The 57,671-nt window shown below is 54.2% G+C and carries 47 protein-coding genes (2 of these 47 cut by a window edge); 42 read left to right on the top strand and 5 right to left on the bottom strand.

Annotation, left to right across the window (positions count from 1 at the left end; translation table 11 throughout):
* From Poly24_RS15620 to Poly24_RS15440, 37 genes are all read left to right on the top strand, one after another.
* Positions 1-334: the final stretch of a glycosyltransferase family 4 protein gene (locus tag Poly24_RS15620; RefSeq protein WP_145097194.1), read on the top strand. 824 nt of this gene lie to the left of the window's left edge; only the last 334 of its 1,158 coding nucleotides appear in the window; its start codon lies off the left edge, out of view; its stop codon occupies positions 332-334.
* The gene (locus Poly24_RS15615) at positions 334-1,458 is read left to right on the top strand and encodes a glycosyltransferase family 4 protein (RefSeq protein WP_145097191.1); all 1,125 of its coding nucleotides are present in this window, start codon (positions 334-336) and stop codon (positions 1,456-1,458) included. Before Poly24_RS15620 ends, Poly24_RS15615 begins: the two co-directional genes overlap by 1 nt.
* A gap of 21 nt (positions 1,459-1,479) precedes the next feature.
* A complete protein-coding gene (locus Poly24_RS15610; protein WP_145097188.1) occupies positions 1,480-2,691 on the top strand; it encodes a glycosyltransferase family 4 protein in 1,212 nt (403 codons plus the stop codon).
* 449 nt (positions 2,692-3,140) lie between these two features.
* Positions 3,141-3,902 (top strand): glycosyltransferase, encoded by a 762-nt coding sequence (locus Poly24_RS15605; RefSeq protein ID WP_197451946.1) that lies wholly within the window; start codon positions 3,141-3,143, stop codon positions 3,900-3,902.
* A gap of 15 nt (positions 3,903-3,917) precedes the next feature.
* Positions 3,918-4,913: a glycosyltransferase family 2 protein gene (locus tag Poly24_RS15600; protein ID WP_145097182.1), complete on the top strand. Its 996-nt coding sequence runs from the start codon at positions 3,918-3,920 to the stop codon at positions 4,911-4,913.
* Between the two features lie 212 nt (positions 4,914-5,125).
* A complete protein-coding gene (locus Poly24_RS15595) occupies positions 5,126-6,229 on the top strand; it encodes a glycosyltransferase family protein (RefSeq protein WP_145097179.1) in 1,104 nt (367 codons plus the stop codon).
* Entirely contained in the window at positions 6,226-7,212 is a 987-nt protein-coding gene (locus tag Poly24_RS15590) for an NAD-dependent epimerase/dehydratase family protein (RefSeq protein ID WP_145097176.1), read from the top strand. Before Poly24_RS15595 ends, Poly24_RS15590 begins: the two co-directional genes overlap by 4 nt.
* Positions 7,213-7,664: 452 nt before the next feature.
* Complete coding sequence (locus tag Poly24_RS15585) at positions 7,665-8,183, top strand: sulfotransferase family 2 domain-containing protein (RefSeq protein ID WP_197451945.1); 519 nt, start codon at positions 7,665-7,667, stop codon at positions 8,181-8,183.
* Positions 8,184-8,201: 18 nt separating this feature from the next.
* Entirely contained in the window at positions 8,202-9,953 is a 1,752-nt protein-coding gene (locus Poly24_RS15580; protein ID WP_145097170.1) for an FkbM family methyltransferase, read from the top strand.
* Positions 9,940-11,184, top strand: a complete 1,245-nt coding sequence (locus tag Poly24_RS15575) for a glycosyltransferase (RefSeq protein WP_197451944.1) — start codon at positions 9,940-9,942, stop codon at positions 11,182-11,184. The genes Poly24_RS15580 and Poly24_RS15575 overlap by 14 nt, the downstream gene beginning before the upstream one ends.
* Positions 11,185-11,247: 63 nt before the next feature.
* Positions 11,248-12,192 (top strand): class I SAM-dependent methyltransferase, encoded by a 945-nt coding sequence (locus Poly24_RS15570; protein ID WP_145097164.1) that lies wholly within the window; start codon positions 11,248-11,250, stop codon positions 12,190-12,192.
* Positions 12,193-12,207: 15 nt separating this feature from the next.
* Positions 12,208-12,993 (top strand): hypothetical protein, encoded by a 786-nt coding sequence (locus Poly24_RS15565; protein ID WP_197451943.1) that lies wholly within the window; start codon positions 12,208-12,210, stop codon positions 12,991-12,993.
* Between the two features lie 145 nt (positions 12,994-13,138).
* On the top strand, positions 13,139-13,978 hold the full coding sequence (locus Poly24_RS15560; RefSeq protein ID WP_145097158.1) for a hypothetical protein: 840 nt from the start codon (positions 13,139-13,141) through the stop codon (positions 13,976-13,978).
* A gap of 210 nt (positions 13,979-14,188) precedes the next feature.
* Positions 14,189-14,629 carry a hypothetical protein gene (locus tag Poly24_RS15555; protein ID WP_231753165.1) on the top strand — a complete coding sequence of 147 codons (441 nt, stop codon included), beginning with the start codon at positions 14,189-14,191 and terminating at the stop codon, positions 14,627-14,629.
* A gap of 19 nt (positions 14,630-14,648) precedes the next feature.
* Positions 14,649-15,722, top strand: coding sequence for a glycosyltransferase family 2 protein (locus Poly24_RS15550; protein WP_197451941.1), 1,074 nt, complete (start codon positions 14,649-14,651; stop codon positions 15,720-15,722).
* Positions 15,723-15,857: 135 nt separating this feature from the next.
* Complete coding sequence (locus tag Poly24_RS15545) at positions 15,858-16,646, top strand: sulfotransferase (protein WP_145097149.1); 789 nt, start codon at positions 15,858-15,860, stop codon at positions 16,644-16,646.
* Between the two features lie 28 nt (positions 16,647-16,674).
* Entirely contained in the window at positions 16,675-17,466 is a 792-nt protein-coding gene (locus Poly24_RS15540; RefSeq protein ID WP_145097146.1) for a sulfotransferase family protein, read from the top strand.
* A gap of 195 nt (positions 17,467-17,661) precedes the next feature.
* Positions 17,662-18,882 carry an acyltransferase family protein gene (locus Poly24_RS15535; RefSeq protein WP_145097143.1) on the top strand — a complete coding sequence of 407 codons (1,221 nt, stop codon included), beginning with the start codon at positions 17,662-17,664 and terminating at the stop codon, positions 18,880-18,882.
* 2 nt (positions 18,883-18,884) lie between these two features.
* The gene (locus tag Poly24_RS15530; RefSeq protein WP_197451940.1) at positions 18,885-19,793 is read left to right on the top strand and encodes a glycosyltransferase family 2 protein; all 909 of its coding nucleotides are present in this window, start codon (positions 18,885-18,887) and stop codon (positions 19,791-19,793) included.
* 14 nt (positions 19,794-19,807) lie between these two features.
* Positions 19,808-20,557, top strand: a complete 750-nt coding sequence (locus tag Poly24_RS15525; protein ID WP_145097137.1) for a class I SAM-dependent methyltransferase — start codon at positions 19,808-19,810, stop codon at positions 20,555-20,557.
* Between the two features lie 67 nt (positions 20,558-20,624).
* Positions 20,625-22,034: an MBOAT family O-acyltransferase gene (locus tag Poly24_RS15520; protein ID WP_197451939.1), complete on the top strand. Its 1,410-nt coding sequence runs from the start codon at positions 20,625-20,627 to the stop codon at positions 22,032-22,034.
* 4 nt (positions 22,035-22,038) lie between these two features.
* The gene (locus Poly24_RS15515; RefSeq protein ID WP_231753164.1) at positions 22,039-22,968 is read left to right on the top strand and encodes a hypothetical protein; all 930 of its coding nucleotides are present in this window, start codon (positions 22,039-22,041) and stop codon (positions 22,966-22,968) included.
* Positions 22,965-23,969 (top strand): glycosyltransferase family 2 protein, encoded by a 1,005-nt coding sequence (locus tag Poly24_RS15510; RefSeq protein ID WP_197451938.1) that lies wholly within the window; start codon positions 22,965-22,967, stop codon positions 23,967-23,969. The genes Poly24_RS15515 and Poly24_RS15510 overlap by 4 nt, the downstream gene beginning before the upstream one ends.
* A gap of 104 nt (positions 23,970-24,073) precedes the next feature.
* Positions 24,074-24,940 (top strand): FkbM family methyltransferase, encoded by an 867-nt coding sequence (locus Poly24_RS15505; RefSeq protein WP_145097124.1) that lies wholly within the window; start codon positions 24,074-24,076, stop codon positions 24,938-24,940.
* Positions 24,941-24,942: 2 nt separating this feature from the next.
* Positions 24,943-26,103, top strand: coding sequence for a glycosyltransferase family 4 protein (locus tag Poly24_RS15500; protein ID WP_197451937.1), 1,161 nt, complete (start codon positions 24,943-24,945; stop codon positions 26,101-26,103).
* Between the two features lie 364 nt (positions 26,104-26,467).
* Positions 26,468-27,283, top strand: a complete 816-nt coding sequence (locus tag Poly24_RS15495) for a hypothetical protein (protein ID WP_145097118.1) — start codon at positions 26,468-26,470, stop codon at positions 27,281-27,283.
* 714 nt (positions 27,284-27,997) lie between these two features.
* Positions 27,998-28,867, top strand: coding sequence for a glycosyltransferase family protein (locus Poly24_RS15490; protein ID WP_145097115.1), 870 nt, complete (start codon positions 27,998-28,000; stop codon positions 28,865-28,867).
* 7 nt (positions 28,868-28,874) lie between these two features.
* Positions 28,875-29,906 carry a CgeB family protein gene (locus Poly24_RS15485; RefSeq protein ID WP_145097112.1) on the top strand — a complete coding sequence of 344 codons (1,032 nt, stop codon included), beginning with the start codon at positions 28,875-28,877 and terminating at the stop codon, positions 29,904-29,906.
* Positions 29,907-30,048: 142 nt separating this feature from the next.
* On the top strand, positions 30,049-31,530 hold the full coding sequence (locus Poly24_RS15480; RefSeq protein WP_145097109.1) for a hypothetical protein: 1,482 nt from the start codon (positions 30,049-30,051) through the stop codon (positions 31,528-31,530).
* Positions 31,531-31,876: 346 nt separating this feature from the next.
* Positions 31,877-32,584 (top strand): glycosyltransferase family 4 protein, encoded by a 708-nt coding sequence (locus tag Poly24_RS15475; protein WP_197451936.1) that lies wholly within the window; start codon positions 31,877-31,879, stop codon positions 32,582-32,584.
* 6 nt (positions 32,585-32,590) lie between these two features.
* On the top strand, positions 32,591-33,721 hold the full coding sequence (locus Poly24_RS15470) for a glycosyltransferase (protein ID WP_145097103.1): 1,131 nt from the start codon (positions 32,591-32,593) through the stop codon (positions 33,719-33,721).
* 29 nt (positions 33,722-33,750) lie between these two features.
* The gene (locus tag Poly24_RS15465) at positions 33,751-35,526 is read left to right on the top strand and encodes a carbamoyltransferase family protein (RefSeq protein WP_231753163.1); all 1,776 of its coding nucleotides are present in this window, start codon (positions 33,751-33,753) and stop codon (positions 35,524-35,526) included.
* Positions 35,527-35,617: 91 nt separating this feature from the next.
* Entirely contained in the window at positions 35,618-37,300 is a 1,683-nt protein-coding gene (xrtU, locus tag Poly24_RS15460; RefSeq protein WP_145097100.1) for an exosortase U, read from the top strand.
* 32 nt (positions 37,301-37,332) lie between these two features.
* Positions 37,333-38,793, top strand: a complete 1,461-nt coding sequence (locus Poly24_RS15455) for a tetratricopeptide repeat protein (RefSeq protein WP_197451935.1) — start codon at positions 37,333-37,335, stop codon at positions 38,791-38,793.
* A 220-nt stretch (positions 38,794-39,013) separates the two neighbouring features.
* A complete protein-coding gene (locus Poly24_RS15450; protein ID WP_145097094.1) occupies positions 39,014-39,760 on the top strand; it encodes a hypothetical protein in 747 nt (248 codons plus the stop codon).
* A gap of 50 nt (positions 39,761-39,810) precedes the next feature.
* Complete coding sequence (xrtU, locus tag Poly24_RS15445) at positions 39,811-41,523, top strand: exosortase U (RefSeq protein ID WP_145097091.1); 1,713 nt, start codon at positions 39,811-39,813, stop codon at positions 41,521-41,523.
* Positions 41,520-42,929, top strand: coding sequence for a tetratricopeptide repeat protein (locus tag Poly24_RS15440; protein WP_145097088.1), 1,410 nt, complete (start codon positions 41,520-41,522; stop codon positions 42,927-42,929). The genes xrtU (Poly24_RS15445) and Poly24_RS15440 overlap by 4 nt, the downstream gene beginning before the upstream one ends.
* Positions 42,930-42,939: 10 nt before the next feature.
* Here Poly24_RS15440 and Poly24_RS15435 read toward each other — a convergent pair whose 3' ends face one another.
* Positions 42,940-44,688, bottom strand: a complete 1,749-nt coding sequence (locus Poly24_RS15435; protein ID WP_145097085.1) for a TIGR03545 family protein — start codon at positions 44,686-44,688, stop codon at positions 42,940-42,942.
* A complete protein-coding gene (locus Poly24_RS15430) occupies positions 44,685-45,344 on the bottom strand; it encodes a TIGR03546 family protein (protein WP_197451934.1) in 660 nt (219 codons plus the stop codon). Before Poly24_RS15430 ends, Poly24_RS15435 begins: the two co-directional genes overlap by 4 nt.
* Positions 45,345-45,743: 399 nt before the next feature.
* Between Poly24_RS15430 and Poly24_RS15425 the strand changes: the two genes are divergently transcribed.
* From Poly24_RS15425 to Poly24_RS15415, 3 genes are all read left to right on the top strand, one after another.
* A complete protein-coding gene (locus tag Poly24_RS15425; protein WP_145097079.1) occupies positions 45,744-46,058 on the top strand; it encodes a hypothetical protein in 315 nt (104 codons plus the stop codon).
* A 341-nt stretch (positions 46,059-46,399) separates the two neighbouring features.
* Complete coding sequence (gene cimA, locus Poly24_RS15420; protein WP_145097076.1) at positions 46,400-47,980, top strand: citramalate synthase; 1,581 nt, start codon at positions 46,400-46,402, stop codon at positions 47,978-47,980.
* 79 nt (positions 47,981-48,059) lie between these two features.
* On the top strand, positions 48,060-51,143 hold the full coding sequence (locus tag Poly24_RS15415; RefSeq protein ID WP_145097073.1) for a valine--tRNA ligase: 3,084 nt from the start codon (positions 48,060-48,062) through the stop codon (positions 51,141-51,143).
* A gap of 117 nt (positions 51,144-51,260) precedes the next feature.
* Here the strand turns inward: Poly24_RS15415 and Poly24_RS15410 are convergent, their stop codons facing one another.
* Both Poly24_RS15410 and Poly24_RS15405 read right to left on the bottom strand, forming a co-directional pair.
* Positions 51,261-52,088: a triphosphoribosyl-dephospho-CoA synthase gene (locus Poly24_RS15410; protein WP_197451933.1), complete on the bottom strand. Its 828-nt coding sequence runs from the start codon at positions 52,086-52,088 to the stop codon at positions 51,261-51,263.
* Between the two features lie 108 nt (positions 52,089-52,196).
* Positions 52,197-52,823 (bottom strand): FMN-dependent NADH-azoreductase, encoded by a 627-nt coding sequence (locus tag Poly24_RS15405; RefSeq protein WP_145097068.1) that lies wholly within the window; start codon positions 52,821-52,823, stop codon positions 52,197-52,199.
* 424 nt (positions 52,824-53,247) lie between these two features.
* Here Poly24_RS15405 and Poly24_RS15400 point away from each other — a divergent pair, with 424 nt between their 5' ends.
* The gene (locus Poly24_RS15400; protein WP_145097066.1) at positions 53,248-55,413 is read left to right on the top strand and encodes a hypothetical protein; all 2,166 of its coding nucleotides are present in this window, start codon (positions 53,248-53,250) and stop codon (positions 55,411-55,413) included.
* Positions 55,414-55,444: 31 nt separating this feature from the next.
* Here the strand turns inward: Poly24_RS15400 and Poly24_RS15395 are convergent, their stop codons facing one another.
* Entirely contained in the window at positions 55,445-56,656 is a 1,212-nt protein-coding gene (locus Poly24_RS15395) for an HD domain-containing phosphohydrolase (RefSeq protein WP_197451932.1), read from the bottom strand.
* Positions 56,657-57,189: 533 nt separating this feature from the next.
* On the opposite strand from Poly24_RS15395, the gene Poly24_RS15390 reads away from it, so the two are divergent.
* Positions 57,190-57,671: the 5' portion of an alpha/beta hydrolase gene (locus Poly24_RS15390; protein WP_145097062.1), read on the top strand. 415 nt of this gene lie beyond the right edge of the window; the window shows 482 of its 897 coding nt (coding positions 1-482); it begins with the start codon at positions 57,190-57,192; its stop codon lies off the right edge, out of view.

The following is a 57,671-nucleotide window of genomic DNA, read 5'->3' as shown; positions in this document are numbered from 1 at the left end:
TAGTTTGTGGAGTGCGACGGATTTTGCCGTGCACAGTTCCGAAACAGAGGGCTGTCCAAACGCAGCGCTCGAAGCGATGGCGCACGGTCTGGCGGTATGCGGCACCAATATCTCTGGCATGCGTCAGGCGGTTGGGGACACGGAGGCCGTCGATGTATTAGCGAGTCCTCGTGACGGGGAAGGTTTGTTTCGCATTATGCATCGTTTGGCGAGTTCGTCTAGCGAACGGTTGCAGCGTGGAGAAAGAAATCGGCGTCGAATTGTACAGCACTTTAGCCCCGAGGGACTTACGGAGCGTGTTTTGCAACTGATTGATGAGCATCAGGTTTTTTAATGGGACTGAAGTCGAAATATCGCCAGTGGCGAGTCGCCCACGCGGATAATGCTCGCGCAAAAGGTATGCAGGGCCAACAATCGGTCGCCCTTGGGTTCGCTTGGCGTGCGGCAAACATCGGTGGTGTGCGCCGTCATTTGGAATGCATTGAAAAATACTCACAGCATGCGGTCGCGTTGTACCCAAGTACTCCTTCGCACGACTTCTTAAAAACGCGTGATGAAAGATCCCAGTACCATGCGGATTTGGGCGATCCGTTAATCGACCGGCACAGTCTATTTCACTCTCACGTCGATCCGGATTTTATTGCGATTGCTCAGCGCGCACAAAAAGCCGGCAAACCTTGGTTGCACACCTATCATCTGCTGTATTTCCCCGAGGATTGGGATAACAACCTAGCACCGTGGCAACAAAAAATTAACGATTGTCTTCTGACTCAAGCGAGTAAGGCTGACCTGTGTTTGTCCGTTGGTACATGGTTGGTCGACTGGCTGGAAGAAAACCACGGAATTGAAACGCAGTTTGTGCCTAACGGTGTCGATGTCGATGCGTGTGATCAGGCAGATGGGAATCGATTTCGAGAAGCGATAGGTCTCGATAATTTTGTTCTATTCGTCAACAGTATTGCGAAAGTCAAAAATCCGGCAGCGTTTGTGGAAGCGGCCCGAGCTCGTCCAGACCAGAAGTTCGTGATGATCGGTACGAATCTCACTGCAGAAGGCATTCGGGCTGAATTGAAGATCGATGTGCCACCCAATCTTATTGCACTCGGTCCGTTGTCTCATGCACAAACCCTTGATGCGATGTCGGCATGCAAAACGTTTGTGATGACAAGCCACCGCGAGGGGCTTCCGACGGTTCTATTGGAAGCGATGTCGATGGGCAAGGTTTGCGTCGCGCCCCGACTTCCGTGGAGTTCCGATGCGATTCGCTTGCCGGAGCATGGGTTTCTTTACGATCCTGAGGACCCGCAGGATCTTGTCAAGACGATCGATGCAGCGACTGAACTCGAAGTGATGCCAATGGCGAGGCAACATGTTGTTGATTCATTCAGTTGGCCAGTGGTTGCCAGACAACTCGATGACATCTATTCGGGGCAGTTAAGCTCTTCCGCACGCTGCTAAGTTTGTAAAGAGCCGTTGCTGATGTCGCCACGTTACCGCATTGCCGTTATCACACGCACCTACCCGCCGAAGGGAGGAGGCATCGCGGCAGCACATTTCAACTTGGCCAGATGCCTGCGGAAACGACACGACGTTGGCATCTTTGCGTTCGACGATAATGACGCGGCGGTTGAACCCAACGTGACCCGTGCAAAGACCGCGGCCCCGTTGGCTTGGATGCTACAGGCGGCGGCAACCGCGTGGGTCAGACGATACGCCAGAGCGGAATCGGCAACAAATTGTCAACGTATCTTTCGGATCATTCCTGCGGTGCGGCGTTTGAACCGTGCACTTCGATCATTCCGTCCCGATTTTGTCCTGTGCCCCGATAATTTTGTTCCCGCACTCGCGCTAAAGCTTCCTATCGGCAGCAAGTTGATTTGGGTCGCACACCACAATTTTCGTCGATTTGAAGGCAATCCAATCGCCACGCAGTACTCGTGGATCGACCTGCAACTTGCGCATCGATTGGAGCTGCGAGCGTTTCAAAAGGCGGATGCCGTTGTGGCTGTTTCTCAGTATATTGCCGACGTGACATCCCAAACGTTGAAACCGAACTGTGATATTCGAGTGATTCGAAATTTTGTCGACACGGAATTTTTGGATCAAATGGGGGCGTGTTCACTGAAATCGCGACTTGGTATGTCACCGCACACGACGCTGGTCTACATTCCGTCGGGCGGCGTGGCGATCAAGGGCGAACGGTACACCTGCGAAATCATTCGGCGCCTTTCCACGATCGGTGACATCGCGTTTTTTGTCTCGGGAGCGATTTCGCCAACGCTTCGATTCGAATTAGACCAATTGCCAAAACACGTTGTCGTACATTCCCCCGGCCCCCAATCCTACATGCACAATCTGGCGGACGTTGCGGCGTGTGATTTGGCTGTTTCCCCGACGCTTATAGAAAACTTCAGTAGTGCACTTGTCGAGGCACTTGCGTTGGGTGTGCCGGTTGTCACCTGGGACGTTGGGGGCAACCGCGAACTGGTTGAATCCGGCGTCAACGGCTTTATCGTCCCGTTTCTGGACATGGAGTCTTTGATTCAACGTGCGATGGAATTGGCGAATTCATCAGAGTTGCGTGCTAGCATGCAAAAACTGGCGAGGACTTCTGTCAAGAATCTCGTTCGTCCCGAACGGGTTCTGGAGGAGTACGACAATCTGTTTCAAAGCGTTCTTGCGGCGTCATGAAGCGCCCCCAAGATTCACGGTATCTGTGATCACTCCGGTCTACAATGCAGCCGCGATGGTGCGGCGCGCGCGTTCTAGATTAGACGAGTCGAATTTATAAATATGAGTGGCGTTGGTAGATGTTGAATCGACTTAAGTTCATGTCGAGACATCCTCTGCATTCTATGCAGAGGCTCTGCGAGTACGCGAGTGTACTAAAACGTAGTGACAGACGTCTTCCGGATGCGAGCGATCGAGTTGCATTGGTCCTTCCGTCAACTCGTTCCAATCGGTCGTATTTTGCACTGGCCTGGACGCTCGGAAATGCAGGTTTCGTCGTGTGTATTCCACGGTCTTCGAGTACGTTGCTGGGCTTTGGGCAGTATGATCGGTACATCGTTGATTTGCCATTTGTACGAGTCGTTTCACCATCGAGGCTCCGTTCGTGTGAACTTGTGTTTTGCGAGGACGTGAAGCAAGCGGTTAGTGTTACGTGCGACAAAGTATTTGAAGTGGGTTTCGATTATTACTCAACCGTTCCGGACGAAGGGGGGGTGTTCTTGCCTTTTGGCGCCCATCCAGCAGCTCGAATTAGAAACCTAGAACCAAAAGATTTCGATGCGTCAGCACGACGGACCATCGGGATCTTTTGCGCTGGGAATTTGAGTGGGGCAAGTTACAACAACCCAAGTCTCATCGCGACATTTAACACTCCATCACGGACCCAAATTATAAATTGGACGGCGGAAATGTTCTCGCCGAGAATCGTCGCCACGACGTCTGACTTTAAGACTGGACTAAAAGATCACCTCAATCATATTGTTTTGTTGGATCAGGCGACAGATGGTCTTTCGCTTGGCGAATATTTTTCAGCGCTTCGGGACGCTGAATTTGTCCTTTGTCCACCCGGTGTGAATCATCCGCATTGCCACAACATATTTGAGGGTATGGCCTGCGGTTGTATACCGATCCTTGGCTACGACAATTGGATGCGCCCACGGCTTCAAAATGGCATTAATTGCATTACTTTTTCTGATAAACCCAGCTTTGCAGACGCAATTCTGAGGGCCTTGCGTTCAACCGCCGGTGAGCGAGCACGGCTTCGCGATGGCGTTATCAGGTACTACGATTCTTTTGTGCGTCCCAATGTCGTCGTAGAGCAGATGGTCGCGAAAGCGAAACGGGTTCGTGTGTTGAATGAGCGGCACAGTGTTCGATACTTGGGCGGATAGGTAAGGCAAGTCGAAGTGTTTCAAATTTCTGTGATTACTCCGGTCTACAATGCGGCCGGGATGGTGCGACGCGCGGTCGAGTCTGCAATTCGGATCGACGAAGTGGGCGAAGTCATCCTGATCGAAGATGGATCGCCCGACGGGGCGATCCATGTCTGCCGCCAGTTGGAGAGTGAGTTTGAAAAAGTCAGGATGTTGCAACATCCCGGGGGGGAGAACCGCGGCGCAGGAGCCAGTCGCAACCTGGGTATCCGACACGCCCAGTTTCCGTTCATCGCATTTCTCGATGCAGACGATTGGTATCTGGACAACCGCTTCGACGCGGACAAACGGATCTTGTCCCAAGACCCAACGATCGATGGCGTCTACAACGCGCTAGGAAATCACTACGAGAACGAGTCGCTGCGGCAGATGTGGCTTGATCAAGGCCGTCCCGAAGTGTTGACACTGACCGGGGGCGTGCCAACGCCCGAGGAATTACCGCTGGTCTTATTGTACGCGCATCCGACAATCAAAGGTGACTTCAGCACCGATACCATCACGGTCCGCCGCGAGTTCTTCGATCGGGTGGGTCTGTTTCATACCGAGCTTCGGTTGCAACAGGACACGCATATGTGGAAGCGGATGAGCGCTTTTGGGCGGTTGGCGGCTGGCAACCTGGCAACGCCCGTTGTCGTCCGGCGAGTCCATGCCAACAATCGCATGACCCAGGTGGAAGAACATCACAAGTACATGGAATTGTGGTGGCGAGACCTTGGGCAGTGCTTCCGAAAGGGAGCGGTCCGTTCGGACATCATGCAGGCCTACCGCCGCGGGTACGCAAAGTTTCGCGCCCGCCGTGGTGAGCGATGGAAGGCAGTCAAGGCCATCGGCATCTGGTTGCTGCATGAACCAAGTCAGCTGCGAAAGCGTTATGGGTTCTTCGATCAAACGCTGCGCGAGGCCTTTGGGGCAAGCCGAACCGTCGACCGCGTGCTCTCGGTAAAAAATCGGTTCATTGGAACGCAATAAATAAACCGCGGTGTGTATTCCGCGCCGGGTATATGAATTTCCGTGATCGCGTGGATCGATGCCGCACGGTGTCTGAAATTATGTTTCAATTCCGCCACTCGTTGCATTCACGGTCTGTGTTAGGGCGTCCAACTCTCTTCGCAAGACGGTTGGATGCGGCGATAAATTCCACTATAGAAGTGTTGTGAAATAGTTCGGTAAATAATCAAACGATGCGCATTCTTGTTGCAAATATTCCGCTGCCGACGAATCGGTTTCTTATCGATCTGAATCAATCGATTGGTCGCCGTCACGAGGTAATACATGATCATGAATCTTTCTGGAATCAAGAGGGCGATTTTGATCTGGTGCACCTTCATTTCCCCGAATATATGACGTTCGAGATTCAAGACGCTTATCGCGGCGCATTGACGGATGATCTGCTGGCAGAAACGGAAAAGCGACTTCTTTTTTGGGCACACACGGCCAAAATCGTGGTCACAAGACACGTTTTGTTACCACATAGCGCGAGCAGCCAATCTCTGTGGGAATCAATGTATGAACTCGTTTATCGCTACGCCGACGCCGTTGTTCATTTTGCGCCGCCGAGTATCGAAGAGTTTAAGAGTCGTTATTCGAACGTCGACTTTCATCATGGAGCGCCGCGACATTACATCGTACCGCATCAAAATTATGCATCGCTGCCGAATGACGTTTCTCGGGCGGAGGCCCGCAAGCGGCTCCGCATTCCGAAAGACGCCAACGTGATGTTGGCTTTTGGTGCGATTCGCAATGACGCGGAAAGAGAACTTGTGCTGGATACGTTTCACCGCATGCGCAGCCCCCACAAGGTGTTGCTCGTTTCCCGCTGGCGCGAGAAGTTGGCAGACGTTTCGTGGATTAGGCTCAGAGATTGGATCCGCGACTTAAAGCGTCTGTACTACCGAATCCATCCAGCGTACCGATTCAACTATGGTTTTGTGGAAGAGGATGACACACAGCTCTATCTGAACGCAGCCGACGTATTGTTCATTCCGCGTTTTCACGTGCTCAACTCAGGGAACGTCACCCTTGGAATGACGTTCGGTAAGGTAGTCGTCGGGCCCGATAGCTGGGATGTTGGGCATCTGCTCAGGGAAAGGGGGAATGTAGTTTTCGATCCCGATCATCCCGAAACAGCGGCCTCGGCAATGGAACATGCGATGAATTTGGCGGCGGAGGGCCGAGTTGGTTCGGCGAATCGGCAAATTGCCCTCGACGAATGGGATATTGAGCAATGCGGCGATCGATATTCGAACATTTTTGAAGAACTGGTTTCAGCGAGAACGCGAAGATGAAGAAGATACTTATCACTGGTGGCGCCGGGTTTGTCGGTCGTCGATTCGTCAAGCGGCATCTCGACCTAGGGAACGAAGTCCATTGTGTCGATCCCATCGCCGCCGATACGGGAGGCATTGACCCCGAGGGAGGCTGGCCCTTGTATGCGCCAAACGACTACGAAAGTTTCCACTTCTACAAACAAGATTGCCGGACATGGTTTCGGGAGCATCGAGACGACGATTTCGACTATGTCTTCCATCTCGCCGCCATGGTTGGTGGGCGAGCGATGATCGAAAACAATCCGTTGGCCGTGGCGGATGATCTGTCGATCGATGCGGAGTATTGGCAATGGGCGAAGGCCGCCAAGCCAGCGAAAACGGTTTGCTTCAGCAGCAGCGCTGCCTATCCGATCGGTCGACAACGGGAACTGGGCTACGAACTGCTGTCCGAGGATATGATCCAGTTTGACGATGACATTGGCATGCCAGACATGTCGTACGGATGGGCCAAGTTGACGTGTGAATATTTGGCGCTGCTGGCCTACGAAAAGCACGGTCTCAAAAGCGTCTGCTACCGCCCCTTTTCTGGTTACGGCGAAGACCAGGACGAAAGCTATCCGTTTCCAAGCATTTGCAAACGCGCCATGGCGCATGTTGGCGAACCGACGCTGTCGGTCTGGGGGACCGGCGATCAAATGCGCGATTTCATCTACATCGAAGATTGTGTTGACGGCGTTCTGACGACGATGGACAAGATCGACAACGGCGACGCGCTGAATCTGTCGACGGGGATCTACACTTCATTCAAGCAGTTCGCTCGGATTGCGGCCGAGGAGTGTGGGTATGAGCCCGAGGTGGTGGGGCTGTCCGATAAACCGGCCGGCGTCTTCGCCCGTGGCGGGTGTACCAAAAAACAGGCGGAGTATGGGTTTAAGGCGAGTGTCTCCTTCCGTGAAGGAATCAAGAAAGCTCTCGCCTTGTTTGCGGCACGTGCGTCGTAAACGCGGGGCATGCGGCCAGCACGTTTGCTCGAGTTTGTCAATCAAATATCGATTTACTCTCTAAAAGAGAAACGTTGCTCGACGGCGTGGTTTCGTGTGAAGCTGGCCAATGGTATCAACGTTCAACAACATGTTAACACGCAAGTCAATTCCCTCGCGAATCTTCAACAAACTGCGCACGGTTCCGGCGAGGTGGTTCGGTCCCGATGCGGTACGTAGCGCTTGGGAAGAGTCGATGTGTCGTCGCCAGTCAACGCGATATCGAATCGGTGGCGGCAAACGAATTTATCTGGTTCACATTCGCAAGACGGGTGGAACGTCTCTGAACCACGCGTTCCTGCAGACGTCTGGAATGGATTCATCGTTGTTGTATGAGCAATTGGTGCAAAAGAAGGACCATCGAGTTTGTTGTGGAGACAAAGTCTTTGTCGGCTGGAACATCAAACATATCAATGCTGGGCATTATTACTACGCATTTTCCCATACCCCACTTCACCAAATTGGGTCTGCCTGAGGACACATTTGCAATTTCGTGTTTCCGCGATCCGGTCAAGCGTGTCATTTCCCACTACAACATGTTGTTGAACTACCGTGCCAATAATGTGAATCATCCGTGTATGCTGACAGAAGGGCAATGGCTGGGGGCATCATTTGATGATTTCTTGACGGCGATCCCCGACGAACATTTGTTGAACCAACTGTATATGTTTTCGGCGGATTTGGATGTTGCCGAGGCAGTCGAAAGGGTCGCTGGTCTTTCGCATTTCTTATTTACCGAAGACTTTGATCGAGGGGTCAAACAATTGAACAAAAAGACAGGTTTTCCGATCTGCGTAATGCATCGGCGCAGCGCCAAATATCTCGCTGTGATTTCGGACGATAGCATGATCCGCCTGAGAGAAAAGTTGGAGTCCGAGTACATCTTTCTCGATCATGTGCGCAAGCTCAAAAATGTCGCAGGCGATGCATAGCGATTCGGTGAAGTTAGAATGAATCACGATATTCCAAGCAAGCATGCTCCCATTGCATTGTTTGTTTATAATCGTCCGGAGCATACAAAGCGAACGTTGAGGGCCCTTTCCGAGAATGCATTCGCGGATCAATCGCACCTGCATGTGTTCTGTGATGGTCCGAAGAGTAGCGAACATGATCAGATGCTGGTTCAAGAAGTCCGTCAGGTCGTTGCCAGCGAGCAGTGGTGTGGCGAGGTTACCGTCATTACGAGAGACGAGAATTGGGGACTGGCGCGTTCGATTCGAAGCGGAATCGATTCGATACTTCGTCAGCATGATCGAATCATTGTTTTGGAAGACGACATCGAGACATCGCCCGGATTTGTTCGTTTTATGAACCAAACGCTTGCGATGTACGCGGACGACGCTAGGGTGATGAACGTTAGCGGATACGTACCCGAAACAAGCTACCAGCGATGGCTTTCCGAAACGTTTTTCGTTCGTGTTATGGCGTGCTGGGGTTGGGGAACGTGGCGTCGCGCATGGAAACAATCACGTTGGGAAGGTGCGGAACTGTTGAGTGAACTAGAACGACGTCCCGGCGGCGTTGCTGGGTTTAACTTGGACGGTTGCTATCCCTACACCGAACAATTGCGTCGGAACTTGATCGGCGAGATACGGACATGGGCGGTGTTTTGGGCTGCAAGCTGCTATCTCAATGACGGTCTTTCGCTGTTCCCGTGTCGTTCGCTTGTGCGTAACACGGGGTTCGATGGATCAGGCGAAAACTGTCACAATGCCCCCGGTTTGCAGCCTCGCGGTCCGCTGGCGGAACAAATTCCCGTCAAGAAAATTTCCATACGAGAATCGCTTTTGGGGCGAGAATACTTCAAGGCGTTTCATCGTTTTGGAAGTGATTCCAGACTTTCGGTTCGGATTAGAAATCGTTTCCGGAAAACAAAGGGTCAAGTAGCACAAATGGTGCCTGAGCAAATGAAGGAGCCGCTGCGTCATTTGTTGGGCGTTGCTCATCCTTACGGGCTCGCGTTGTCGACGCAGCGACAACTGCAAACAATGAATCGGTGTGACGAGACGAAAGTGAAGCTGTTTGGGCGAGACTTTTGGATTGCGGACGCGGCTTCTTTTCTTGGTTCACACGATGAGATCTTTCGTCAGGGAATTTATGAATTTGAAACCTCCCAAACAACTCCTTTTATTATCGATGCTGGTGCAAACATTGGTCTAGCTAGTATTTACTTTGGGATGCGGTACCCGGGGGCGGAGATCATCGCAATCGAGTCGGACGGGCTCGTTTGCGAGAAACTCATTGCGAACCTTAAGTCGTTTGAGTTATCGAATGTCCGCGTTGTGCAGGGGGCAGTTTGGGATGCAAATTCTGAATTGTATTTTTCAGCCGACGGCGCAGATGGTGGTAGGGTGTCAAGCCTCGGAAGCACGATGGTTCAAGGCTTGCGTCTACTCGAATTGTTTGAAGGTCGTTCAGTCGATCTACTGAAACTTGACGTCGAGGGAGCAGAGATCCGAGTATTGAGCGATTGTGAGTCAGCACTTCGTTCCGTGAAACGAATTTTTGTGGAGTACCATTCGTTTGCCAATGCCCCGCAGGAATTGTCGAAGCTTTTGTCGATATTGGAACGGACCGGGTTTCGGTACTACATCGAACACACCGGTGTGCATAGCGGACGGCCGTTGGTTAGACGAGAGACACAAGGCGGGTACGACCTGCAGCTCAATATATTTGCAACCCGCCAGCATGGGAGCAATTGAAGCGTCAATGGGCGATCCCAAAATTGTTCAGGTCTCGACAAACCAGAGCGGAGGCGCTGGGATCGCGGCGCTGCGTTTGCATCGCGGTTTGCGCATGGAAGGGGTGCACAGTCGATTTCTGTCGGGCTTAGGACAGCCCGATTCACGGTGGGAAGTAGACGTTTTGTCCAAACGATATCCAAGATTTTGGGAGCGCGCCTTGGGGAAGGTTGGCGTGCACAGGTCCCAACAGATCCTTTGGGAAAAAGAAACCTGCCGGCTTGGATGCCAGGATATTTTCACGACCAGCATTGAAAGCGATGCAAAATTGATTGATCACGCTTGGATGCAGGATGCCGATATCATCAATCTGCACTGGGTCTCTGGGATCTTGTCATGGAAAGAACTCTTCAAGCGTTGCCGCGTACCGATCGTTTGGACGCTCCACGATATGAACGCATTCATGGGGATTTTCCATTACGAATTCGATCGACAACGCGGTAGCCATGCTAGCCAAGTGAAAGATGCCGATGTCATCCGTGAAAAAATTCAGTTGATGCAATCGGATATCAAGCCGGTAATTGTCACGCCGTCTCGATGGCTGAAAGATCAATCGGTGGCGTCGGAATTGTTTTGGGGATTGCGTCACGAGGTCATTGCAAACGGGTTGGACACCGCGATTTTCAAACCGTACCCGCAGCGTTTTGCCAGGACGGTTTTCGGTTTAAACCCGGATAAGAAATTGCTTTTGGTCGTAGCTGAACGGCTCGCGGATCAACGCAAAGGCTTTGGCTTGCTGTTGCAGGCATTAAGGCTGCCTGAGCTGCAACGCAACTGGGAGATCGTTGCTGTCGGTGATGGAGAGTTGCCACTTGAAAACCTTCAATATCATCGTGTTGGTGCCATCAATGACGAGCGTTTGATGGGATTACTCTATTCCGCAGTCGACCTGGTCGTTATTGCAAGCCGGGAAGACAATCTGCCAAATGTCATACTTGAATCTTTATGTTGTGGCACTCCCGTGGTTGGCACGCCAGCGGGAGGGATACCAGAACCGATCGTTCCGGCACGAGATGGCTTAGTAGCCAAAGCGGTTACGGGCGAAGCGTTGTCAGCTGCAATCCGGCAAGCCATCGAGATGCCGTTTGTGCGTGAGAAAATTGCCGCTGAGGCGGCGGCGCGGTACGACCTGTCGGTTGTGTCACGGCGGTATCGGCAATTATACGAAGAACTGTTGAAGGTCACGTTGTGAGGCGTGGACTTCTCTTCGACCGTGGCAAGCCAACACAAGTGTCTCCAATTCAAGGGTACGAACGTGTCAGTTGATGCTCAGCACAAAAGCCAGGAACAGCATTGGGATGCCGACCGGGATGATCCAAGTCGTGCGAAGATTCACGAGAGTTGGTTCCGTACGGACACCGTGGATTCTTGGCGGCACGCACGAATGTATGAGCCGGTTCAAGCGTTCGCGCACAATTTGCAACTGCGTTGGGTTACCATTGGTGACGGGCGTTTTGGTCTTGATTCCATTCGCATTCGAAATCAAGGCTTTTCTTCCGTATTGCCAACCGATATCGGGTCCGCTTTATTGGAGCAGGCTGTTCAACGTGGGTTGATCAACGAATATCAAGTTGAGAACGCGGAGCGATTGTCGTTTGCAGACGAAAGTTTCGATGTCGCATTTTGTAAAGAGAGCTACCACCATTTCCCACGCGGCCCACTTGCGCTCTACGAGATGCTGAGAGTTGCAAAACATGCCGTGGTACTTGTCGAACCAAGAGACTATTCGATTGATCGACCTGTGTTTCCTGTGGTTGGTCCGGTTGGACTTGTCAAAGGCATATTTGAATGGGCTAAACGGCGGCTGCGGCTGCACGATACCCCTCTGCCTTTGCGGAAACTCTATCACCTTGGAGACCCGCCCTGCTACGAGGATTCTGGCAATTATGTGTACACCATCTCGTCGCGTGAGATGGAGAAAGTTGCGTTGGGCATGAACTTGCCTGTGCTGGCAGTAAAAGGCTTAAACGACCATCATCAATCTGGTTACGAAACCGAAACAATCGGTGAGTCATCGGAATTGTTTCACGACTTGAAGTTGAAGCTGGCCCAAGAAGATCGGTTGTCGAGAGCGGGACGAATCGGTACGAGCATGTTGATGACGATTCTATTTAAAACGACACCGGACGTGGAGACTCGCCGGTTCTTAATCCAAAACGACTGGTTGGTTGTTGATCTTCCCAGGAACCCACATGTCTAAAATTCCGTTGACCGCATGATCCGTCTTTTTACATCGTACTATCCCGAAGTTAACCGACGCAGACGGGAGGAAATCAACGAGTGTTTGCGACGGAATCTTGCAGAAGATGTGATCGGTGAGGTCTGTCTGTTTCTGGAAAACACGGATTCGCCACAGCAGCATAATAAGCTGAGGACACGCACGATTCACAGTCGTCCTTTATATAAAGACTTTTTCGTTTGGGCGCGAGAGTTGTGTGGCGGTGATAGCAATACGGTGGTTATCTGCAACAGTGATATCTATTTTGATTCGTCGCTGGCGGCCCTGGGGCGACAGCTTTTGCCGGGACAGTGTGTGGCGCTGAGTCGATGGAATGTTCGGGCTGGTGGCAGCCCTGCGCTTTTTGACCGCAACGATGCACAGGACAGTTGGATCTTTCGCGGACCGCCTCGTGACATCGTTGACGATTTTCCCATTGGTGTGCCCCGCTGCGACAACCGTATGATGTACGAACTGCGTCGGGCCGGCTATCGAGTGATCAATCCTGCGTTTTCCGTCCGCTCTTACCATTTACACGCTGGGCAGAGAGAGGAATATGACCAAACAAATCTATCAGCCTTTGTGGATCCTCCCTACCAATACATTTGGCCGCACAATTTGTGCTCGCTGAACCGCACACTGTTGTACAACCTGTTGCATCCGTCGGAACGGATTGGTTGGCGTATGGATTGGCGTTGGCTTCGCGGTACGTTGCCGGTGCGATGTCTGCAAAACTTTGCATCGGCGTTAACACGCACCAAGGGAGCAACCGATGCTGCGTAAGTTGGTTCGACGCTATCGCGCGACGCATCTGTCACACACTAACCGGCGTGCCTTGAGGCGGGTTGTCACCGGCGGCAAAGTCCGCGGTCGGGTGCCCATATTCTTTATCTTCACCCCCGAATTGGTCCACTTTGCACCATTCTGTATGCACGAAGATTTGCCTGGTTTCGAATCGGTGATCGTGCTGAATGCGGTGTCTGCCGATGACGAGTTCTGGTTGCGGAAGACGCTTCCCAATCGTCCCCTTGTCCGTCTGTCCGCTTCGCTTCGAAGCAATTCGCAAAGCATGCTTGCGCATGCCGACGTTCTGAAGGACCTTTGCGCTGTCTGTCCCGCGACGTTTTGTATTCAGGATCCCGATTGTTTCGTTACCGATCCCGCCTTTTACGGTTCGGTTTCAATGGACCCCGATGTGCATTTTGCGGCGGGACCGTTTACGAAATCCACAACGGATCATGGTCACGATATTCCCGACACGTTCTTCTTGATGCTGCACGGCGCGGCGGTGCAACGCATCCGCGATAAATTTGGCGTTTCGGCAGATGTCACGGTCGAATTGCCATCAGCCGCAGCAAACGCTCTGCGGACGATCGGTTATAAGCCGGGAGAGTACCCCGAACAATTCAAGGGCTATTTCGATACATTGCAGGCCTACTGGTTGCTGTCGCTTGCCGAGGGACGATCGTTCAACAAATTGCCTGGTGATGGAACAAGCCTTTACCACATCGGTGGCACGAGTTATTTAATAAACAGCGATTTGGATTTGTCGCATTGGGACTTCTGGCCGTTGAGCGTTCGCTACTTCAACATGCGTCTGTTGGAGTTCGATTGCCTCGCTCGGTTCCGCGAGCGTTTCCGTTACTTGAATGACATCCATGGGACCGCAGGCCGATTGCTGTTGGATTACCCGGCATTTTTGAAGTCGTCCAGATATTCGAATGTCGACAGAATACTGAACGCCGTGGGGCCTGTCGCGAGGGCGTAATTGATGGCGGTTTTCTATAATTCCAGCCACCGGGTTTATGCCTTTGTCAGTTTCAAGGCTTTATACTCACGGTTTACGGCCGCATCCGCCTGGGATGAACTGGACGTTGTACCGAGGCCGCGGATGTTGATGCGAGCGATTTTGAATGGCGGCCTGCCACTCGCTTACCATTTGGTTCGATCTCCAGTGTCCCGTACCGTCTCTTGCTTTATGGACAAATACCGTAAACAGCCCACGCGGATTGGTTGCAAGGGATTTTATTGGCAGCATTGCCACAAGATTCTGTATTCACACCTGGGCATCTCAAAAGGAGCTTCGGATTCCCAGATCGCAGACGCATTCCTGCGATTCCGCTTTGACGAATTTGTGAACTTGTTACCCGATCTCTACCATCGCGACGGTCACTTCAACCCACAGGACTGGACAAACCGTCTGTTTTTCGCTGGAAAGCATCGGATGCGATGGCCGCAATGCAAGATTTTGCGGGTCGAGGAGTCCGACGCATTGGCGGTCATTCCCGATATTGACTTTTCGACAAAGACGAACACGACGGGGCATATTGAACGCGACTTTGAGGTGACCGATGCACAACGATTGGTCATCCACCAATTGTATCGTGCCGACCTTGCCTTGGGCGGATACGACAATTGAAAGCTTGTCGCCGGTTGCAATGAACACACCTCTAGTCACCGTGGTCATCCCGCATTTTAATCGAGCGGATCTGCTGGTTGAAACGCTGGCTTCGCTGAGGGCGCAGACGTTCCCGAATTGGGAGGCGGTTGTTGTGGATGACGGGTCCGATGCGGACCAGTGGGCAGCGATACAGCAGATGCGCGACGATCGGATTCAGGTGGTCGCTCGAGACCGTCAACCCAAGGGACCTTCGGCGTGCCGGAACATTGGCGTTGGGCTAAGTCGCGGAACGCACATCGTATTTCTCGACTCAGATGACTTGATGGCACCGTGGTGCCTGACGAATCGAATGAGAGCGGTGGCCGAGAACCCGGAGGAAGGCTTTTGGATCTTTCCGGTGCTCTTGTTCCAGCATCAGATGGGAGATTCCGATGTCTGTTGGAACGATTTTCGGACAGGCCCCGATCTGATGAGGTTCTTACAGGCAGACCCACCGTGGCATACCTCGTCTCCGATTTGGAGAAGGACCTCGCTCGACGAGCTTGGTGGATTTAATGAGGCGGTGATGTACGGTGACGACACCGATTTACACATTCGCGCATTGTTGCGGAAGATACCTTACGCCAAGATGGATTTCGCCCTTCCGGATCTGTTTGTTCGTCGCGACGCGTCACCCAGGATCACGAATTCGTTGTCGGAAAGCATGCTCCAGTCGCGGCGGGTACGTCTACTTGAAGGTTCCAAAGCGTTGTCCGATGCCGACCGCAGGAGTGTAGAGACTTGGGAGGGGCAATATTTTGTCGAGTGTGAGTTTCTGCTGTTCAATACTTCGACACCAGCAGCCAACATCCAAGCGGTTGTGTCGGATTGGAGGGCCTCCCATCACCCAAAGTGGGCCCAACGATTTGTGGTGCAAGCCTATCTGGCATTTGCTGTCGCAACACGCGACAGGGCGTACATTCTGTTGAGAATCGCACGTCGCATCGCAATGAAAGTGTTGCCCAAGTCTTATTTCCCCGACGGCGGATCGTTTCAAAACACAACGCTCTCAAAAGAAATGATCGAACAGGTCCGAGTTCAGCTGTCCAATGCCGTACGGGTTCCAAAATAATGGGACATGTATAGAGTCTCTAAGATCAGCGTGGCCAAGCCCTAAACGCGATCGTCAGCCGGCGGTAACAGCCGTTTTGACGGGCGGCCTTGCGGCGAACAAGGAAACGGGCACCTACCAATTCCAGATTAACCAATGTCTCAACAACTTCGTGATCAAGTAAAAAGAATCCAGCTGCGTTGTCGGCTGATATTCACACGTCCCACACCTTTTATTATTGTCTCCAATGGCAGGTCCGGTTCCAATTTGTTGTTGAACCTGTTGTCGTCTCACCCGCGGGTGAAACATTGTGGGGAACGCTTTACCGATAACCGAATGAAACGCGAAGACTTCAGCGATCGAGACTTGTTGAGCGAGTTCAAACAAGATCTGCAAAGGAAGGGATTCGAAAAAGCCATCGGCGCAAAGTTCCTATATTACCAATTGGAAGCAGACTATGCCGACAGGTTTAATGCGCCCGGGTTGCGGGACGTGCAACAATACCTCTTGCAAAACCGGCGAATGCGAATTGTGCATTTGACGCGGCGGAACGTCTTGCGGACGGTGATCTCCATGATTGTGGCTGCAAAGACGGGCGTTTACCGTGCGCACGACAAGACGCAATTGCCCAGCGATGCGACCGTCGATGTCTCGCCAGCGGACTGCCTCGCACGACTTCAATTGGTGCGTAACTTCGAGGCGAAAACTCGCCAACAGTTTTGTCACCATCCCATGCTGGAAATGGTATATGAAGAATTGGTTGCCAATCAAGATCAAGCAACCGACCGGTTGCTGCGATTTCTGAATGTCGACCCCATGCCGTTGAGCGGTCGCATGGTGCGACAAAGCAAAAGCTTGCGGGACTCGGTCTCTAATTTCGATGAATTGGCAGCAGCATTGGCGGGAACAGAGTGGGAATCGATGCTCACGGACGATGTCGTTTGAACAAACATAAATGAACAGAAGCGACTCGATGACTAAGAAAGTCAAGTTCCTGATCGGAGGCGCCCAGAAATGTGGAACGTCCGCATTATCGGTAAGCCTCAGGGCCCACCCCGAGATTTTTATCCCTGCGCAGAAGGAACTGCATTACTTTAATAGCCCCGCCCGCTTTCGGCTGGATTGCTTTAAGGCGATACGAAGATATTTGGCTTGGGCATACGAAAGAAATTTCTCCCACGCGGCGGTCGGAACAATATGCGGAGAGGCAACACCTGACTACATGTATTGGGAGACTGCGGCTGGACACATCTGGCGATACAACCCAGGTATGAAGTGGATTGTAATTTTGCGTCATCCCATTTACCGGGCGAGATCGGCTTGGGCGATGAATCGTGATCGGATCGTTGAACAGTTATCACTCAACCAGGCACTCGCAACCGACGTTCGACGTTCGCAAGACACGCTTCCGTATCAGAACCTAATGTACTCATACGTTGATCGAAGTTATTATGCAAATCAAATTCGTCGATTGATTCGAGTATTCGGACGTTCTCAGATTCACTTCTTGACGATGCGTGAATTTCGTGTTCGACACAATGAGTCTCTACGTCAGTGCTTGGAATTTTTGGATGTTGACAGCAGTGTGACATCCGAATCGAGAACCGTGCGCGAAGGAGTTTACGAGAACGCACTTGATCGCACCATCTATGAGGAATGGCTAGACAGATTTCGTTGGGACATAGAAGAAACCGCCCAGTTGACGGGAAAAGACCTGTCAGCGTGGCTTGCTTCGGATTATTTGGAAGAATCCAGCGACGTCTGACATCGTTACCGTGATAGAAACATCGTCGAAGACATTGCGGTTTGATGCGACGCGGTTTGTGTGAACCAAAGACATTTACGCCGCTCAATCGACCTGTCCTGTTGCGGAAATGCAACAATGACTGTGCTTTGGGCTACAGAACGGTATTCGACGTTTGCAAGCGTGTGAGTGAATAGTGTTTTGCATTTGTCGGGCATGAAAACAACAGGACCAAAGTCGCCCCGGGCGCAGCAGCCTGAACTTGATCCGTCTGGCATGGTCCATGGTGGTTCTGGAAAGGTAGCGTATTACGCCGCCATGGACGGATTGCGGACGGTCGCGATCACGATGGTGCTGGTTGAGCACTTCGGTGGTCCGCTGGGAAGTTTCTGGGCTGCGGGCTATTACGGTGTCGACCTGTTTTTTGTGATCAGCGGGTTTCTGATCACGGCGATTTTGATCAGAACGCCCGAATCATCGTTCCGTGAATGTTATGTCAAGTTCATGGGGCGACGTTCGTTACGGATATTTCCCGTTTACTACTTCGCCTTACTTTTGCTTTGGGCTGGCAATTTTCCACAAGCGCGGCAAAACATGCTGTACCTGGCAACGTACACATGGAACTATGCGACGGTGCATCTCAAAGGCGAGGACAATTATTTGTTCTACCTTTGGTCGTTGGCGGTGGAAGAACAATTTTACCTGGTCTGGCCTCTGATTGCGTTGACGCTTAGACGTAATTTGGTTGCTTTGTTTGTTGTCACGCTTGGTATCGTTGTGATCGGTTATTCACAGTTGGTGCTGAATCTTTTTCCAACGCTGCAACCCTACAACTACGTCGGTCTCGTCAATCGCATGGGATCGTTGGGACTTGGCGCAGCGGGTGCGATCGCAGTATCGCTGCGTTGGTTTCCACGGTTTTGGTATCAGAGTTTGACGTTCGAAATCGTTGTGTTTGCGGTTCTTGGTTGGGCACTCACCACGGATCAAGCGTTCCGGTTGCCACTGCTGGGACTTTGTTCGCTGGTGTTGGTGACAAAAAGTATGGAAGGCCGCTTTCGCGTGCCCGGAGTCGCCGCGGTCCTGAAGAGCCCAATCGCCGTCTACATTGGACAAATTTCCTACGGCATCTATGTCTATCATTGGCCGCTGGGCGTGTGGCTGACGTGGTACGTGTTTGATCCAATTTGGACGAAGATCGATTTCTCGATGCTGGGGCCGCTTTCGATTCTGCGATGGAATGCGTGGATCGTCAAGCTTCCTTTGTTTTTTGCGGTCACCGTGTTTGTCGCCCATCTATCGCACAAGTATTTCGAGCGACCGATTCTGCGGTTGAAAGATCGATGGTTCCCGACCCGAATGTCGATGGACCACCGAACTCGATCGCGGACGTTGACGCCGGTGCGATCGGACGTCTCGCCAGAAATGCTGCAATAACCATGTCTGTGTCACAGCCGCCCGTTGTTTCGGTATTGGTGACCGTCTACAACCGTGAACAATATCTCCAAGCGACGCTCGATAGTATTTTGCAATCGAGCTTTTCGGATTTCGAAATTGTTGTCGTCGACGATGGGTCGAGCGACGGTTCGCTGGATATCGCCAGAAAGGCTGCTCAGTCGGATCCCCGCATTCGCGTTCAGACAAATCCTTCGAACCTTGGCGACTACGGCAATCGCATGCAGGCAGCATCGCTTGCACGTGGGAAGTATCTCAAATATGTCGATTCCGACGATCTGATCTATCCGCACGGATTACAAGTGATGGTCGACGCGTTGCAGCGCTATCCCGATGCCGCCCTGGCGTTGGCGCATTCGATGCCCGAAGACATTTCACCCTATCCGTGGTATTTGGATTCGATCGAAGCATATCGCAAACATTTCTTAGGACGTGGTTGCATGAGTTGCGGCCCGACCGGCGCGATCATCCGCCGCGACGCGTTTGATGCCGTTGGCGGATTTCGCAAGCAGTGGGGCGTCTTGTCCGATTCGGAGCTGTGGTACCGGCTTGCGGCGGAATATCCCGTCGTGTTGCTGCCCCCCGGATTGGTTTGGTGGCGACGGCACGACGCCCAAGAGTTCACAAAAGACGACGCCAGCGACGTCTACATGCGTCGCGGCTACGAACTTGATATTGCCGCACTTCGATGTAACTGTCCGCTGTCGGAGATCGAGAGAAATCAGGCAATCGATCTCAAGAAAAAACAATACGCCCGGCGAATCATCTCGCTGGCGTTACGAAAACGGAGGGTTCGGAAAGCCTGGCGGCTTTATCGTGATTCGAATCTTTCCATTGCAGATATGGCAAATGCGTTCGTCCCCCGCCAATCGCCTCATGCATCGCGACCTTAGTATCTCAAATTCACATGAAAATTCCATTTACAAAATATGCGATCAAGGGCTACAACGCGAAGCTTCAGCAGCAATACGATGAATGTCGGATTGCCAGCGAAGCGATGCAACGTCGCAGCCACGCTCGATTTCATATCATCAATGCGTTGCTGCAAAATACCCAGCAAAAGCGGTATCTGGAGATCGGTGTTCGTAATCTGGAAGATAATTTCAATCGCATCAACGCCGACTTCAAAGTTTGTGTCGACCCAGGATACGAGGCCGCAATCAACCACGCGACCTTTCCGATGACAAGCGACGACTTTTTTGACCAGCTTCACAACGATCGATTGGACATCGAACACAATCGTTTCGACGTGATTTTTCTCGATGGTTTACATCTTGCTGACCAATTGTATCGCGATATCCAAAATGCGCTGCAGGTCGTGGCCGACACAGGGTTCATCGTCTTGCACGACTGTAATCCGCCGACGCTGCACCATGCTCGCGAGAATTTTCGTGAACAAAGTCCCGCCGCGGGCTTTTGGAACGGCACCTGTTGGAAGGCGTTCCAACGGATCCGAACCGAAACGGACAAGCGGTGTTTTGTTGTCGACGTCGACTGGGGCGTCGGTGTGATCGTTAACCACGATGAAGATCCCGCCTATCGGTTGCCGGCGACGGTGAATCCGTTTTACGAATTTAACGTGCTAGAGGCCAACCGCCGCGAGATCTTGAATCTTGTCCAGCCGATGGATGTTGCGGAGCTGCGGGATAATTTGTAACGCCCTTTTGGGTATGCCTGCCTAAGCAATGTTATTTCATTCACCCGAGTTCTTCGCATTCTTTCCGATGGTGTTTGCCCTGTATTGGGCAACGCAACGTTGGTTGTGGGGGCAGAATCTGTTGGTCCTTGTCGCCAGCTATGTCTTCTACGGATGGTGGGACTGGCGATTTTTGGGACTGATCTTCGCCAGCAGCTGTTTCGACTTTGTCGCGGGTCGAGCAATCGATGTTAGCGAGTCCAACGCGCGACGACGATGGATCGTGATCAGCAGCCTGGTCTTTAATCTCGGACTGCTTGGGTGCTTCAAATATTTCAACTTTTTTGCTGCGGAGCTGGCTGCGGGATTCGAATCGATTGGAATCACCCTAGACGCTGCAACGCTGAATATTGTGCTGCCAGTTGGGATCAGCTTCTACACCTTCCAGACGCTCAGCTATACGCTGGATATTTACGCCGGCAGGATGAAGTCGACGCGTGATCCATTGGCATTTTTTGCGTTTGTGGCATTCTTTCCCCAGTTGGTCGCTGGGCCGATCGAACGGGCGAGCCATCTGTTGCCACAATTCTTCGTGCGTCGGCGGTTTGATTACGCGACGGCGGTCGCCGGCAGCCGGTTAATCCTGTGGGGATTTTTTAAGAAGGTGTTGGTTGCCGATTCGTGCGCGGTCCTGGTCAACGATATCTTTGCGGACTACCCATCGCAATCGGGATGGACGTTGTTGATGGGAGCGTTCTTTTTTGCGTTCCAGATCTACGGTGACTTCTCAGGATACAGCGATATCGCCCGCGGACTGGGGCGTCTGCTCGGGTTTGACCTGATGCAAAACTTTGCCTTTCCCTACTTTTCACGCAATGTGGCGGAGTTTTGGCGGCGTTGGCATATCTCGTTGAGTACTTGGTTTCGCGATTATGTGTTCATCCCCTTGGGAGGCTCGCGGGGCAGCAAGGCGATGGTCGCGCGGAATCTGTTGATCGTTTTTGTCGTCAGCGGCTTGTGGCACGGCGCTAATTGGACTTTTATCGTTTGGGGCGCGGTCAACGCATTGATGATCATGCCGATATTGTTTATCCAGATGGGCGGTCGTGGCACCGAACCGGTTGCCGAAGGGCGACTGCTGCCATCGCTGCGAGAAACGCTGCAAATGGGAATCACGTTCGCTGCGATTTGTGTCACCTGGATCATCTTTCGCAGCGAGACTTTACCTGATGCCTATGCCTACCTGTGCCGCATGGTGGATCAATGTATCGCCTATCCAGGCGGGGTTTTGGTCGCATTCCGGCGATATCGATACGAACCGGCAATGATCTTCGTCGTGTCGCTGGCGGTGTGTGAGTGGTTGTCGAGATGGAAGCAATTCAGCTTCGATCGACTTCCGCTAGGATTCCGGTGGTCGATCTATCAAGTCGCATTTTCGATAGTCGTGTGGTCAGCAGTGTATCGCAAGCCAACCGAATTCATCTACTTTCAATTTTGATGCCGTGCGATTGTTTTTGATCAAACTGTCGATTCTGCTGGCCACATTCTTTGTGCTGAATTCTGCGTTCGCGTGGTACATCTCTGATAACGTCACTGCGAATCGCCGAAGTAAATACCACTGGGTTTGTAGCTTAGAAGCGAATCGTTACGACTTTGCGTTCGTTGGGTCTTCGCGAGTCGAAATGATGGTTGATCCGCATGTCATTGATGACACTCTGGGGACGAACTCGGTAAACATTGGAGTCAGTGGCGGCGGTTCGGCGGATCAGTTTCTACTGACGTCAAAATTGCTTCGGCAAAACGATGTAAGCGTTTGCTTTTTGCAAATCGACTATCTTTCGATTTCGAACAAATTTACGTATCCGTTCAGGGATTACATCTGGCTCTGCTATGATAACGATCCTGTCGTTCAAGAATCATTGATTGAGCATTGTGGTTCGTTTCGGTATTGGACATGGAAGGGAATACCTTTTCTTCGGTTTATGGAATTTGCATCGCAGTACAAAAAGCTTATTCATTCCAACGCGGGTGAGTACTGGGAGCAGCGGAAGGGCGGGCAGAAACGTGACGTTCCATATTCTTCTGCCGTGGAAGATTCATTCCATGTTTACACGCCCAATGAGTTGGCGGTTGAGTATCTGTTCCACACTATCGAATTATGCCACCAGCACGGCGTAAGACTCATCCTGTTTCAAGCTCCTGTTTCCCCCAATCTTTCGAGCGTATCGTCGTACCCGAAATGTACAGATCGGATTCTCGCAATCACACAAGAGTTTAATCTCGAGTACTGGGACTTTTCAAATCTGTATGAGTCTCAAGGTGATCTGTTCTACGACAATCATCACTTGAACTCCATCGGTGCGGAACGGTTTTCGAAGATTCTTGCCCAGCGGATATCGACGATCGTTCTTCCGGAGCGCGACGCAACGTGACCTCGCCAACGGTATCGATCATCATTCCGGCGTACAATGTTGGACGTTATATCGATGATGCCTTGCAGGCCGCGCTGGGACAGTCCCTTGATGATATCGAGGTGGTTGTTGTCGACGACGGGTCGGTCGACGATACCGCAGACCGAATCCAGCGCGTGCGCGATCAGCGATTGAAATATGTGTTCCAAGAGAATGCGGGCCAATCGGCGGCGATCAACCGCGGCGTTGCGGAATCCAGCGGCGATTTCATCAAACTTCTCGACGCCGATGACTGGATTCATCCAGAGCATGTCGCGGAGCAATTGGCGGCACTCGACGGGCATTTAGATGCCATCGCATCATGTCGCTGGGGCTACTTCACCCGCGATTTCCGGCAGCCTGCTGGCCAGCCGGAACACACCAATCGTTCGTACCGCGATCCTTTGCGTTGGCTTGTCGATTCATTGACGATCGATCAAGGAATGATGGGCGGTTGGATGTGGTTGATCCCAAGAAGCGTATGGGAGAAGTCGGGTGGGTACGATCGACGTTTATCTTTAAACAACGATTTTCATTTTAGTATTGCACTGGCACTTGCGGCCGAATCGATCCAATACGCCCCTTCGGCCGTCTACAGTTATCGGACCGGCGTTGCGGGGGCGCTGAGTGGCAGCCAGGGGCGCAGCGCAATGGAATCGGCGCTGTTGACAACCCAGTTGGGGACCGATTTGTTGCTTGCACGCGAGGATTCCGCTGAGATTCGCCAGTTGTGTGCGGATCGCTTCCAGCAGTGGCTGTACCTGTTCTATCCAGAACATCTCGATCTCGCCGAGATTGCCACCGCGCGGATCCAGCAGCTTGGCGGCAGTGAATTGCCCTTGCGCGGCGGTCGGGCGATGCAGGCCTTGTTGCCCGTTTTGGGGTGGCGACGGGTGCGTCGCTTGCAACACTGGGTTTACGCCCATGGTTGGCAGCGCGTCTTGCGGGCCAAAGCGCGGCAGCGCGTATCGCGATTCCAATAGGTCCCTGCGTTCGCTAGGGACGCTTCTGTTTCTTCTGTGGCGGTCGACGGAGCCATAACGCTCGAGGCTGCCTTACCCGCTCTTGCATCGCTTGAAAATTTACCATGTCTGAAATTGCCGATCTTTTCGACCGCCTGCTTCGCCGCAATCGCTGGTTGCCACGGGCAGCTTGGCTCCGCGGTCGGTTGCGGGCTCCGTACCATCGCCTACTGTCGCGCGGAGGCCGTGGATTACCTCTGAGAATTGGTGGTGCCCTGCACGTGCGATTGCCTGTCGATTTTTGCGCTCGTGAACTGCAGTGCTATGAACCCGAGACGGCGGCGGCGATTCGCGATTGGGTTGCCAAACATCCTGGGGGTGTCTTTGTCGATATCGGTTGTTCTTATGGGTATTTCTCATGTGGCGTGTTGTTTGCCGATCCAACCGCTCGCGTGCTGGCGATCGATGCCGATCTGCCCAGTCTGGCAATTGCGCGTCATGTTTGCCGGTTCGCCCCTGCGGTTGCCAACCGGTTGCAGTTGTTTCGGACGCTGATCGGCGAACAGGGGGACACGCCGCCCACGGTCGACGCGCTTCAGCGACAGACCGCTGCGGCGCTTGGTGATCCCGAGCTGAAAATCGACGTGAAGTCGACGAACTATGTCAATCTCGATACCGAAATCGGCGAGAACCAATTGCCGCGCATCTCATTGGATCGCTTCATCGCGGAAACCCTGTCCGACACATCGGTCCCATTTATGGTGAAATGCGATGTCGAGGGAGCTGAGCAGATTGTGCTGGAAGCGGCAGCGGAAACCTTGGAAACGCGGAAGCCAACCCTATTGATCAGCGTTCACCCTCCCTACCTTCCCAAATTTGGCGGCAGTGTCGATGCGATTCGGACGTTGATCCAAGGGCACGGCTATTGGATCGATGTCATCGGTATCGACCACGAAGAACATTGGCTTTGTCAGCCCAAGGCGAACGCTTGACCGTGTCCCAATCAGTCCCACCGAAGCCCCTGCATGTTGTTGCGATCGAGCCTTCGGGTCGTCTGTATGGCAGCGAATTCTGTCTGCTGGATATCATCGACGGGGTGGACCGAAGCCGTTTTCGGTGGACCGTTATCATGCCCGCTGGCCAGGGTTTTGACCGTTTGTTGGAACAGCGGGGGATCGATTGCGAGTATCGGATGCCCTCGCGGCCGGCCGAATGGTCGCGGGCACGCAAGGCGTGGGGGTATTTGCGCATCCTGGGGCGGATCCGGACGCTCCGGCCCGATCTGATCTATGTCAACCAAACCGGCAGCTTACCTGCGGCGAGTGTCTATTCCCGCGTTTTGAGAATCCCGATCGTTTGCCAGGTCCAGACGCTCGAAGACGCGCGATGGTTGAGTGATCGGAAACATTTGCAACGCAGCGTACAAGCATTTATCTGCAACTCCCAGTACATCGCAGATCAAACGCGGATCGAGCCAGCAAAGAAGTGTGTTTTGTATCAAGGCATGCCCGAGGCGCGTTTGCAACGGGCTGTCGAAAACGCACGTCAGCTGCGCGAAAAGCGTTCTGCGAGCTCGTTCACGATTGGAATTCTCGGGCGGATTGCGATATCCAAAGGGCATTATTTGCTGTTGGACGCGGCCAACCATTTGCTGGCCAATGGGGTGGATTGCCGTTTTGTCGTCATTGGCGAAGGGTTAACCCCAGCCGATACTCAGGCGTATCGCGATGCGGTCCAGCGGGCAGGATTGGCCGATCGATTCGAGTTTCGCGGTTACCAAACGGACCTCGAATTTGAATTGGGAAGGTTGGATGTTTTGGCGATCCCTTCGATCGCCGAACCGTTGGGACGTGTGTTATTCGACGCCGCAGAGCATGCCATCCCCGTTGTGGTTGCCGACTCGGGCGGTTTGGGCGAAGTCGCCAAACGCTTTTCGATTGGCGTTTGCTTTCACGCCGAAGATGCCAAATCGCTGGCCACCGCCCTAATGCAAACCGAAAGCGACTACGATCAAATTGCGGACCGCTTTCGAGCTGCTGCGGTCGATATGTTTCGCCGGCTTTCGAACAAGTCGTATATCGATGCCGTTGAACGGATTTTGCAATCGGCCTCGTCACAAAAGTCGGCTGCGGTGACCTGGATAGGGGGGGCGTGATGTCCGTGCTTCGGTCGGTAGCGGACGTCCAACACAATGCGCTGGATCAACACTGGGCACTCAAAGGGCAAGGGCGTGTGCTCTGGATGGGTGGTGTCCGTTTGCATATGCAATGTATGAAATCCCCTCTGAAATGTCTGCCTCGCACGACGCTTCATTGGGGGGCAAGGCCGATTCCTGCTTGATGGGAAGGCGGCGGAAAGATATGCTCAGCAAATGCTTGCAATCAAGGGCGGCCAGGTGAATTTCACCATCCCACCCGAACGCAAACATAATTTCCGCGAATTCAAATAAAATCGTTGACGTAAAATACGGGATGTATTAACATTAGCGAACTTACCACGTCACAACGGGATGCGCTCAAATGCTGAAATTCAATAAAATTATCGGACTTGGCTTTCTGTCATTGGTGCTTTGTTTCGCCAGCACCAATGAAGCCAAAGCGACTCTGATCAGTGAATTGTTTCAGTTTAATGCACCAGTCGGCGATCCGATTATTACTACGGTGACCCATACCGTCACGGCCAATGTTTGGGGGACTCAGGTCATTCGTTTCGACCTGAACCTGACAGTTACCGATGCCTTAGGTGGGAATGTTTACGATACCTCACGCGGGGACGGGCTGTCCCTGACACCGGGCGGTGGGCTGCAGGCGGGTGACGAGTTGCAGTTTTCTGTAACGCTGAGTAATTTCGATGGTGACTTTGATGGCAATGGTGACAACGTCACACTTGGTGGGCTGACCTTCAAGTATTTGGGGACGGAGTTTGCCAACGGAAGTGCCTCTGAAGGTACGGTTGTGACACCCTCTTTCGTTGCTGGTTCGTCCGACTGGAAGCAAGCGAATCTTGGTCCGCCACAGTTTTTGGGGCACACTCCTGGTGGTCGCAATTTTAAGACTGGGCAGACGCCGGGGGGGAATTTCAATGTTACTCCAGGGTTTGATCTCCAATACACCAATGCAGCCAACGGTGGTTCGTCGAACACTTTAATTACCAGCTTTTCTCATATCACAACGGCTTCCTATAGCCCTGGGTCGACTTTGAACAACATTGTCGTGCAAGTTCGGGCGAATCCAGAACCTTCGAGCCTGTTGTTGGGATTGCTACCAGCTTCAGTTGCGATGATGCGGAGTGGTGGACGTCGTAAAATCAAGAGCTTCTTTTCGCGAAAGAAGTAGCTTGCCGTTTACTGTAGGCAACTGCCCGTATGTACCTTTGCGAGTTTGGACGGGCTTCTTAGATTCTGGCACGGTTACTGCGTTTTAGAGTCTGCTTTTGATGGCAAAGTGGCGGATGATTTCTTGTCTAATCTATCCGGATGGCTTTCTTTTGCCACGTCGTTGTGTTTGCAGGCTCTCTCTCTCCTGCAATCGCTTAGGTTGGGCAGTTAAATGGTGGATGGTCTTTTTCTTGCTGTGCGAGTTTTTGCATGGGAAGCGAGTTCATTCCGGTTGGATTTGAATTCCCATCAGATAGTGCGGCGGTTTTCTCGCTCTGCGTAAGTGCTTAGGATTTTATCGTTTGCTTGTCCGGTCGTTGCTCATGGTGGAGCGGAATTATTTGTGGATGAGGCTACCCAATGGGGCAGGCGTGATTGGACGATCGGTTTTCAGTCGATGAAGCGGGGGCGGATTGCGGTTGTTCATTGGTTTCCGGTGGAATATTATCCACCAGCGATGAATCTTCTGCGCACGTTCTCGGACGACTCACGGTTGGAGGTGCGGGGGTACACGTGTCACAACAACCGAGACCGCGGGGTCTTTAAAAGCGAAGGCGTTCAGCTCGCGCGGTGTCTCTTTCCCGACCGCAACGGTTCTCGGTTCCGTCGCCTAGTGCGTTACGTATTATTTCCGTTGCTCACCTTTCTACGGTTATTGTTTTGGTGGCCCCAGGTGGTTGTCTACATTGAGCCGCATTCGGCGTTGCCTGCGTTCCTGTATTGCGTTGTTAACCGACGCGCCAAGCTTTTGATCCACAGCCACGAATACCACGAGCCGCAGGAATACATGCAGCGTGGAATGCGAATGGTGCGGATGAATCATTGGCTGGAACGACGCTACTTGTTCCAGCGAGCCGAATGGATCTCCCAGACCAATCGGGACCGAGTCAAATTGTTTCTCGCCGATCACCCGGCGGTCGATGCCAGCAAGGTCCACGAGTTGCCCAATCTGCCTCCGGCAAGTTGGTCACGAGTGCGAAACAGATCGTGGCAGGAGCGTCGCGACGGGGAGCCCTTGCGTCTGGTCTACGTGGGGTCGCTCTCGCTGCGAGACACGTTCCTACGTGAAATCGTTCAGTGGGTTGAGTCTCAGCCCGACGTGGAACTGGATATCTACTGCTACAACAGCGATTCGGAAACCGGGCGCTATCTATCGGAACTGTCGTGCGACCGGATCGGTTATTTTTCCCACGGGGTCGACTACGATGATCTCCCGGAATTGTTAACGCGCTACCACGTTGGATTGATTCTGTATCGTGGCATGACGCAGAACTATGTTTTTAATGCTTCGAACAAATTGTTTGAGTACTTGGTCGTCGGATTAGATGTTTGGTATCCGCAGCAGATGTTAGGCGTAAAGCCGCATGCGACCTTCGCATATCGTCCTCGCGTGATCGAACTCGACTTCGAGCAACTCGCGGACATCGATTTCGAACGGTACAGACAGCGGGATGAACAGCTGCCCTGGCGCGATCAGACCACGTGTGAAGATGCGCTTTCGCCGTTGAAAGAGTTGATTCTTTCTGAAACATCGAATCGTTGAGCGACAAATGTCTCGAGGCTTGTATATCGGAATCCAGACGGCCGGCACGACTTCGCGGATGCGGTGCGATACGCTGCAGCGGATCCTGCCCACCATGGCCTGGGGTGCGATCGATACCGACACCGCGTTTGCGAATGCCTCCAGGGTATGGCGTAGTGTCGGATTTCGTTGGAAATTTGGCCCGATGGTCGCTGCGGTAAATCAAAACGTTTGCGAGCAGATCGAGGGGCAGAGATTTGATTTGATTTGGGTCGATAAAGCGATCTATCTGTTCCCGTCCACGGTGCGACGCTTACGCGACACCTGCGAGACACTAGTCCATTTTACTCCGGATACTGCCTTTTTCGGCAACCGTTCGCGGCACTTCTTCCGGACCGCCGCCCTGTACGACCTGCTGGTGACGACAAAGTCCTTCGAATTGGACCAATACGACGCATTGGTAGGCAGTGGGCGGGTGATGTTGGTGACACAGGCCTACGACACAGCACTACACCGAGTCTCCGATTGCAAGCCAGTTGAAAAACGCCGCGATACGGTCTTCGTCGGGCTCTGCGAACCCGATCGGCAACGCTGCGTTGAAACGCTGTTAGATGCTGGCGTGCCTATCCGTTTGGGCGGGCGTGGGTGGGAAAAACTCCTCCGACGACGGGGCTCCGACGCTCGTTTGACATTTCTCGGCAGCCGAGTGTTTGGCCTGGACTATGTGCGGGCGATTGCGGAAGGTTCGGTGGGCCTGGGGTTGCTTTCGAAGCGGTTTCCCGAACTGCATACAACTCGTACACTGGAGATTCCTGCTTGTGGAACTGTCGTTGCAACGGAACGCAATATCGAAACGACGCAAATCTTTTCGCCGAACGAAGCGCTGTTCTTTGAGAACTACGACGACCTTGCCTGCCAGGTCGTTAGTTTGCTGGGGGCGAGGGAGGAGCTTGGGAAGCTAGAACATGCCGGCTGGAAGCGAGTGACTACGGGGGGGTACAGCTATGATTGTGTGCTTGCATCGGTTCTCGATCGGGCTGGATTCGGGCAATCGTTATAACCGTTATCTGTGACGATGCTTCGCCGTTTGCGAACGTAACGATGCGGTACGCGATTTCGTTTTGTCATCAGCGATACAACAATAGGCTGCACGCATGTTGTACGTCGAAGCATTGTCTGCGAGCGAGTGAAGGGTTAGAGGATTGAGCGCACACACCATTTCTGCCGATGCTGCGTTGCACCGCGACGAAGCGGACCTGGGGCATCTGCCCTATTGGGTTCGTAAGTACAGGGTGTTGGAGCGCCGCGGGCTCTCTCCAACTGCCGCAATTCTGTTGGCCATTGCAGGGGGCGCTGGATATCTGCAGGTCTGCCCGAACGAGTTTCTCGTCATGCTGGTGTTTGGGACCACCATGGTGGAGTTTGTTCGAAGGATGGATCAGGGGATTCCGCTGTTGCAGATCACAGCGCTGCTGGCAGTACTTCAGTGGTTGGTTGGACCATCAATCACCTACTTTACCAACGTGGCACATGGACGCTACTTCATGTACGTCGTCGAATCTTATTATTTCCAGTTCGCACTTCCCGCCACAGCTGCCTATTGTATCGCCCTGTTGATGTTGGGCTCTTCACCAAGGCAGAAATTGCTGATTCAGGCGATGGATCGACGGCAGTTCGTTCGGATTGGATTCATTTTGGCCGCGATAGGAGTCGCTTGTTTTTACGCAGCAGGCAAGGCCCCCGGTGGGCTTCAGTTCGCTTTGTTCTTGGCCAGTCAACTGCGTTATGTCGGGGCCTTGTATTTTCTATTCTCCTACCATCGCTACCGTTATCTCTTTGCTATTGCGTGTTGCAGTCAGCTGTTTATTACGAGTAGCGAGTCGGGAATGTTCCACGATCTTATCATTTGGTTAATGATGATCTTTACGTTTTGGTTCGCGCAGTGGAAATGGAGGCTCGACCAAAAGCTTTTGTGCATCACGTTTGCGTTCCTGTTTGTTTTTGTGATTCAGGCGATTAAGCAAGACTATCGCGAAAAACGGATGGCGGGGATGGAGGTTACGATCACTGGCGAGGTGGCGCGTCTGATGAGTAATTCCGAACCGGTTCTCGAAGGGGAGATCCTCCCGTTGGCAACGGCTCGCCTGAATCAGGGTTGGATCATCTCTGCCGTATTGGCAAACGTCCCGTTTAAAGAGCCATATGCCAACGGTGAGACGGTCATCGAAGCGATTAAGAGCTCGGCATTGCCTCGTTTTCTGGCGCCGGACAAAAAAATGGCGGGAGGCCAGGAAAATTTTCGTCGCTTCACCGGATTGCCGATCGAAAATGGGACGTCGATGGGGATCAGTCCTTTGGGGGAGGCGTTTGCTAACTTTGGGATCCATGGTGGGATCTTGTTTATGGGACTCTTTGGAGCGTTTTTCGCGCTGTTCTACAACTTTGTTCTACTGCACGTCGTGAAGCATCCCGACTTCCTCTTCTGGGTTCCGTTGATCTTCTACCAAGGTATTAAGGCGGAAACTGAATTGGTCGTTGTGATGAATCAATTGGTCAAAGGAGCCGTCATCTGCTTTGGTGGGTACTGGGGCTTGCGGCATTTCGTGATGCCGTACTACCGGCCCTTTCTTGGAACCCCGGCAGCGGTCGGGGGCCAGCCAGCGGAATCCGATGCGACGGTCTAATTTGTCGATCTGGCTAGCAACCGTTGGTTTGGGAAGACAATTCGGAGGGGTTGCCGGAGTTGCAAGAGCCTGTGCCCAAGCGATCCAAGATAGTTCAGATTGGAGCCTTCGGCGGACGATTTCTTTGCTCGACGAGAAACGTGCCGTTGGTCAACCGCTCCGATCGACTATTGGTTACGCTGGGAATCGCAAGCGGTTCGCTGTGGCGATGTTGCGGCAGGCACTCGATCGCCCTCACGCAATCGTCTATGACCATGTCGATATTGCGCAATGTCAAACCATCCTTCCCAAGCGTTTACGGTCCCCGCATGCGTTATGGGTTCATGGCGTTGAGGTATGGAAACGGTTGCCGCAACGGAAGCTCGCTGCGATCGAACAGGCCGAACTGCTGATCTTTAATTCAGAATTCACCAGGCGGCGATTCGAATCCTTTCACTCGGTAAACGTTGATCAGGTCGTTGTTCCGTTGACGTTTGAGATGCCAGCCTGCGATATCGATCCTCTCTCGCCACGCCGTCCTTGGATCTTAACCGTTGGTCGCATGGAACCGGATCGACCGAAGGGACATGCGGAGACGCTGGCGGTGTTGCCACAGGTGATCGAGCGAGTTCCCGATTTGCAGTGGCATGTTGTCGGGGCTGGTAAGCATTTAGACAGCTTTCGAAAGCAGGTGCTTCAGTCGGGTTGCCAGGAACATGTGGTAATTCATGGTTTTCTGACAAACGAGAAGTTGCTTGAACTCTATCGCCAATCGCGAGTTTTCTGTATGCCCAGTCATGGCGAAGGGTTTGGGATCGTTTACCTAGAAGCGATGAGTCAAGGGTGTGTTCCGATCGGTTCGACCGAGGATGCTGCCGCAGAGGTGATCGGTGATGGAGGAGTGTGTGTTGACCTCGCACAGCCTGACCATCTGGCAGTTGAGCTTGAAGCGTTATTGACAATGGGCTCCGAGAGATTCGATTCGATGTCGATGTGCGCCATCGCACGCAGCGAGTTGTTTTCACCCGCCCGGTTTGCGGTGAGGTTTGACGATGCACTGCAGAGGCTATCGTAGACGCCAATGCATGTAGTCCATTTGATTCGCGATCTTGACGCTGCCAGCGGTGGGCCCAGTCGTTCGGTTCCTGCTTTAGCACGCAGTTTGGCGGCGGTGCGACCTGAGGTGAAAGTCACTGTGATTTTTCAAGACCGCGGCACGACGATGGCCATCGATCCGACGCAAGAACAACGCGTGCGTTTTCTTCCGGTTTCGGCTGCGATGCGCACCTCTTCATTGGGCGAAGCACTGGCGAAGGTTCACTATGATGATCCGGTTTCGGTGGTGCATTCGCATGGGATCTGGAGTCCGACCTTGCATCGCGCCGTTCGGCGAGCAATGGCGTTCGGGGTGCCGCATGTCATCTCTCCGAGGGGGATGCTGTCGATGGCGTGTATGGGGACCAAGCCCGTGCGAAAGTCGGTTGCTTGGCGTTTGTATCAGCGGCAGGATTTACAGAGGGCGGCGCTGATTCACGCTACCAGCACTGCGGAGCGGGAGGATTGCCTGCAACGCGGGCTGCGCTCTCCCGTCCATGTGATTCCCAACGGGTGCGAACTACCTTCGACGGCAGTGTTGCAACGGCGGCCAAAGTCGCTCCCCGTCTCCGATGGGCAACCGTTTGCGATTGCACTGGGACGCGTAGATCCCGTGAAAGGGCTCGACACGCTTATCGACGCGTGGGAAATTGCGGCACCAAGATCATGGCGGTTGTTGATCGCTGGTCCTGGGAATCCCGAGCATGTCGATTCGCTACGGCGTCGGATTGCCAATGCTGGTCTGTCTGAACTGGTGCATTGGATTGGACCGCTTGAGGAGGGTGACAAATGGGCGGCGCTTCGTGCCGCCTCGTTTCTGGTGAATGCGTCCAAGAGCGAGAACTTTGGGATGGCGATTGCAGAAGCATTGGCCTGTGAGACACCGGTGATTGCCACTCAGGGAACACCCTGGGACATCGTTGAGCGGGAGCGTTGCGGATGGTGGGTTGAAGGGACCATTGGCGGGGTGGCAACGGCGATTCGCCTAGCGTCAGCGAAGAGCGAAGTTCAGCTTCGCGAGATGGGGCAGCGCGGTCGGTGTCTGGTTTCCAAGCAGTTTGACTGGTCGAGCGTTGCGTCGAAGATGTTGGCTTGTTATGAACAAGCGATGCGTTAGTTTTTGATTTAGAAGAAAGTAAGCTTTGAATGACGATTACGGTTTTAGGAATTAACGCATATCATGGCGATGCATCGGCGGCAATCGTGGCCGATGGACAACTGGTCGCTGCGGTGGAGGAAGAGCGTTTCAATCGGATCAAGCATTGGGCCGGTTTTCCCGCTCAGTCGATTCGCTATTGCTTGGAGCAAGTTGGGATCGCCCCCGAACAACTTGACCACGTGGCGATCTCGTTCAATCCCAAAGCCAACCTCGCTAAACGGCTTGGCTACGTGATCAAGCATCGGCCCAGTGGACGGGCGGTCTTGGATCGACTGCGCCGGCAAGGCAAGACCTTGGCTTTGGAAGATCAATTTGCGCGCGCCGTTGGAGTTGGAAAAAACGCACTTCAAGCTCGTTTTCACCGCATCGAACACCATCAAACGCATGTTGCCGCAGGCTTTCTGATCTCACCATTCGATGAAGCGGCGGTGCTGAGCGTCGATGGGATGGGGGATTTCACAAGCACGTTGACCGCTCTGGGGACGGGCAACACTTGGTCGGAATTAGACCGCGTCTTCTACCCGCATTCGCTGGGTTTCTTGTATAGTGCAATCACGATGTATCTTGGATTTCCGTATTATGGAGACGAATACAAGGTGATGGGGTTGGCACCCTACGGCGAACCGGAGTATGCCGATGTGATACGGCGGATGGTTAAGCCTGTCGGGAATACTTTTGAGTTGAATTTGGATTACTTCAACCATCATCGGTCTGGCATCCGGATGAATTGGAACGATGGGGCACCAGTCGTCGAACCGTTCCTTACCGATCGTTTGGTTAAAGAACTAGGCCCGATTCGGCCGGCGGATTCTCCGGTAACTAAGAAGCATGAGAACATTGCCAAGAGTTTGCAGGTGGTTACCGAAGAGGTCATCTTGCACATGCTGGAACGACTTCACCAGCAGACAGGCAAGGCCAAGCTGTGTATGACGGGAGGAGTGGCGATGAATTCGGTCGCCAATGGCAAAATCACAGAGAAGACTCCTTTCGAAGAAGTTTATGTTCCCGCGGGGGCAGCGGACAATGGCACCTCGTTCGGAGCTGCCTTTTATGTTTGGAATCGGGTGTTGGGAATGGGACGCTCATTTGTTCAAGATCACGCGTATTGGGGGTGTGAGTTTGACAACGACGAGTGCCTGCAGGCGATCGGAGATCTTGAGCTGCCATTTCAACGCTACGATGACGACGCGTTGATGGAACAAACTGTCGACTTGATGACCGATGGGAAGGTAATCGGTTGGTTCCAGGGGCGTATGGAGTTTGGGGCGCGTGCGCTCGGGAATCGATCGTTGATCGCTGACCCACGACGCACCGACATGCGCGACATCATCAATCTACGCATCAAATTCCGTGAAAAGTTTCGCCCGTTTGCCCCGAGTATCCTTGAAGAACATGTTGGGGAGTGGTTTGCGATCGAAGAGCATGCACCCTATATGGAAAAAGTTCTGCCGATTCGCCCGGACAAGCAAGCGCTGGTTCCGGCAGTGACGCATGTCGACGGTAGCGGACGTCTGCAAAGTGTTTCAACCCGCACAAACCCTAGATACCATTCGTTGATATCGGCGTTTTACAAGCGGACAGGGGTTCCAATTGTGCTAAACACCTCACTCAATGAAAATGAGCCGGTGGTCCGGACGCCAGCGGAGGCGTTGAGTTGCTTTTTGCGAACCGACATGGATGTGTTGGTCTTGGGAAATTTGATCGTCGATCGCAGCGATCCCAGCTTTCCAGCTCCATATCGTAAACGCGTTACACCCACGTAGGCTACCGAAACGGTAGATCGCGGAAACGGGAGCAGCCGTATGCCCCAGTCGGATCAAACAATTACATCCTTAGGGAAGAGTTATACCACGCATGTCTGATATGGCGGCAGAATCGTTTGAAGTTGAAACAAACCATGAAGACTCTGTGGCCTGGCGAGGTCTGAAGCGGCGGGCAGCGTTTTATTTTGTTGTCTTGGCCAGTTTTGCGCCGTTGCTTGTATTGCATTTCAAGCAGCTCTGGGCCTTCGAGCACTATCAGTTTTTCCCGCTATTGTTGATCGCAATCCCGGTGCTGATTTCGCATTTGTGGGTATCTGCTCCGATCCCTCGAAAAATCCGTCCGATCTGGCAGAAGTCTCTGTTGCTGGCCGGGCTGTTGCTGTTGGCAATTGCCTATGTTGCATGGTCGCCAAACCTTGCTGCGTTGGCTTTGGCGGTTACCGCAGGAGCGATCTTGTTGGAACTCTATCAGCAGGGCTGGCTTGCCCGCTTTCTGCCGTTGTGGTGCCTGTTCTTTTTGTTGATCAAGTTGCCGCTGAATCTCGACATCGATCTGATCTTTTGGCTGCAGGGTTTAACGTCGACGTTGGCCAGCCGGTTGCTCGATTTCACCGGAGTCAACCATGTTTTGGCGGGGCACATCATCCAGACTGCCAATGACAAATTTCTGGTAGAGGAAGCCTGCAGTGGGATTCAATCACTTTTTACGCTGGTTGCCGCCGCGGCCATTTTTTTGACGGTCTATCGCCGGCCATGGTATCACTGCGTTGCTCTGGTGGGCTGTGCCGCCTTCTGGGCCTGTACGATCAATATTGGCCGCGTCGCCGGTGTCGTGATCGCGATGCAGCACTTTGGGATCGATATTTCGACAGGAACGGCTCACCAAGTCTTTGGACTGGTCTTGTTCGCGTTGGCGTTTGCATTGCTATTCAGTAGCGATCGCTTGCTGCTGTTCTTCCTGGAATCCGACGAAGTGGTCGATATCGATTTCGAGGACTATCCGACGACCGATCTCAGCGTGACCGCAACTGAAGAGGAATCGACGGAAGATCGGTCGCTTCGTCTTCACGTGCAAAACGGCTCGACCTGGATTTATGTCATCGGTGGTGGCTTCGTCCTGCTGCTGGTTTTGCAACTAGCGACACTCGCGTTGCAAGCGGAATCTGTTACCGTGATCGATCCTGATCATCCACAGATGATCACTGCATTGAATGAAAACGCGCTGCCCGAAACGATAGGGGACTGGGAGCGTGTTGAGTTCGACGCCGAATCGAGAGCATTGACGAATTTTATGGGACGCAACACTGCCAGTTGGGTTTATCGGTCGCCGAGAGGAACCGCTACGGTTGCGATCGATTTCCCGTTTCTCGGTTGGCATGAGTTAACCGGTTGTTATGCCGCTCTGGGGTATGACGTTTCTGCTCGCGAAGTGCTTGCGATGGAAGATAACGATAAGATTCAGAGTGTTCAGGCAATCGTCGCAGCACCGGACGGTGAAGTTGGTCATCTTTGGTTCAGCGAGTTCCTCCAGTCTGGACAGCCGCTCGTTCCGGCAGGCAATAGCTCGGGGACGCTACAGTACTGGCTCTCGCGATTTCAGTCGGCGTTTCTCAAGCAAACGGCTTCGTTGCGTCGTGACCCGTCCAGTTACCAAGTTCAATTGTTGTACCAATCGAAAGATCCACTTGACGAGCAGCAAGCAACCGCGATGAGGGACTTCCACCATCAGACTGCGATAACGCTTGTCGAGCTGATTCGCGAGGTGACCCAATGAGGCCGAGAAAAACACGTCGTAAAGGTTGGCTCTTGATCCTATTTGCTCGGCCAATCCATTGGCTGGAGACGCGTAAGACAAGCCATTTATGGCCCGCACTCCCCGCGGCAATCGTGATCGCCGCTGTTTTGCTGCCCGCTATGCTTAGCCCCTTGCTGCAAGGTCGGACTGCACAACGCTATAAAAAGGCTGTCAATGAAGCCGTCATCGATCATGACTATCAAACCGCGGCGTTGTTTTTGCAGAAGATTGATGGCAATTCCCCCGTCGATTCCAGTGTGCAATTTAACCGTGCTGTGGTCGACGAAGCATTGGGACGCAGCGACGCCGCATTAAAGTCCATGGACCTCTTAGCACCGGAGGACGAATTCGGCTATGGCCGAGCGCACCTGTGGAAGGCGCATCGTTTGGTCGCCAGTATTAAGGAATGGACGCCAGCCAACCTCTCACCGCTGATACACCACCTCGACGGAGCGGTGGCTGAGGAGCCTAATCTTGCCGACGCACACTTGCTTTATGGATTTGCCTACCACAAAGCGGGTATGAAGAGCGAGGCGATTGAGCATCTGGAAAAGATTGTTGATCAACGTCCCGAAATGCACCTTACTCTCGCTGATCTTTACGATCAGGTCTCGGAAAAGTCTCAAGCAAAGAAGCACTTCAACTTGGCCCGCACGCATCTCGAATCGACGCTCGATGAAAATCCACAGGATGTCCAAGCGAGAATCCAGCTGGCGCTGATTTACTTCCGCGACGAAGTGTTTGCGAAATCGGAGAAGCTGCTTGTCGAAGGGATTGCGGCGGCATCGGCTGCGGAGCAGAAGACGCAAGTTCAAGAGTTGACGTCGATGCTCTCGGGGCTCTACATCCGCCGCGTCGACGCCCTCGCTGCGAAAGACGCATCGGTTGAGTCGCAGGTGCAGATCATCGCCTTACTCGGCCAAGCGTTGGCGCTTGATCCTGCCAACCATGCGGCAATTTCTCGGGTCGCGGAGTTTTCACGATTCGAAGGGGAGGCGGGGGAACAGGCGCAACAACTGCTCACGAAAATGCTCGCCGCGGGGCACGCCACGGCGACGGCGCATCTTGTTCTTGGAACCCACGCAACGCAGCGAGGAGATGCTGAGAAGGCGCTACGGCACTTCAAACAAGCCTATCGTCAAAACCCCAAGATGCCGGTCCTGCTCAATAATGTCGCGTGGTTCATGTCGCACAAGGAACCAAAGGAGTATCAAAAGGCGCTGACATTTAGCAACCGCGCTGTCGAGCTCGTCGATGAAGACAATCCGATGTACCCCTACGTAATTGAAACGCGTGGTCAAATCCATGCAGCACTGCAGCATTGGGAGCAAGCGCTCACCGATCTAGAGCAGGCGTTACCGGTGCTCCGTGGATCGATGGAGCTGCACCAGGCTTTGGCACGCGTCTACGAAGCGCTCGGGGAGAAAGCGTTGGCTGAAGAGCATCAACGGATCGTCGATGCGCAGAAATAAGAAGCCGGTACGCCGCTGGTTGAGCCTTCCGCTTCGCTTGGCGGAGGACATCCGGTATCAACGAAACGTCGACGTGATGAAGCAACACCCCCGTTCAGTTCGCGACAGGGGCAATGTGGGCCAAAGTTTACAGAAAATGCCTAAGTTGCCACTTGCATCGAAAATGCCGTGTGTTACTATCTACGAACCACAGAAGATTCACCACTTGAGGTAGATTTGGATGAGACTCTCTCTATGCCTTGCAGCGCTTTGCTGCGTCTTGTCGCAACAGCAAGCCGATGCCGTTTTAACCCTACAATTTGTTGGAAACGGACTGAACACGACGATCGCCGATGGCGGCGCCTTCGACACCAACGCCAATGCAGGTGAAGTTTCCGTCGATCTTGCGTCGCTGGCTGGATGGCAAAGCGGAGCAAGCTTCGTCGTCAATGCCAACAATCTCGGTGCCGACGCTGGCTCGGGGGAATTGAGCGTCCAAGCCGACTACGATTTTACCGGCGGCAATGTTGCGGCAACGCCAATCCAAGTCTCGGCTTCCGATCTGTTCACCGTGGCGGGGGCTCCAATCGATTTCTTCCGGCATTCGATTAGCACGGCAGGGGATGGGACCTTGACCAGCAGCGCCGGTTACTTCTCCGCTTCGCTTCCCGATCCGGGACCGTTAAACCCCTTCGATTTCAGTAGTCCGGCTACATACAATCATTCGCTCACCATCGCTCCGCCATCGGTCTTGTCCCCCTTTGCGGCGGAATCTGAAACGCTTGCAGGGCTGGGCGATTTGGGGACTCGGCTTCGCGTCGCCAACACCTTTACGGTCAGCTTGGTGGCAGGTCAGATCGGAAGTGTGCAATCCAGCACAATCGTCAATCCCGAACCTGTCAGCTTGCTTCTTTCCAGTTTTGGTGCTTCCGCTTTTGGACTTGGATACCTTCGCCGACGAAAATCGAAAGCTGCACCAAAGGCTTAGTGTAGCCTGACAGTGACAGTTGATTTCAAAAGCATTTCCGAGTCATCTACGTGACAACAGAAACTCCACACGCACTCCCTTCCCGGGGAGTGCGTTCGTTTTATAGCTTCCTTCCCAGCTGGCTTTCGATCGACCGCTTCGGACTTTGCCTACTGTTGGTCCTTTTCGCGGCTTACATTCCGCTCTCCCTCAGGCTGGCGAGGTGGCTTTGGTATCGCGACCATTACAGCTTCTTTCCGCTGGGGATCACGGCGGCGCTTGCCTTGATTGTTGCAGCCTTTGCCGATCCAAACTACAAACCCGCTTCTAAATGGCTGCGTCGGTTTTTGGTCGCCATTGCCTTTGCTAGCCTGTTGGTTGCAACGCTGCTGGTATCTCCCTGGCTTGCAGGGGTCTCGAGCATGTTTTTGCTCGCCGCGATCATCTACGCACTTGGTGGCTGGCAGGTTGCGAAGAAGGCTCTGCCAGCGTGGTTGCTGTTGTGGTTAGTGATCCCTATTCCACTCAGCTACGATCGGGAGTTGATAGTCTTTTTACAGGGAATTGCGACGCAACTTTCGAGTGGCATCTTGGATTTAATTGGATACCGCCACATGGTTGATGGCGTCGTTCTCCGTTTGCCTGCTCAATCATACCAAGTGGAAGAAGCCTGCAGCGGCGTGCAGTCCCTGTTCTCGGCTTTGTTCTGTACCGGGCTCTATTTGATTCTAAATCGGGCAGGCATTGGGAGGTCGTTATTGGTTCTTGGGGCTGCGTTCTTCTGGGTGCTGGTCGCAAATATCTCACGCATTACCGCCGTTGTTGTCCTGAAGGAGGAGTTTTCGTTGCCTGTGGATGTGGGTGTCTATCACCAAATGTTAGGGGTGGTTTTCTTTGCCTTGACTCTTTTAGCGATTTTCAGCACCGAGCGTTTTCTTTGCTTCCTTTGGCCTGCTTCGATTCCGCCCTATTGGCATCAGCAACAATCGGGTGACGCTGGTGCCGCCCAGCCTAGGCGGAAGCGAAAACGGAGGGGGATTTCCAGTTTTTTCGAGCCCCGAGAACGTGCCGTTGTGTTGGGGATGTTTGGGGTGTTGGCGTTGGTGCAATACACATCGATCGCCCTGGGCGGTTCCATGGCATCAGCTTCACGTGCCGATATCGAGCTGTTGGCTCAGCCGGCGGGCTCGCTTGTTCCTGAGTTGCTTGACGATTGGCAGAATGACGATTACCAGCATGTCGTCCGAGAGAGTGGCAATGTAAATGGTGAAGTTTCGCAGTTGTGGAAGTTGAGTAAAGGCGAACTTCGCGCGCAAGCATCCATCGACGGTCCCTACACAAATGGTTGGCACTATCTAACCGACTGCTATCGAGGTCAAGGCTGGGATGATACGAACATCAGGTTCTCTAGCTATCGAGACGCGGGATTCGATCGTGGGGGCGACTTCATGGCATTTGACGTCTCAAAGGAACCTGAACAGTACGGACATGTGATCACAGGTCTGTTCGACAATGACTATCGCGCGTTTCTTGCTCCTCAAGTAAAGAAAATGCAACGCCACGCGGGAAGGTTGAATGATCTAAAACGCTTGGTCAAATCATTATTTGGGGCTGGCGATGCAACGGTCGCTAAAAGCGACAGCCTTAGTTTTCAGATCCAAGTATTTTGCCAATCACCGGAGCCTTTGACCGATGCGCAACGCCGGGATCTCGCGGATCTATTTCACAGCTTCCGACAGCAAGTGGCTCCAATCGCCGATACGGTAGGGATAGACTCGCAATGATATACGACGGTGATTTTGAACGTGGCGAGCGCTATTTATCCGATCTGCTGATGGGGCTTCCGGCCTTATTGGGATGTTTGGTGCTCACCCCATTTTTATTGTTCGTATGGTCTCGTGAATCCAGGCTCGAGGATATCTATCGTCGTGAAGCGAAACGCGCGTACGATGCACAGCAGCACGACCTCGCGGTTGTCTGTTTTGACCGATTGATTCGGATAAACCCTCGACTTGAAGATCGCTTTCATCTAGGACTGTCTCTTGTAGCGGCTGGCGACCAGGAGCGTGGTTTGCGGATCATGTCGGGGATTGCATCGCCGGAGAAACAAGGATTTGGCCCCGCGCATGTTTGGCAAGCCAAACAATTGATGGTCAATCCTGAGGCCGACCTCGAAACGATCACAACGGCAATCTCACATCTTTCCAATGCGAAGAAGACGCTTTACAAGGACAGTGAGGTTAACTACCTACTTGCAACTTGCTTTTGGGGAACTGGTTCGACTGAACGAGCATTAGAATCGTTGAGAGACGCTTCACTTCAAAACCCTGCCTACTACTACGATCTTTTCAAAGCTTGCCAGAAGCACCAGTTGTTGCCAGAAACGAACAAGGCTGCGGAACTTGCGAGCGATTACCTGAAGAAGCAAGTTGCAAACTATCCTTTGGATCGAGATGCACGCTATCGCTACGTCGAGGTGCAAATTTGGCTGAATGTTTTCGACAACGCCGAACAAGTGCTTCTGCAAGGATCCGATGTTGATCCGGATGGGGATTGGAACAAGACGCTTGCCAAAGCCTATCTTGCTCGATTTCGCCAACGAAAAAGCGAACGCGTTAGTTTGGATGAATTGTTGACATACCTTCAGAAAGCACTTGCGGCAGATCCTAACAGTACGGATGTGATCAAGGAGCTGGCGGATGTTGGTATCGTTGACCCGAGCGGGAGGATTGAAAAGATGTTGGAGCAATCGCTCACCAGTGGCCGTCACAATGCGATTGTCCATTTTGTCCTAGGTTCACGCCGGTGGCAGCTGAACCTAGTGGACGATGCGGTTTTTCATATGAAACGCGCCTACAAGCTTGACAAGAGCTTAGGCGTCGCAGCGAATAACCTGGCTTACTACGAACTGCTCAAAGAAGATGGCGACCTTGAAAGGGGCCTGGACTTAATCGATGAATTACTCCAGGAATTTCCCGATTCGCACGCCTTTCGTGAGACCCGGGGCCAATTGCTGGCCGGGTTGGAGCGTTGGGAGGAGGCGTTGGATGACTTGGAGTACGCACTGCCGAATTTTCCAAACGAAAAAAGGCTACATGATTCCTTGGCGTTGTGCTACGATGCCATGGGGCAACCCAAGTTGGCATCGCAGCATCGAAAAATCGCGGCATCAATACAACAGTCTAACTGACGACTATTCGCTAGAACTTCGGCATTGGGACCTCGAGGCCGCGTTGCAGGCGGCCTAGGTAGAGGTCGGGGGCGCCGAGTTGTTTTACCAGCTTTTGGCTGATCTCTTCGACGCTACCATCGACATCGGTCAGCGTTTTGCGGACCTGCGTCTGTTGCTGTGTTAACCAGACCTGCAGCTGTCCCACTTGGTCGCGGTAGGCGTTGTCAGCGAGTCCCATCAGTTGCTGTTTCGTGGCGGCGGTTTGCGCCGTGACTCCATTCTTGACAGCACTGCTGAAGAGTCCCGAGAGGTTGCTGGCGACGTTGATCTTCATCGTGTCCCAGCGGCCACCGAAGCGAGCTTCGACATTGACTTCACGCACGTTTTGCAGCGAATCGGTCAGCGAAGAAACCAACGCTGCGTTGTATTTGTTCGAGGGAATCTCGGCCGAGACGTGCGTGTTCCGCATCTGCGAGATCAGCTTTCCGTCGACTTGCTCCCCTTCCACGGTCATCTGCACCCACAGCTCGACTCCGCCCGGCTCCAGGCGAATCGAGGTCTGCTTTGATTCACCGACTGCCAGCGTGTTGATTGGTAATTGAGGCCAGTGCAGCGTCACATCGTCCCACGAGCGCTGGTCTTCGGTGTGCCGTTGGAAGTCGACGCGGACGATTTGCGGTCCGTCGAGTTTCAAGCGTCCGACCAACGGTCCATTCGCTAACATCGGCTGTGTCGTGACGTTCTCCATCACGCCTTGCAGGTCGTACTTCACTCCATCGACTTGAATCTGCCCGGAAACCTCCGCCACCTGGACTAACCAGTTGGGCGGCAGCTTGCCGAGCATGAAGTTGATGTCTTTGCCGCGTGTACGCTCCAGTTCGGGGCTAACCACCGTCCAGTCGGCAACCGATCGGCTGCCGTCGAGGAATCCGCGAACGCGATCGAGTTGCGTCGTGACAACTTGACGGAACATTTCGGGGCTGAAGTCGGCAGCTTGGCCATCGGCCAGCGGAATGTATTGTGCAACGCGGTCCACATCGGCTCGACGCGCCTGTTCCATGCGTTCCAGGTCCGCTTGGACGGCCAGTGGCAAATCGTCGATCGCTTTGCGGACGACCAACAGGTCTTGGCGGATCGCTTCGGCTTGTTGCAATGCTCGTTGCAGCTGGGGCAAGTCGCGCAGCGGGTTATCGATCCCTTGGATGCCATCGCGAACTTCACGAATCGCACCTTCGAGTTGTTTGGCCCGCGCGGTGAGCGATTCGTATTCGTTCTTCCAGCGAACACGGATTTCTTCCGACGTCTTCACGGTTTCCAGGTCGCGAGCGAATGCCGATGCACTGTCTTTTGCGTAGGCTTCCAGGATCCCGGCCAGTTTGCCCGAGAAGCTTGGTCCGCTACTGGCTGCCGGTTCGGTAGCGGCTAGCCGGCCATCGGTCGTACGGGCTTCGTTGATCTTCAGCCCTGTGATCCGAGCTTTCTCGACAACCCATTGCCGGCGTACCAGTGCCGAGGGTTGCAAGCGAACTTCGATCAGTTCGGCTTGGACGGCGTCTTCCTTTTCTTTGGAAGGATCCGCAATGTGGACTTGTTCGAAATAGATCCGTGGGGGCCAGAGATCGATATGCGTCTGCGCAATATCCACTCGGCCACCGGTCAGCTTCTGCAGCGCTTGGACGGCGGTATAACGAACCGCAGGTCCCAACGCCAATCGCATCAGGGCGATCACCAGCACGATGATCAGCACACGGGTTAATAAAAATCGCCAACGAATCATGCTGCCTTCTCCTGCTTCTTAACCTGGGGAGCTTCGCGACGCGGTGCGTCGGAGTTGCCGATGGCTACTGGTTTGGGTTCGGATCGTTCGTCGCGGCGGACGCGAATCACGTCGACTTGCGGCTTCGGTTTGGCCGCGATCGGCGCTGCCTCCGGTGCTTCCGTGGCAACGATCGGCGTTTTCGTTTCCTGTTGTCGCTTGCGATCCTCGGTGGCTTCCGAAGGGCGCGTCGCGATCGCTCGGAACATGGGAAGTGTCAGGCTGTAGGTCGGGAACAGCATCATCAGCCCAAACAGCAAGCTGCCCATGACGACGGTGTTGTTCAGGTCGGTCCACGGAATCAGCGGTTGTTGCCAGCTCCAGGTGTAGAGGCTTTGCAGGGCCGGTTGTTCGAGCACCCATTGCCCCATTTGGTGCGTAAATGGATCGAGCAGCACCGCAGCGAAGCTAACAGCGACCGCAGTGACGGCGGCCATGGCATGATTGACACGCAGGATGAGGACGAGAAATACGAGCATTACGGCGGTGAGGTTGCCCTTAGGGACGACTCCCAAAAGCACTCCCAAAGCCATCGCCCAAGCGAGTTCTTCGGGGTTATCACGCCCCGCGAGTGCTTTGCGAACACCTTGAATCTGACGATACAGCCAAATAATCACAACAAAGGGCTCCCGCCAAAAGGATAGGAATGTCAGCCGGCTACAACGCGAACCTTACGCAATGACTATCGACCGCTGAAATCCCTACATGCAGCAAAACCGGTAAAGTTTTACTTTGGGAGTGTCCGTTTGATTACATCTGGCCCCGCTTTGCCCCCTTGGAGGGGACTGTGGCGTGCAACAATTCTTCGCCACTTTGCGCAACCGGTAATACCCGAAGGATCGGGGCGGCGAATTGCTTCTCGATCGATTCCGCCATCTGCCAGCCGAAGATTTTTGCCGGCCTGGGACGATAGACACTTTGCCCGAGCCGGTGGTCGGAATGATTCCGACCCCGCAAATCGCTGGGCAAATGAACCATCGTAACTATGCCGGCATCAATGGAGTGACAACGCGACGATGATTGCGAATCCCATAGCACAGATCGACATTTCCCGCCTCCGCACCCTGGTGCAGAACACCCTCAGCGAACTCGGCCAACTGGAACCCGGCGCGTTCCCGATCACCCAACGGGTGATCGCCAAAGGAGGCACCCCTTGCGGCCTCTACTTCTGCTTGCATGGCCCGCGTAGCGTCAAACTGACCGCGGTGTGCGACATGAAAACCCGGGCGATCTACTTCTATGGGACCGACGGCCAACGGACCAGCCAGCTGCCGATCAGCAGCCTCAACGACGTCCCTTCCACTCCCGTCACCGTGCAACGCGGCTGCTAGCACGTGGGGGCGGTTTGTTCCGCGGCTTTCTCCCTTTTGATGGTCCAGCCCACGGACGACGGGCCTCTTCTCGAGGCGGGGAAGCCGTCCGCGGGAGCCGATCCCATTGACACTTGCCGCGATCGACGCTAACCTTCCGGTTCACGGCTCAGATTCCGTAGACACCTCTATGATGCAAACCACTTCGATTATTGACGTCGCTGTCATTATTATCGCTCCGTCGACATGACGCCGAGCCGAGTGGGATTGTGTTTTAGTGCAAACGTTAACAAACCCCTAAGGCTTCCGGCCTTTGGGGTTTTTTTGTTATCTACCGACCACCTTCCAGCCACCCGATTTCCATGCGACCGATCAAAATCTACGACACCACGCTGCGTGATGGCACGCAGGGCGAGGGCGTTAGCTTCTCCCTACAGGACAAATTGCAAATTGCGCAGCGATTGGCCGAGTTGGGCGTGGAATATATTGAAGGGGGCTATCCGCTGTCCAACGAGAAGGATGTCGCCTTTTTCGAGCAGGTCCGGAAGCTGGATCTTGGGGCATCAAAGGTCTGCGCCTTTGGAATGACACGTCGCCGCGGCATTCAAGCGGCCGACGATCCAGGGATGGTTGCGTTGGCCAAAGCGCAGACGCCCGTCTACACGTTCGTTGGCAAGACCTCGGACTTCCACGCCACCAAGGTGCTGAACGTTTCTCTCGAAGAGAATTTGGAGATGATCGGCGATAGCGCGGCCTTCCTAAAGAAGTGTGGCGACGTGATCTACGACGCCGAACATTTCTTCGACGGCTGGAAGTCGAATCCCGCCTATGCCGCAAAGACAATTCAAGCGGCCGCTTCGGCCGGTGCCGGATGGATCATCTTGTGCGATACCAATGGCGGCACGATGCCCGAAGAGATCCGCGAGATCGTGACCGCAGCGATCGACGCCGTCAAACAATACGACGTTCAAATCGGCATCCATTGTCACAACGACTGCGACCTCGCCGTAGCCAACTCGCTGGTTGCGGTCGATGCCGGTGCCAACCAAGTTCAAGGAACGATCAATGGTATCGGTGAACGCTGTGGCAACGCCGACCTGATTTCTGTGATGGCCAACCTGCAATTGAAACGCGGTTTCGAAGTGTTGGGAGGCGATCAGATGCAGCACCTGACCGAACTGAGCCGTTTCGTTTATGAAACCGCCAACATGCAGCTCCGCAACAATCAGCCCTTTGTCGGCCAAAGCGCGTTCGCTCACAAAGGCGGAATGCACGTTCACGCGATCGCCAAGGCGACGCACACTTACGAACATATCGATCCAGAGTCGGTCGGCAATGAGCGACGAATTTTGGTCAGCGAGCTCAGCGGCCGCAGCAACATCGCGGCGTTGACCAGCAAGCACAAGATCGAAGCCGATCGCGAATTGATGGACAAGATCTTGGCCGAAGTTGTTCGCTTGGAGAATCTTGGCTACCAGTTCGAGACGGCCGACGGTTCGTTCGACCTGTTGGTCAAGCGTTGCGCCGACCAGTACCGCGCCCACTTTCAACCAATCAAGTATCGCTGTGTCGCGGGGGATCGCGATGCCCTCTCGCACGTCGCGTTTGCCGAAGCGATCATCAAGCTGTCGGTGGGTGAGGATGTCCGATTCGAAGCCGCCGAGGGGCATGGTCCGATCAACGCGATGGACACCGCCTTGCGAAAGGCGTTGCAGGTCGATTACCCGACGCTCGATGAGATGCACCTGGTCGACTACAAAGTGCGCGTCGTCAATTGCGACGAAGGGACCGCGGCGCATATCCGTGTGAATATTGAAAGCAGCGACGGCAAGAACCGCTGGGGGACGATTGGGGTGAGCGAAAACCTAATCGAAGCCAGTTGGTTGGCCCTCGTCGACGCCGTCGAATACAAACTGCACATGGCTGACGACGCAGCCAAGTAGCTGCGTTCGATGCAAATCACTCTGTCGGTTGATTGATCCGAATTTTCATTTCCAAGTCCAACTATCCCCATTCAGAACAATGACGCACGAGCTGCCAAACCGTTTTGACCACACCGAAGCTTGTCAAACGATTTACGACGCGTGGCAACAAGCCGGCTGCTTCAACGCCGATCCCGATCCGAACAAGAAACCGTTTGCGATCGTGATTCCCCCTCCCAACGTGACCGGTGCGTTGCACTTGGGGCACGGGTTGAACAACACCTTGCAGGATGTGTTGGTTCGGATGCGTCGGATGCAAGGCTACGCGGCGCTCTGGATGCCAGGGACCGATCATGCGGGTATCGCGACGCAAGCGGTCGTCGAGCGGCGGTTGAAAGAACTGGAGGACAAAACCCGTCACGATCTGGGGCGCGAGGCCTTGGTCGAAAGGATTTGGAAGTGGAAAGACCAATATGAAACGCGGATTTTGGGCCAGCTGAAACGCATGGGCTGCAGTTGTGATTGGCGACGCACTCGCTTCACACTGGACGAAACCTGCGCCGCGGCGGTGCGAGCCACGTTCTTCGATCTGTTTGGAAAACAGTTCATCTATCGTGGCAAGAAACTGGTCAACTGGGACACCTTCCTGCAGACAGCCGTCAGCGACGACGAAGTCTTCCACGAAACCAAGCAAGGACATTTCTGGCATTACCAATACCCGGTCATCGACCCGCAACCGGGCGAACCGACAACGGTCACGATCGCCACGACACGTCCCGAGACGATGCTGGGAGATACGGCGGTCGCGGTCCATCCCGATCCCGAACATCAATTGGACAAGGTTGAAGCGGAGCTGCGGCAGAAGCTGGAGGCCGCGAGTGAAAAAGAACGCCCAGAAATCGAAACGCAATTAAAAACGCTCGACAAACGTCGCAAATCGCATCTGCCGTTGTTGATCCAATTGCGCGACATGGCGCTGGCCGGCCGTAAGCTGCGCTTGCCGCTGTTGGGACGCGAAATCCCGTTGGTTGCCGACGTTTGGGCTAAGCCCGAACTGGGCAGCGGGTGCGTGAAGATCACCCCCGCGCACGACCCGAACGATTACGAAGTGGGCCAACGGCAAGAGTTGCCGATGATCAACATCCTGAATCCCGATGGCACGATGAATGCCGAAGCCGGGCCGTACGAAGGGCTTTCGATCAAGCAAGCACGCACCAAAATCGTCTCCGATTTGGAAGAGGCGGGGTTGATGGTGAAGATCGAAGACCGCGAGATCGAGATGGGCCTGAGCGATCGCAGCAAGACAGCGATCGAACCCTATCTCGCCGATCAATGGTTCGTGAAGATGGACACGTTGGCGCAATCGGCGATGGACGCCGTCTCGGATGAACGCGTCCAGATCTTCCCGCCGCGATACCGCAAGGGCTATCTCGATTGGTTGGGTGAAAAACGGGACTGGCCTGTCAGTCGGCAACTCTGGTGGGGCCATCGGATTCCGATCTGGTCGTCGGTTTGCGCATCGGCATCCGACGCGGCAGCGCTGTCCGAGAAACTGAACGCCATCGCGACGGCCAGCGATGGAAAGCTGGTCCATCAAACCGCGGAAGACCATTCGGTCCACGCGTGCATCCAAGCCGAAGACGCCGCACTGGAACAACAGGTGGAAGCACTGGGGCTGGTTCAAGACCCCGACGTATTGGATACTTGGTTCAGCAGTGCCCTGTGGCCGCATTCGACGCTCGGTTGGCCCGAACAAACCGAAGAGTTGAAGTACTTCTATCCGACCAGCACTCTGATCACCAGCCGCGACATCATCACACTGTGGGTGGCCCGGATGGTTCTGATGGGACTGAATAACGTTGGCGAAGTGCCGTTCCGCGAAGTCTTCATCCATCCGAAAATCATGGATGGCAACGGCGAAACGATGTCCAAATCGAAGGGCAACGGGGTCGACCCCAACGACGTGATCGATAAATTTGGTCCCGATTCGCTGCGGTTTGGCCTGGCTTGGATCGCCGCCGAAACGCAGGACGTGCGGATGCCGGTTCAGTTCGAATGCCCGCACTGCGAGAAGCTGATCGACCAGACGAAGAAGAATCGGCAGATGCCACGGATCGCGTGCAAGCACTGCAACGAAGAGTTCTCGACGCAGTGGGCGGAATCCGAAGCGGACACCGCGCTTCCCAAAGCGGCGGTCGTCAGCGAGCGATTTGAACAAGCGCGGAACTTCACAAACAAGCTGTGGAACGCGGCCCGGTTTGCGATGTTGAACCTGGAAGAGACGCCGACGACGCCGTTGGACGTGCAGTCGTTGGAGACCGAAGACCGTTGGATTCTCAGCCGCCTGGCGACCGTTACGGGCCAGGTGACCGAGGCGTTCGACAGCTACCGCTACGCCGACGCGGCGCGGGCGTTGTATGATTTTGCCTGGGACGAATTCTGCAGCTTTTATGTTGAAATGGCCAAGCCACGGTTGAGCGATCCGGCGCAAGCGGGCCCGACCAAGCAAGTGCTTGCCCACACCTTGGACACCTTGTTGCGGTTGCTGCATCCGATCATGCCATTCGTGACCGAATCGATCTGGCAACACCTGGGGCAGATCGCGCCGACCCGTGGTCTCGCCGATCCTAAGCCGGCTGACCAATGGTTGATGTTGACGCAGTGGCCAGTGGCCGACGCGTCGCACATCGACACCGTGATCGAAGAACGTTTCGCCACCTTCCAGGCGGCTTTGGGCGCGATTCGCGAGATTCGCAGCCGCCAGGGAATCACGCGGGATACGGTTCCGTTTGCGATCCGCTGCACGCCGGCGACCGCTGAATTGCTGGAACCGATGACTGCCTACTTCACCGCGCTGGCGCATGCCGAAGCGACAGCGTTTGGTCCCGACGTGACCGCGCCAACGACTTCGGCACACGTCGCGTTGCCGCAGATCGATATCGATCTCTTCGTCGATTTGGAGAAGTTCATCGACGTCGATGCGGAGCTGGAACGCAACGGCAAGCTTTTGGAGAACCTGGTCAAACAGATCTCGGGCAAGCAGAACAAGTTGGCCAACGAGAGTTTTGTCGATCGGGCGCCGGCGGAAGTCGTGCAGAAGGAACGCCAAAGCTTGGGCGAACTGAAGCAGCAGCGAACCGCTGTCGAACAGGCGATCAAAGACCTACGGGCCCGCAAGGCTTAGTCGCCATCGGCGTCGGACGTTTAGGGTCCATTTTTCCGTGAAGGTTGTTGGAAGCAGCCTTCACGGTGAACGGGCTATCGGTTGGCGGGGCCTTTCCGGAACGTTCCTGCACATTAGCTATTTCGAAATGCCGCTGTAGATCAGCACGAACAGCCCGGCGGCGATCAGGTCGGCCGTGGTACCTGGATTGCGTCGGTTTCCATCGCTGCGAAGCCATTGGTTGAATTCGATCCAGTCTGGCGATTCGGCTCGCCAGCCGTGGGCTTCGTTGACCGTCCTCGCCCGCCGCATCGCTTCTTTTGCGGTGGCCGCGCCACATTTTCGCTGGATCAGCGTGTCGACGTGGCCAGCCAACAGCTCGATCTGGCCGCGCGTGATGCCTCGTAAACGATCCCCTTCGTCTTCGATGGCGTTCCGCAAACAAGGGACGACGGTTTCGAACAAGAACTGAAATCCCGTGCTGTATTGTTCGGCAATCTTGTCGCGGTCCTGGCCGGTTCGCATCGCTTCCATCAGGTCGACATTCTTTTGTGTCGTGCGTACGTCCTGTGAATTCGCGTCTCCCAATCCTCCGGCGGCGGCGATGCGGATCGCTTCGAAAACCAAGCGGCCATCTTCGGGCGTTAGCGCTTCCAGTTGTTGCTGCAATTGGCAGCGAAGGGCGGTCGCGTCGCGAACCGGTTCGATGGCGGCAGCTGCTTTGGCTAACGGCGCCATCAATAACACGATTCCCAAGTTGGCGTTGGAACGGGTCACGGCGCGGCTTTGCTGAACGCATTGCAGTATCAATTCGCCGATGCTGTGCTCGGCCGCGCGATCCAACGTGGTGCCGCAGACCGACGCGGCGGCTAAGAAATCGGTGACGCCCAAATCGTCGAACTCCTGCCCTGGATAGACATTCCCCGCCTTCGGCGCTGTTGCCTCCAAGGTGCAGGCGCACTGCACCGCCTGGCCAAGCCCAAGCAAAGCGTTGGCGGACGCTTCAACGTGAGGCGAATTGTTAGGACGCGAAATCGATCCATCCTCGTCGGGTGTTGTCGGCGAACCGTGCGACTAAAACTTGGTTGCCAATTGTTGGGCCTGTTGAATTGCCGCGGCTTCGCTTTCGGCGACGTCTTCGGGCGACGCAAGGGTCGGTTCGACGATCACCGAATGGATGTCGGTGAAGCCGATAAAGCCTAGCAACAGTTCCATGTAGGAGGTTTGAAAATCCAAGCCTTTAGTTTGATCGCTGCCGTAGGAACCGCCGCGCGCGTAAACGACGGCGACCGGTTTGCCGGTCACCAAGCCGGTGTATCCGGTATCGGGTGAATAGCTGAAGGTTTGGCCGGGTTGCGCGATCACGTCGATGTAATGCTTCAGCTTGTACGGGATGCCAAAGTTCCACATCGGAAGGCTGAACACATACTTATCGGCCGCCTTGAATTCGTCAATCACATCGACAACGGTCTTCCAGGCGGTGGCTTGTTCGGCATCGTGACCCTGGCCATTCAGCACTTGGTATTTCGCGTCGATGGTGTAGCCATCGAATTCGGGCAGCGATTTCTGCCAGAGATCGATCGTCACCACTTCGTCGCCAGGATGGCTTGCTTGATATTGTTCGATAAACGCCTGGGCGACGTTGATCGATTTCGAACGCGACTTGCGCGGTGACGATTCGATATAAAGCAGTTTGGACACGCTGGCTCTCCTTGATGACGGATTGCGGATGCAAAGTGATGCCATCGTTATATCGCTTCGTATGCGCTTCGGGCAGCTTGCCTTTCGGGCGACGGGCGAGATTTTCGAAACATAGTCAGACCGGTGGGGGGCTTGGCTGACCGCCTTTGCCAGCGGCCGATTCGTATCCGCCGCCGGACGCCGCGGATGCTTTGTTGGCGGAAGTGCTCGCGATTTTGGAACCTCCCGACGGCGGTAGACTCTCCCGTCGTCAGGCCGAGTGAACTTTGTTAACATATTGCCCTCAGGCTTGTCCGCTGTCGTCCTGCGAAAGGACGCGACGGATCGGCCGCCCCCAATCATTCAATTCCCAGGTTCGAACCTGGCCCAACCCCGCTTTGGCTTTCGGCCAAGCCGTACATCAGCACCGGAGGCTTCCACGCCCATGTCTGTCGACCAATACAGCGTTTGCCCATGTGGCAGTGGCAAGAAGATTAAGTTTTGTAAATGCAAAGACTCGATCCACGAGATGGAACGGGTGCTGAAGATGATGAGTGGTGGCCAGATGGTCGCCGCCTTGGATCGCTTGAACCAGGTGCTCGAAGAGCACCCCGACGCGGCTTGGTGTCTGGCGATTCGTGGTCGTTTGCTGTTGGAACTGAAGGAAGACGAAGCGTTGGCCGAAAACGCGGAGCGCTTTATTCGCTTGCAACCAAGCAATCCGTTGGCACTCACCCAACAAGCCGCCTACCGGGGTGTTCGTGGTGAAACGCAAGCGGCTGCCGATTCGTTGTTGCAAGCGTTGGCCGAATCGTCCGCCGGCGTCGACACGTTTGTGTTGGACGTCGCTTCGGTGTTGTCGCTGTCGTTCGCTCAAGCGGGCAACTTGCTGTCGTCGCGCTGCTTTGCCGGATTGGCACTGACCGCCCAAGGATATGAAAACGAACGACTGGCGATGATGGCGGTTGAGCAAGTCAATCGGTCGCGCGAAATCAGCAACATGCTGAAAGACGTGCCGACGTTGGAAGTCAAACCGACAGCGCCTGCCGTGCGAGAACGTTACGACGAAGCGTCGGTCTTGTTGCGCGCCAATCAGATCCTGTTGGCTGAATCCAAGTTTGAATCGCTGGCTCGCAGCAACCCGCAAGAAGAAGGCGTCTTGCGTGGGCTGTTGGTCTGTGCCATTTGGCGTGGCGATGCAAAGCGGCAATCGAGCATCTTGCGCAAATTGAGCGATATCGAAACGATCGATGCCGATCAACGGGCACGCGACCTGGCGTTGTCGTTGCTGTTGGCTCCCGACCAGCCCGAAATCTGCACCCCGTGTAACAACTACACCTGGGATATCGAAGACCTGGCGATGCTGGAACAGGAGTTGATGGCCAGCAGCCACGTGGTGCAATTGCCCGCCGACGTGATTCGAATGGCTGGCAACACCGATGAAAATGAGGTGCCGCCACGTTCGGGGTTCCAGTTGATGGACCGCGAGCTGAACGATACCGAGAAGCTGCCCGAGCCCGATGTGGCACCGTTGGTGCTGACAAACGCTTTGCTGTTCGGCAAACAGACCGATCGCGCCGCGCGGTTGGAGCTGTTGAGCGTGTGTGGGATCGAGCTGGACGAAGCGATGAAGTTCTTCACCAGCTTGAGTGGCGTTTCGGGGGAACCAAAAGTTTCCGAAGAGACGATTCCATTGATGAGCGCCGCCAGCGTCAATATGCCGATCATGCGTGTCGGTGGAACGCAGGCCGAAGCGCGGAAGCTGCAAACGATTGTCAACAATCGCGAGTTCGTGGGCCGCGTGTTGGCGACCCCGTTGCCATTGTTTGGCGGCAAGACGGCTGGTGAAACGCTCGACGATCCCGCTTACGCCTTGCAACGCACAGCCCTCGCCCGCGTGATCGAATCGTACGATGTGATGTACGATGATCCCGCCGTGCTGGATCAACTGAGGACCGCGCTGAAGGTTTCTGCATTGCCGCCGATCGATATCGAAAGCGACGATCAAGTCTATACGCTACCTGTCGACGCGTTGTACCGCGTGAACGTTGAATCGGCTTCGAAACAACCGTTGTTTATCCTCTTGGATCGGGCCCGAAACTTCCGTTGCACTCCCGTCCTTCGCGCCACCGCCGAGCGTTTGTTGGCGATCGATTTGGGCGAAGACGAAGTCCGAATCAAACCGCACGCCTACATCGCGTGGATCGATTCGACAAGCGACGAATCGAAGGCGCTCGAGCTGTTGGCGGAAGCGAAAGCATGGGCCAAGGCGAATAGCGTTTCGCACGCCCCGATGTTGTTGAACGAATGCTTGCGACGCGTGCAATCTGGAGACGGCGAAGGTTTCCAGACGACCGTTCAAGAGATCATCCGCGACTTCAGCAACGATGCCAACGTGATGGGCCAGTTGCAACAATTGCTGGTGGAACTGGGTGTGATCAATCCCGATGGATCGCCGCGTCATGCACCACAGCAAGCGGCACCGATGGGCTTGGGGAACGAACCATCGCCAGCAGCTTCCGGTGGATCGGGACTCTGGACTCCCGACAGTCCCACGCCACCACAAACTCCTGGTGAAGGGAGCAAGTTGTGGGTACCCGGCGCTGAATAGAACGCCGTGTTGAAGTTTTCGTGACGCGCGATCAGTCGTCCATCAGTTCCAGTTGGATCTGAATGATCTCTTCGGAGCAGCTGAAAAACGCGTCGACCAATTGCGGGTCGAATTGCGTGCCGCGGCCTTCGCGAATGATGTCGAAGCACTTTTGACGCGGAAACGGTTCCTTATAGGGCCGTTTGCTGGAAAGTGCGTCGTACACATCGGCGATCGAAACGATGCGGGCTTCGATCGGGATATCTTCCCCGGCGAGGCCCAGTGGATAGCCTTTGCCATCCCAGCGTTCGTGATGGCACTGGGCAATCTTCGCCGCCAGTTTCAACAGCGGTGAACAAGGGTCTTTGAGGATCTGATTGCCAAGCGTGGCGTGGGTTCGCAGAACTTCCAAATCCTTGCCCGAGATCGGCGCAATGATCTTGCGGCCAAACGTGCAGTGATTCTTCATCAGTTCGTATTCGTCGGGCTCTAACGCTCCTGGTTTCAAGAGGATGGCGTCGGGGATTCCGATCTTGCCGACATCGTGCAGCTGAGCCGCCAGTTCCAACATCGGAATACGTTTGTTTAAGTAGCCCAATTTTCTTGCGATCACACCGGCATATCGGCCGACGCGAATCACATGGTTTGCTGTGTCGTTGTCGCGATGTTCGGCAGCTCGTGCCAGACTGAGGATCAATTGTTGTTGCGATGCCAAAAGGGCGGCGGTTCGCGCTTTGACCTGTTGTTCCAACCAAGTTGCCTGTCGGGACAATTGATCGTGATGGGCTTTGAGCACCAATGCATTGCGAACCCGCGGAACCAGATCATGGGGATCGATCGGTTTCTGCAGGAAGTCGTTCGCTCCCAAATCGAGCGCCCGTTGCTTGGTCACAGGGTCTTGGTCGGCGGTCAATACAAGGACCGGCAAGTGTTGCAGGACCGGATCCGCTCCCATCACGCGAAGGATATCCAGTCCGCTGATCTCGGGCATTTGAATGTCCAACAGTAACACGTCGGGATTCGCTTCGTGGATCAGTTTCAGCGCGTCGTGCGGATTGCTGGTGGTGACGAAGTCGCGATAACCGACCTTCTTTAGATACCCTTGGACCGTCAGGATATTCACTTCGACATCGTCCACGATCATGATCCGCGGCGAACGCGCTTGGGCGTTCGCGCCGGGATTGCCAGTGGGGCGCCCTGCGTTGGTTGGATTCAACGCGGGGGCGGCGGTCGGTCGTTGCGGAGAAAGGGTTGCCGTGCTCATGAATGTCAAACTGTACGGAGAGATACAAGATCTATCGTTGCCTGAACAATTGTTGGTTACAAACGCAGCCTGTTGCCTGAAAGTCGGCGTTTCATCCCAAGACAACATTGGCAAGCGGGGTGCTTGCGCCAGTCGTGCCGGTTGCATTCGTTCTGCCGAATGTTGTCAGCGGCACCGACCGTGATTTTCCGCACGCCTTGTGACCGATAGTCCTCGCCGACCGAAGGGTGGCTGAGATGGATGAGCGATTAGGCACATGCGGAGTTTCCCTGACCGCAGCGGATGCTCCCTCATGCAGCCTGCGTTGCTTGCGGACGATTTGAACTGTGAGATCACAAATTCGCTGCCACGGCGCTGGCCGGATCGGTTACGATAGTTAAAAAACAGGGCGAATCGTTTCTCACGCTGCACTTTGCGCGGTCGCGAATCGGCCGCCGAGCGGTGGCTAGATGGCTCCGATCTCCCATCGATACACCGCCCCCGCGGGGCAGCCGCCAATCCCTGATCTCAATCGTTAACTGGAGTTTGCCGCAATGAAGTTTATGGTCTCGCTTGTCGGGTGTCTTGTCATGATTTGTAGTAGTGGATTGGAGGGCGCTGCCGAAGACCTGACGACGCTGCGTCTGTGGCCCGAACAAGCTCCCGGCGAAACGACCCCGATCGGTCCCGAACGGCAATTGCCCGATCGGCCTCAGGAAACCAATCCGGTCATTCGGTTGACCGATATCGCAACACCGATCCTGACTTTCTATCCGGCCGCCGAACCAGTCTCCACCGGAACCGCCGTGATCGTCTGTCCCGGGGGCGGTTACAACATCTTGGCCTACAACCACGAAGGGACTGAGATCTGCGAGTGGCTGAATTCGATTGGTGTCTCGGCCGTGTTGTTGAAGTACCGCGTTCCGCGACGCGATCCCGACGCACCCCATGCGATCCCATTAAAAGACGCGCAACGGGCGGTCCGTTTGGTTCGGTCCCACGCCAGTGAGTGGAAAATCAATCCCGATCGGATCGG

Origin of the sequence: Rosistilla carotiformis (assembly GCF_007753095.1) — a bacterium.
Lineage (GTDB): Bacteria > Planctomycetota > Planctomycetia > Pirellulales > Pirellulaceae > Rosistilla > Rosistilla carotiformis.
This window is presented reverse-complemented; position numbering and strand designations above follow the sequence as displayed.

Bases quoted from the DNA above. Each gene is read 5' to 3' on its own strand.
- Poly24_RS15615 (WP_145097191.1), top strand. From the start codon at position 334: ATGGGACTGAAGTCGAAATATCGCCAGTGGCGAGTCGCCCACGCGGAT.
- Poly24_RS15610 (WP_145097188.1), top strand. From the start codon at position 1,480: ATGTCGCCACGTTACCGCATTGCCGTTATCACACGCACCTACCCGCCG.
- Poly24_RS15595 (WP_145097179.1), top strand. From the start codon at position 5,126: ATGCGCATTCTTGTTGCAAATATTCCGCTGCCGACGAATCGGTTTCTT.
- Poly24_RS15590 (WP_145097176.1), top strand. From the start codon at position 6,226: ATGAAGAAGATACTTATCACTGGTGGCGCCGGGTTTGTCGGTCGTCGA.
- Poly24_RS15585 (WP_197451945.1), top strand. From the start codon at position 7,665: ATGCTGGGCATTATTACTACGCATTTTCCCATACCCCACTTCACCAAA.
- Poly24_RS15580 (WP_145097170.1), top strand. From the start codon at position 8,202: ATGAATCACGATATTCCAAGCAAGCATGCTCCCATTGCATTGTTTGTT.
- Poly24_RS15575 (WP_197451944.1), top strand. From the start codon at position 9,940: ATGGGAGCAATTGAAGCGTCAATGGGCGATCCCAAAATTGTTCAGGTC.
- Poly24_RS15565 (WP_197451943.1), top strand. From the start codon at position 12,208: ATGATCCGTCTTTTTACATCGTACTATCCCGAAGTTAACCGACGCAGA.
- Poly24_RS15560 (WP_145097158.1), top strand. From the start codon at position 13,139: ATGCACGAAGATTTGCCTGGTTTCGAATCGGTGATCGTGCTGAATGCG.
- Poly24_RS15555 (WP_231753165.1), top strand. From the start codon at position 14,189: ATGGACAAATACCGTAAACAGCCCACGCGGATTGGTTGCAAGGGATTT.
- Poly24_RS15550 (WP_197451941.1), top strand. From the start codon at position 14,649: ATGAACACACCTCTAGTCACCGTGGTCATCCCGCATTTTAATCGAGCG.
- Poly24_RS15545 (WP_145097149.1), top strand. From the start codon at position 15,858: ATGTCTCAACAACTTCGTGATCAAGTAAAAAGAATCCAGCTGCGTTGT.
- Poly24_RS15540 (WP_145097146.1), top strand. From the start codon at position 16,675: ATGACTAAGAAAGTCAAGTTCCTGATCGGAGGCGCCCAGAAATGTGGA.
- Poly24_RS15535 (WP_145097143.1), top strand. From the start codon at position 17,662: ATGAAAACAACAGGACCAAAGTCGCCCCGGGCGCAGCAGCCTGAACTT.
- Poly24_RS15530 (WP_197451940.1), top strand. From the start codon at position 18,885: ATGTCTGTGTCACAGCCGCCCGTTGTTTCGGTATTGGTGACCGTCTAC.
- Poly24_RS15525 (WP_145097137.1), top strand. From the start codon at position 19,808: ATGAAAATTCCATTTACAAAATATGCGATCAAGGGCTACAACGCGAAG.
- Poly24_RS15520 (WP_197451939.1), top strand. From the start codon at position 20,625: ATGGTGTTTGCCCTGTATTGGGCAACGCAACGTTGGTTGTGGGGGCAG.
- Poly24_RS15505 (WP_145097124.1), top strand. From the start codon at position 24,074: ATGTCTGAAATTGCCGATCTTTTCGACCGCCTGCTTCGCCGCAATCGC.
- Poly24_RS15495 (WP_145097118.1), top strand. From the start codon at position 26,468: ATGCTGAAATTCAATAAAATTATCGGACTTGGCTTTCTGTCATTGGTG.
- Poly24_RS15485 (WP_145097112.1), top strand. From the start codon at position 28,875: ATGTCTCGAGGCTTGTATATCGGAATCCAGACGGCCGGCACGACTTCG.
- Poly24_RS15470 (WP_145097103.1), top strand. From the start codon at position 32,591: ATGCATGTAGTCCATTTGATTCGCGATCTTGACGCTGCCAGCGGTGGG.
- Poly24_RS15465 (WP_231753163.1), top strand. From the start codon at position 33,751: ATGACGATTACGGTTTTAGGAATTAACGCATATCATGGCGATGCATCG.
- xrtU (WP_145097100.1), top strand. From the start codon at position 35,618: ATGTCTGATATGGCGGCAGAATCGTTTGAAGTTGAAACAAACCATGAA.
- Poly24_RS15450 (WP_145097094.1), top strand. From the start codon at position 39,014: ATGAGACTCTCTCTATGCCTTGCAGCGCTTTGCTGCGTCTTGTCGCAA.
- Poly24_RS15440 (WP_145097088.1), top strand. From the start codon at position 41,520: ATGATATACGACGGTGATTTTGAACGTGGCGAGCGCTATTTATCCGAT.
- Poly24_RS15435 (WP_145097085.1), bottom strand. From the start codon at position 44,688: ATGATTCGTTGGCGATTTTTATTAACCCGTGTGCTGATCATCGTGCTG.
- Poly24_RS15425 (WP_145097079.1), top strand. From the start codon at position 45,744: ATGATTGCGAATCCCATAGCACAGATCGACATTTCCCGCCTCCGCACC.
- cimA (WP_145097076.1), top strand. From the start codon at position 46,400: ATGCGACCGATCAAAATCTACGACACCACGCTGCGTGATGGCACGCAG.
- Poly24_RS15415 (WP_145097073.1), top strand. From the start codon at position 48,060: ATGACGCACGAGCTGCCAAACCGTTTTGACCACACCGAAGCTTGTCAA.
- Poly24_RS15400 (WP_145097066.1), top strand. From the start codon at position 53,248: ATGTCTGTCGACCAATACAGCGTTTGCCCATGTGGCAGTGGCAAGAAG.
- Poly24_RS15395 (WP_197451932.1), bottom strand. From the start codon at position 56,656: ATGAGCACGGCAACCCTTTCTCCGCAACGACCGACCGCCGCCCCCGCG.